Source organism: Alistipes senegalensis JC50, from assembly GCF_025145645.1.
Classification (GTDB): Bacteria; Bacteroidota; Bacteroidia; order Bacteroidales; family Rikenellaceae; genus Alistipes; species Alistipes senegalensis.
Genome location: NZ_CP102252.1, coordinates 3,517,086 through 3,574,756 on the forward strand (window position 1 = coordinate 3,517,086; position 57,671 = coordinate 3,574,756).

Consider the following 57,671-nt stretch of genomic DNA (forward strand, 5'->3'; position numbering starts at 1 on the left):
GCGCCAGCGGCGCCGTCGAGGTGCTCTACGGCAAGGAGCTGAAAGAGCTGGCCGACAAACCCGAGGAGAAGGCGAAGTTCATCGCCGAGAAGGAGCAGGAGTACAACGACAAGTTCTCCAACCCCTACAACGCCGCCCGCTACGGCTATATCGACGACGTGATCGAGCCGCGCAACACGCGCTTCCGCGTGATCCGCGCCTTGCAGTCGCTGGCAACCAAGCGTTTGCAGAACCCGCCCAAGAAACATTCGAACATTCCCCTGTAAAGACCGATAGCTTATGATACTGCAAGCAATGAGTTGGGGATGGTCGGAGATACTCTGGGTGTCGCTGATCGGTTTCAGCTTGGTGGTCGTCATGCTGGTGGCGCTGATCTTCATCATGAAGGCTTTCGGCGCCTGCTTCCGGGTGCGTCCCGCGGCCGGCAGCAAGATCGACGCACAGCCGATGATCAGCCCCGAGGAGGTCGCAGCCATCGCCACGGCGCTCAAAATCTACAAGGGCGCCCTGCACGACCGCGAATCCGAAGTGCTGACCATTCTCAACATCAAGCGGGCCTATTCGCCCTGGAATTCGAAAATTCACGGTTTAACCCAGCTTCCCGACCGGAAATAACCTAAACAAGAAAATGAAAGATTACTCACTGAAAATCAACGGACATAATTACAGCGTTCAGATCGACGACGTGAACGAGGCCTCGACGGTGGCCCATGTCGTGGTGAACGGTGTGGATTACGAAGTCGAGATCGAGGGCGCAAAAGCCTCGACGGTCTCCAAACCCCAGGTCGCACCGGCTCCCAAGTCGGCAAACAGCGCCATGATAACCCCCAGCTCGGCGACTCCCTCGCCGCGCATCGCCGCTGCCGCCCCTTCGTCGGGGTACAGCGTGAAATGCCCCCTGCCGGGCACCGTGCTGAGCGTGAAGGTCGCCGCTGGCGATACGATCGCTGCGGGACAGACGCTCGTCGTGCTCGAAGCCATGAAGATGGAGAACAACATCGACGCGGACCGCGGAGGCGTTGTCAAGCAGGTCCTCGTGCAGCAGGGCGCTACGGTAATGGAAGGCGACGTGTTAATCGTAATCGAGTAGGCGTATGTGGAGTGCATTGACTTCCAGCTCCAATTTCGTGTTGGAGAGTCTGGAAACCTTTGTCGAGTCCACCGGCATCGCCGGCCTCCTGGCCAACATGGGGTGGGGCAGTCTGGTCATGATCTGCGTGGCCTTCTTCCTGCTGTACCTCGCCATCAAGCATAAGTTCGAACCGCTGCTGCTGCTGACCATCGCATTCGGCATGCTGCTGACGAACCTGCCGGGAGCCAACCTCTACCATACCGAACTCTTCGCCGGAGGGCATGTCCACTGGGATATTTTCGTGGCGAACGCCGGACTGCTGGACTACCTCTATCTGGGTGTGAAACTCGGCATCTATCCCTGTCTCATCTTCCTGGGCGTGGGCGCCATGACCGATTTCGGTCCGCTGATCGCCAATCCCAAGAGCTTCCTGCTGGGCGCTGCGGCGCAGATCGGCATCTTCCTCACGTTCATCGGCGCCTATGCGCTGGGCTTCTCGCCCTCGGAGGCCGGTTCGATCGGCATCATCGGCGGCGCGGACGGCCCCACGTCGATCTATCTCACCGCGATCCTCGCGCCCGAACTGTTGGGCCCGATCGCCGTGGCCGCCTACTCCTACATGGCACTCGTGCCGGTGATTCAGCCGCCCATCATGCGCGCGCTGACCACCGAGAAAGAGCGCAAGATCAAGATGCGCCAGCTGCGTCCGGTGTCGAAGACCGAGAAGATCCTCTTCCCGCTGATCATCACCGTCATCATCGCCCTGTTGCTGCCGTCGGCCGCACCGCTGGTGGGCTGTCTGATGCTGGGCAACCTGATGAAGGAGTGCGGCGTGGTGGACCGTCTGTCGAAGACCGTGCAGAACGAGCTGATGAATATCGTCGTGATCTTCCTGGGCCTCACGGTGGGCGCTACGGCCACGGCCGAGGCGTTCCTCAATCCCCGGACGCTCTTCATCCTGCTGCTGGGCGTGATCGCTTTCGGTATGGGTACCGCCGGCGGCGTGCTGCTGGCCAAGCTGATGAACCTCTTCTCGAAGGAGGGGAACAAGATCAACCCGCTGATCGGTTCGGCAGGCGTTTCGGCCGTGCCGATGGCTGCCCGCGTGTCGCAGACCGAGGGTCAGAAGGCCGATCCCTCGAACTTCCTGCTGATGCACGCCATGGGACCCAACGTGGCCGGTGTGGTCGGTTCGGCGGTCGCTGCGGGTATTCTGCTCTCGTTCCTCGGATAACGGAGATCGTTTTTTGTGTAAAAGCCGGATTCGTTTCCGGCTTTTTTTGTTATATTTACGCAAATCATTAATCTCTGTTGCGATGAAACAACTGATTCTGCTGATGGCGGGATTCGCGGCGTTCCACGCAGCTGCCGCCGGGCATTATTCGGCGGCGGCGGCGGATTTCCCGGCCGTCTGTGCGACGGCGGCGGACAGTCTGCCGCCGGTCGATACCCTTGCGAACGAACCCTATCTGCTGGCCGATCCGATGCCCTCGTTCAACGGAAACGGGACGCTCGACTTCTGCCGCTGGGTGCAGGAGCATCTGCGCTATCCCTACGAGGCGGTTGTCTACGGCATCGAAGGGCGTGTGGTGGTGGGTTTCGTCGTCGAGGCGGACGGCAGGGTTTCGAATGCCGAGGTGCTGTCGTCGCCCGATCCGACGCTCTCCGAGGCCGCTCTGAGCGTCGTGCGCCGGTCGCCCCGCTGGGAGCCAGGAAAGTTGAACGGCCAGCCCGTGCGGGTCAGGCTCTCCTTTCCGATTGATTTCAACCTCCAGTTGTCGGGGGTAAAACCTGTTGTCGTTACGATGTTGCCGAAATTTCAGGGCGGCGGACTGATCGACTTCAAGCACTGGGTGCTCCGGAACGTGGAGTTCTCCGACAAGATTTTCTACCGCGGGGACGAAGGATGGGTCGAGGTGTCGTTCTCCGTGAACCGGAAAGGCAAGGTGCGCGAGATCGAGACGACCCGTTTCAGCGATCCGGATTTCGCCTTCCAGATTCAGCGGACGATCGCGTCGTCGCCGCTGTGGACTCCCGCCGACAGCAGCGGCAAGAGGCGTGGCACCGATTTCAAACTGCGTTTCGACCTGTCGTTGCAGCGCGGTCCGAACGGGCTTTATTCCGAGGATATGACGGCCTATACCGACGCCGACAGCCTGCCGCGCTTCTGCGGCGGTTCGCCCGGGATGTTCCGGGAGTGGGTGCGGCGGCAGGTGGACAGTCTGCTGGACCCCGGCGCCACCGTGCCCCGGGTGCGGGTCAACGTGCGCTTCGTTATCGAACCCGACGGCACGATGACCGGTATCCGCGTGAGCGCTCCGAAAGAGCATTCGGGATTCGCCAAACTGGTCCGCATGGCCGTCGATAAAACCCCGCTGTGGACCCCGGCCGTGGCGGGCGGGGAAAAGGTCCGCTTCCGGATTTCGCAGATATTGCTTTTCGGGCAGGAGGAGGAGCTCGGGAAGAATCCCGATTCGCTCGACGTGCTGCCCAAATTCCAGAACGGAGGCTTGCCGGAATTCCGCCGGTGGGTGATGGAGACGGTGAAATTCCCGCGCGAGGCGCTTGAATCGGGCGTCGAAGGGCGCGTGCTGGCTTCGTTCGTCGTCGAGGCCGACGGCTCGGTGGGGTCGGTGCGGATCATCCGCTCGCCCCATCCGGTCCTTTCGCGGGAGGTGGTGCGGGCGCTGGCCGAGTCGCCCCGATGGACCCCCGGCAGCCAGAACGGCGAGCCCGTGCGGGTGAAATATACCGTTCCGGTCGATTTCCGGATTCCGGCGGAGCGGAAAACGGCCTCCGGCCCGGCGCAGGAACGCAATACTACCCGGCGCTGACGGCGCCGACGGTGGCTTGCAAAAGCCGTAACCTCTCTGAAAACGGGACGGTTGCGGCTTTTTTTGCGCCGTTTGCGATTTTGATTTTCATTTGTCTTTGCAGTTCGAAAACTTTTTCGTACCTTTGCGCACCCGCAAAGTGCGGGAAACGGATTACAATAAGTTAAATTAAACGTAAACGAAAGTGGATTCATTAAGCTACAAGACTATCTCGGCCAATGCTTCGACGGTGACCAAAGAGTGGGTCGTCATCGACGCTACGAACGAGGTATTGGGACGTCTTGCATCGCAGGTCGCGAAGATCCTCCGAGGCAAGAACAAGCCCAGCTACACGCCCCACGTCGATTGCGGCGACTACGTCATCGTCATCAACGCGGAGAAGGTGAAGCTCACGGGCAACAAAATGACCGACAAGGTCTACACACGTCACACCGGGTATCCCGGCGGCCAGCGTTTCGCCACCCCCGCCGACTATCTGGCCAAGAAACCGACCTTCCTCATCGAGAAGGCTGTCAAAGGCATGCTGCCCAAGACCCGTCTGGGCGAAAAGCTGCTCACGAACTTGAAGGTGTATGCCGGCGCGGAGCATCCCCATGCCGCACAGAACCCGAAGACCATTAAATTAAACGAGATTAAGTAAGAGTTATGGAAGTTGTAAACACCGTAGGTCGTCGTAAGGCCGCTGTGGCTCGCGTATACGTGAAGCCGGGCAAGGGTCAGATTACAATCAACCGCAAAGCGCTTGAAGTTTACTTCCCGCTCGAAATTCTCCAGTACCAGGTGAAGCAGCCCCTGCTGGCCACCAACACCGTGGAGAATTACGACATCGCCATCAACCTCGATGGCGGCGGCATCACGGGACAGGCTTCGGCAGCTCGTCTGGGCATCGCACGTGCCCTGTGCGAGATCGACGCCGAGATGCGTCCGGTGCTGAAAAAGGCCGGATTCCTCACGCGCGATCCCCGCGAGGTTGAGCGTAAGAAGCCCGGTCAGCCCGGAGCACGCCGCAAGTTCCAGTTCAGCAAGCGTTAATACGCACGACCGGAATTTCGGCAACGCACGGCGACGGTTCTCAAACCACATGGATACTTATTATATATTGGGAATTTTTCATTTTCAATTCTTAATTTTTAATCAGTCTACTATCTGGTTGCTGCGCCGCGGAAAACTCGGGGGACCGGCAAGGCCGCTACCCGCCTGAGTTGATGAAAAGAGAATTAAAATTAAACCAACGAATCGAATTAAAATGTCACGTACAGATTTTAATACATTACTGGAAGCCGGTGCGCACTTTGGTCACCTGAAGCGCAAATGGAACCCCAAAATGGCTCCTTACATCTTCATGGAGAAGAACGGCATCCACATCATCGACCTGCACAAGACCGTGCTGAAGATCGATGAGGCTGCTGCGGCCATCAAGCAGATCGCCAAGAGCGGTCGCCGCGTGCTGTTCGTAGCGACCAAGAAACAAGCCAAGGAAATTGTTGCCGAAAAGGTGGCAGCCGTCGGAATGCCTTACGTCACCGAGCGTTGGGCCGGCGGTATGCTGACAAACTTCCCCACCATACGTAAAGCCGTCAAGAAAATGGCCACCATCGACAAGATGACCACCGACGGCACGTTCGATAATTTCTCCAAGCGCGAGAAACTCCAGATCGCCCGCCAGCGCGCGAAGCTGGAGAAGAACCTCGGTTCGATCGCCGATCTGACGCGTCTTCCGGCTGCCCTGTTCGTCGTTGACGTACAGAAAGAGGCCAACGCCGTGAAGGAGGCCAAACGCCTCAGCATCCCCGTATTTGCAATGGTAGACACTTGTTGTGATCCGACCGACATTGATTACGTTATCCCTGCAAATGACGATGCTACGAAGTCGATCGCCGTGGTTCTCGAAGCCATGTGCGCCGCTATCGCCGAGGGCACCGAGGAGCGCAAACTCGAAAAGGAGAAGGAGGCACAGGAGGCTGAAGCCGAGGGTGCTGCGATCAAGAAGGAGGGCAAGCCCCGCATCAAGAAGGCCGTGAAGGCTTCGGTGGATGCCGAGGAGGCTGCCGTGGCAGAGGTGGTTGCCGCTGTCGAAACTCCGTTCGAGGAGCCCGCTGCCGCTCCCGCCGAGGAGGCTGCCGAAGCTGTTGCTGAGGAAAAGGCAGAATAATTGTATTACGAACCGTAAGAGAAAGGAAAAGATTATGGAAATCAAAGCTGCCGATGTAATGAAGCTCCGCAAGATGACCGGTGCCGGTATGATGGATTGCAAGAAAGCACTCATCGAGGCCGAAGGCGATTTTGCGCGTGCTCAGGACATCATCCGCGAGAAGGGTAAGCTCGTCGTTGCCAAGCGTGCCGACCGCACCGCTACCGAGGGTGTCGTCGTGACGAAGATCGTAGGCCAGAAGGCTTACATCCTCTGCCTGGCGTGCGAAACCGACTTCGTGGCTCAGAATGCCGAATACAGCGCTTCGGCAGAGGCCATGCTGGAGGTCGCCGTGAAGAACGACGTTGCCGACCGCGACGCTCTGCTGGCTACGAAGAACGGCGAAGGCCATACCGTCGAGGAGATGGTGACCGAGAAGTCGGGTCAGACGGGCGAGAAGATCGAGCTGGCATACTACGCCCGCATCGAGGCTCCCTACTGCGCCGCATACGTGCACTTCAACAAGAAACTGGGTACGATCCTGGGCTTCAACAAGGAGATTCCCGCCGAGGTGGCCCACACCGTGACCATGCAGGCTACGGCTATGGCTCCGGTTTCGATCTCCGAGGCCGACTGCCCCGCAGAGGTCGTGGAGCACGAGCGCAAGATCGCCGTGGAATCCATGAAGCAGGACCCCAAGAACGCCAACAAACCCGAGGCCATTCTGGAGAAGATCGCCGAGGGCAAGATGCGCAAGTTCTTCGAGGAGAACACGCTGCTGGCTCAGCCGGTGGTAGGCGAGAAGGAGTCGATCGCCGACTTCATCCGCAAGGCCGACAAGGACGCCACGGTAGTCGCTTACAAGCGTTTCGCTTTGGGCGAGTAGTCCGAACCGATTCATACGAAAACAGACCGGAGCGATCCGGTCTGTTTTTTTGTGTTGTGCGCGGCGGGGCTCCGGTGTTGTTTTTTGGGCCGCTTCCGCGGTTTTTCCGGCCGCCTCTCAGAGTTCCACTTTTTCGATCTTTCCCAGCTTCACGTACCAAAGGTATCCCTCGACTCCTTCGTAGCCCATTTCGCCGAGCAGGCGGAGGTATTCGCGCATCTGGCTGCGATAGCGTCCGGCGTCGCGTTCGCCGAACTTGTAATCGACGGCCACGACTCGCCCGTCGCCGATCATCACGCGGTCGGGACGCCGTGTTGACGAGCTTCCCGGGAGGATGATCTCGCTCTCGTTGCGGACCTGCCGCCATCCGCCGCCGAACCACTCGCGCACCTCGGGGTGTTCCAGCGCCCGGTCGATCATCTGCCGCAGCGTCGCGGCATCGTCGGCCGAAAGCGTGCCGTCGGCCTGCATGCGCCGCACGGCGTCGTGGATCTGTGCTTCGTCGCCGGCCTGCTCGAACGCCTTGTGCATCAAGATGCCGAGGTTGCGGGGCGAGAGCTCGACATCGGCCCCGTCTTCGAAATAGCGCTGCGAGGGGAGCCGCAGCCGCAGGTCGGCGCGCGCCGTAGGGTAGTCTTCGAGGATGATATGCTCCGTTTCCGAACGCTTGGAGCCTCCGGCGACGGGGCCTGCGAACTCTCCGAAAGCGAAGTGTTCGCCCGTCTCGTCGGCCGTATAGCGTCCCTCGGTGTCGCCCAGCAGGGCTTTGTCGCCGTCGATGCGGATGCTTTGCAGCAGCACTCCGCCGACTGTGCGGCCGCCCTTCTGGGGTATGAAGACGTGCAGCGACTCGGCGGCGCGCGTGAGGGCCACGTACAGCAGGTTCACGTTGTCCACATGGGCGTAGACCAGTTCGCGGTAGTACTCCGCCGAGAAGTCCGATTCGGCCATCGCCCGCTTGTAGCGCACCGGGAAACGTCCGATCTCGCCGGCCGCTTCGCCGCGGGCCTCGGCCCAGACGATGTTCTGCACCATGCCGCTCGATTTGGGGTCCAGCGGCCACGAGCAGTAGGGGATCACCACGGCCCGTTTTTCGAGCCCCTTGGCTTTGTGGATGGTGGTGATTTCGACCGTCGTGGCGCTCTCGTCAACCGACAGCGAGCGGTTTTTGCCCGTTTCGTCCCACCAGCGCAGGAACAGCGCGATGTCGGCGATCTTCGTCGCGCAGAAGGCGATGATCTGTTCGTGGATGGCTTGCAGATAGGCCGTCTGGCGGCGGTCGCCTTCGAGGGCGTGCTCCATGACGATCCGTTCGAACGCCTCCTCGGGCGACAGCAGGCGGATCGAACGGAAGAAGTCGCGTTCGCCGTCGGTCAGCGCGCGGTCGAACGCATGGCCGAGGTAGTGGTTGTAGACGGCCCGCGAAAGCGAATCGTCGGGGTTGAGCGCCAGCCGCAGCGCGGCGGCGATGAACGAGCTGACAGGGGCGTTGCCGACGATCAGCGCCTCCTGCGTCATCACGTCGAAGCGGTAGCGCGGATTTTCGTTGCGGCGCTTGAAGTCGAGGAGTTCGGCGGCGACCTTCGCGCCGTCGGTGGCCCCGCGCACGAGGATCATGATGTCGCACGGCCGGAAACCCTTGTCGATCAGCTCGCAGATGCGCTCCACGACGGGCGGCTGTTCGGCGAAGGTTTCGACCGAAACGTAGCCCGGATGCTCGGCTTTGCGGCGGGGCGTCTGCGCGTGTCCTCGGTAGGCGTCGGCCAGCGTGTCGTGCAACGAGGCGGCTTCCGCGGGGTCGATGGCCCCTGCGTCGGCGGCCTTCGAGAGGGTTTCGTTGAGCAGGAGATTGTCCGCCGCGACGATCCGTTCGATGATGCGGTTGTTGAAGTCCACCACCGCGGGCAGACTCCGCCAGTTCTCCTGGAGGTTTTCGACCACGGTGTTGCCGGGTCCCAGGGCCTTTTGGGCTTTCTCGTGGAGGATGCGCCAGTCGCCGCCGCGCCAGCGGTAGATCGACTGCTTGATGTCGCCCACGATCAGCACCGAGGTCTCTGCGGTCTGCGACATGGCGTTCTGCAACAGCGGCAGGAAATTCTCCCACTCCTTGACCGAGGTGTCCTGGAACTCGTCGATCATGAAGCGTTCGAAACGGTTGCCGACCTTCTCGTAGATGAACGGCGCGTCGTTGTGGCCGATGAACTCCGAGAGGACGTATTTGGTCTCCGAGAGGAGCATCATGTTCTGTTCGTCGCACAGCTGCTGCACCCGTTCGTAGAGGTCCGACAGCAGGGCGAAGCTGCGGTAGTTCTCGCGCAGCAGGTCGCAGGTGTTCCAGCTCCGCATGTTGGCGTCGTAGAGATCGCACATTTCCCGGAGCAGGGGTTGCAGTTCGGGGGCGAGCGCCTGTGCGGGCGATCCCTTGGGAGCCCATCCGTCGGTCGAGGCGGCCATTTTGGCCGCCGTGGCGCCGTAGGGTTTCAGTTCGCCCGCGGCGACGGTGAAGAACCAGTTGGCGAAACTGCGGCTCTTGCCCGAGAAGTCGGCGGCCGTGAGCCCGGCTCCGGTGATGAGCCCGACGGCCTGCGCGGCCGCCTCCTGCATCCGTTTCTTGGTCGCTTCGGCATGCGCCGTGGCGCGTGCGACGATCCGCCCCAGCTCCTCGCGCGAGCGCGCCCGGCCCAGCGCGGCCTTGTTCTTCTCCTTGAACAGCTCGCCGCCCAGCGAGAGAATGCCGTCGCGGATGTCCCACTTGCGGCCTTCGTCGATGCGCTCCTGCACGAAATCCGTGAGCCACCGTTGCAGGTCGCGGTCAACGGTGATCTGCTCGATGAGCGTGTCGGCGCTTTTCGACAGCACCGATGCCGTTTCGATCTCGACGTTGTAATTGAGGTCGATGCCCAGCTCCTTGATGAAGGCGCGCAGGATGCGCTGGAAGAAGGTGTCGATCGTGAGCACCGTGAAGCGCGAATAGTCGTGGAGTATCTTCGATCGCACCTCGGCGGCGCGTTTGCGCACCGAACGTTCGTCGAGCGACAGCTCGCGGCAGAGGTTTTCCAGATAGGGGCTCGCGGCTCCGGACGCCAGGGCGTGAATCTCTTTCAGGATGCGCGATTTCATCTCCTCGGTGGCCTTGTTGGTGAAGGTCACGGCGAGGATATGCCGGTAAAGACCGGGCTGGCCGATCACGTCGCGGACGTATTTGTAGGCCAGCTGGTAGGTTTTTCCCGATCCGGCACTCGCATTCAGAATCTTCGCTCTCACTGTCCGAAATTTCGTTTTAACGGGTAAAAATACAAAACAAATCCCGAACTTCGCAATAATTTTGTAATTTAGCGGAGGTAAAACAAGTCTTTGTTATGAAGAAAATGATTCTGACGGCCGTGATGCTGGCCGCCGCCGCACTCTGCCGCGCACAGCAGCCGGCCGAAACCGGGGAACGCCGCGAATGGCTCACTTCGTTTACCTCCGTCGAGGTGTCGGCGCCGCTCGACATCCGCTTCGTCCCGGTGCCCGACACCGAAGCCCCCAAGATCGTCTACGACACCAAAGGTTCCTATACGACCCGTTTCCGCGCCGAGGTGCGGGACAAGGTGCTGCGCATTTCGGAGCGTGCCGACGCGCGCCGTCCCGACCGCACCTCCGTGACTGTCTATTACAACTCGCTGGAACGCATAGCCATTGCCGATGCTGTGGCGACGTTCGACAGCACGCTGGTGGCCACGGTCCTCGACCTGACCGTGGGCGGCATGGCGCAGGTGACGGCCCGGATGGATGTCAAGGACCTTAAAATGGAGCTTTCGGGCAAGAGTTCGGCGACGCTGACGGGCGATGTGCGCTACCTCTCGTTGTTCGTCTCGACCGGCAGGGTCGAAGCCGCGGAGCTGGAGGTGATGTCCGCCGAAGTCAACGTCACCAGTTCGGGCACCGCGTCGCTGTGGGTGACCGACCGTTTCCAGGGCAAGACCTCGACCGGGGGCAAGATCTCCTACAAGGGCGTTCCGCCGGTCGTGCGCAGCGGCTCGAAATTCATGGGCGGCGACATAACACGGGTCGAGTAATTCAAAATTCATAATCTTGACTTTTCTCCACGAAGTCGCCCGGGACCTTTACGAACGCTACGGCGAGGGGTTGTCCGACCGTGCGCTGCTCTTTCCGTCGCGGCGTGCGCGGCTGTTTTTCGTCGATGCCCTGACCGGAATCGCCGGACGGCCCATGTGGCAGCCGCAATGGGTGACCGTCGATGACCTCATGGCCGAAATCTCGGGCTTGCATACGGGCGACCGCGTGCGGCTCATCACCGAACTCTACAAGATCTATTCGGAGTACCACGCCGAGCCGTTCGACAAATTCTACTTTTGGGGCGACATGCTCCTGACGGATTTCGACACCATCGACAAATACCGGATCGACGCCGCGATGCTGTTCCGCAACATCTCGGAGATCAAGGAGATCGAGGCCGACATCTCGTACCTCACTCCCGCGCAGCTGCAAATCCTGCGCTTCTGGTCGTCGCTGGGCGACGAGGCCGACCTTTCGGCCGAGAAACGCAAGTTCCTGGCCATCTGGAAGACGCTGGGACCCGTCTACCGCCGTTTCCGCGAACGCCTTGCCGAACTGGGCATCGCCTACAACGGCATGGTCCAGCGTGCCGCTGCCGACCGCATCCGCGAGGGCGGGTACGCCTTCCCGGAGCCGAGACGGTATGTCGTGGCGGGTTTCAACGCCTTGTCGGAGTGCGAAAAGGTGCTCTTCCGGTTCCTTTCGACCGCTGCCGAGACCGATTTCTATTGGGATTACGACGCTTACTATAAGGACCGCCCCGAGCAGGAGGCCGGAATGTTCGTGCGCGAGAACGTCGTGCAGTTTCCGCCGCGCGGAGGCGTGTCGCACGACAACATGGAGCGGCCCAAGGAGCTGACCGCCGTGGCCGCGGTGTCGAACGCCGTGCAGTGCAAGCACGCTGCCGCGATCCTGCGCGGACTGGCCGCCGCGGGGCCGCTGGACAAGCGTACCGCCGTAGTGCTGACCGACGAGAATCTGCTCCTGCCGCTGCTGTACGCCCTGCCGCCCGAGATCGGGCGAGTCAACGTCACGATGGGTTATCCGCTGCGGTCGAGCCTGGCCTACACCTTTGTCGAGCGCCTCGTGGAGTTGCAGGCCCACCGCCGCACGAAGGGGGCGGGGTGCACCTTCTACCACGCCGACGCCGTGGGCATCCTCGCGCATCCCTACATCGCGGACTGCGATGCCCGCGAAACCCGTGCGATGCAGGACGAGATCGTGCGCGAACGCCGCATCTCGATAGACGCCCGGTGGCTGGGGCGCAACGAACTGCTGAAACTGGTCTTTTCTCCCGCCGCCGAATGGCGCGAACTTTCGGACTGGCTGCTGAGGGTCACGGCCGCCGTGGCCCGGATGCCCTACGAGGGGGACGACGCCCGGCAGCGGGTGGAGTTTCTGGCCGTGATCGCCGAGGAGCTCACCAAACTGCGCAATTCGCTGGATGAATGCGACATAGAACTGACTCCGGAGGTCTATGCGTCGCTCCTGCGCCGCCACCTGCAAACCCTGCGCATTCCCTACGAGGGCGAACCGCTCGAAGGGGTGCAGATTATGGGTATCCTCGAAACCCGCAACCTCGATTTCGATAACGTCATCCTGCTGTCGATGAACGACGACAACTTCCCGGGCAACCACATGGCCCAGGCGTCGTTCGTGCCCTACAACCTGCGTGCAGCCTACGGGCTTCCCACGCCCGAGCACCACGAGGGCGTCTACGCCTACTATTTCTACCGCCTCGTGCAGCGGGCCCGGCGGGTGTGGATGCTCTACTGCTCGCATGCCGACGACAAATCGACGGGCGAGCCCAGCCGCTACATCTACCAGCTGGATTACGAGAGCGGTTTCCCGGTGAAAAAGGTCGAGGTGGGCGTCGATGTCAACCTCGCCGAGACGGCCCCGATCGAGGTGGCGAAGGACGAGGGGGTGATGCGGCGTCTGGAGCGTTTCACCGACCCCGAATCGAAGGCCACGCTCTCGCCGACGGCATTTTTCCGCTATGTGGCGTGTCCTCTGCGGTTCTATTTTCACTCCGTGGCGCGCCTCGAAGCCGACGACGAGATCTCCGAAGAGGTCGATGCCCCGATGTTCGGAACCATCCTCCATGCCGCGGTGCAGAAACTCTACGCCCGAATCGTGGGGGAGCTGCATCCCGGCGATACCCTGCGGACGATGCTCCGCACGGGCGAGGTGGCTGCGGCGGTCGAGGCGGCGATCAACGAGAATTACCTCCGGGACACGGCGGCCACGGCCGGGGATTACACGGGCAACCTCCTGCTGGTGAAAGACATCGTTACGCGCTACCTGCGGGGCGGGGTGATGCCCTACGACGCCGCGCACGACGCCTTCACGGTCACGGGGCTGGAGCAGGAGGTGGCCTACGGATTCGATTTTGAGTCGGCCGGGCGGCCGCTCCGCATGAAATTCGCCGGCATCGCCGACCGTATCGACGTGCTGGAGGACGGAACCCTGCGCGTGGTCGATTACAAGACCGGGGCGCCGCATCTGGAGTTCGCGGGGGTGGAGAGCCTCTTCCGCGGCGAGGGCAAGCAACGGCTTTCGAATATTCTCCAAACGTTGCTTTACGCCATGATGCTCTACCACACGCGCGGGGCCGATGCCGTGCCGGCGCTCTATTACGTGCGGGCGATGAACCGTCCCGACTACCTGCCGACGCTCGACGACCGCGAAACGGGTCTGCGCGGCGCCGGTTACACGCTCTATGCCGAACGTTTCGAGGAGCTCGTGGGCGAGACCCTCGCCGAATTGTACGATCCCACGGTGCCGTTCCGCCAGTGCGAAGATGCCGACACCTGCAAGTTCTGTGATTTCAATATCATCTGTAAGCGATAGGGTATGGAGCTTTTGCGTCGTCACCCGGTTGCTTCCGGGCGGCGGGTCGCCGCGGGCAATCCCTGCCGGATTATTTGGAAATCAGAAGGCGGAGGACTGCGAAAAAGCGTCCGAATTTTTGGAAAATTCGAAAAACGGAGTTATATTTGCCAAGAGAAGTTCTTTACATATTGTTAATTTGACAAGGCATTTGCTTTTTCTTGTACTCGAAACCTGGAAAATTTCAAACACAGAAAAGCCAAAGTCGATGCCCGTGTTGTTTTTCAGCGCGGGCGGATTCTATGGTTTTCTGTGTGGGCTTTCCAGGGCCTCGGGTACGATCACTGAATTCCGTCCGCGTTTTGTTTGCGCGGGCGAATACGGTGGTTTTCTTGGTGGGCTATCCAGGGCCTCGGGTACGATCACGGAATTCCGTCCGCGTTTTGTTTGCAGCGGGGCGAACGCTTTCCGAAAGCTGATTTTTGGCGGAGGCTGCGGGAATAAACCCTATGGTGACAGCGATATATCCGTAAAGGTATTCTCCGGGCTTCCGCCTTTTTTCCCGGTCAGAGTTTCACCACGAAATACGACGCTCGGCTGGCTACACGTTCTGCGCCGAACGTTTCGGGGAGCTCGTGGGCGAGACCCTCGCCGAATTGTACGATCCCACGGTGCCGTTCCGCCAGTGTGAGGATGCCGATACCTGCAAGTTCTGCGATTTCAATCTGATTTGCAAAAGGTAGTTTTTGCGGCCTGCGGCCGCGGGATTTCATGTACTTTTTTCCGCAAAAAGTACCAAAAACTCCCCGACGGATGCCTTCGCCTGCGACGAACCGTCTAACGCTGGCTCCGGGCGACTATTCGCGGGGGCGCACGCGCCCCGTCCCCTCCGCTCGCGCTTTTAGCCGGTCCGTCGCTTAACGGCTCCGGCATCGAGTCGGGATCGGAGTGCCTCTAAGATTTAAGTCTACAATTTCACCGTGAAATACGACGCTCCGCTGCGGCGCGCCGCCTCGATGCCGATCGGCGAATCCTCGAAGATCAGCGTCTCGCGCGGCGTGCAGCCCTCGCGGCGTATGGCCTCCAGAAAGCAGTCCGGGGCGGGCTTCGCGTGTTCCACGTCGGCGCCCGAGAGAATGCCGTCGAGCCCGCCGCCGATGCCCAGATGGGCGATCACGTTGTCGATATTCTCCCGGCTGCCCGTGGAGACGACCCACACGCGGCCGCCGTCGGCGCGGAACTGCCGGCAGAACTCCCACAGCGGGACGTTCAGACGCACGGTGTCGAAAAACGAGGGGTAGAGGGCGATTTTGCGCAGCCGTATCTGCTCGCGTTCGGCAGCGTCGGCGATCCCCAGCCGGGTCAGGAACTCGTCGCACCGCATGCCGAAATAGTGCGCGGCGTACTCCTCTTCGGTGAGCTTGTAGCCGGCTTCGCCCAGGGCCGCGACATAGGCCAGCGTGTTGGCCCGCCGGGTGTCGGCCAGCGTGCCGTCGAAATCGAGCAGAATAAGGCGGATTTCAGAATTTTCCATTTTTCGGTTTACTATTCGGTCGAAGGCGTGTATCCGGCTATGATTGTTCCAAAGGCTCGTTGCCGCCTGAATCCCGGCTCTTAGCCGGGTTAGTCGAAAGACTGCATGCCCGACTGCGCGATGCGCATCAGGCGTTGGTATTCCGAGGGCGAAAGTTCCATGAAGAAGTAGTGGATCGGGTCTACGCGCATGCCGTCGAGCCGCACCTCGTAGTGGAGGTGGGGGGCCAGCGAGAGACCCGTGTCGCCCGACAGGGCGATGATGTCGCCGCGCCGCACGCTCTGGCCCTTGCGGACGTGGATTTTCGAGAGATGGCCGTACGAAGTTTCGTAGCCGTTGCCGTGGTCGATCACCACGGTCTGCCCCTGCGTCGAGTTGCGCAGCGCCACGTCGCGCACCACGCCGTCGGCCGTGGCGAAGACGCGCGACCCTTCGGGAATGGTGTAATCGACGCCCTGATGCGATTGCAGGGTCTTGTAGAAGGGGTGGATGCGCATGCCGTAGGAGGCTGTGAGCAGTGTCAGCTGCTTGTTGATGACCGGCTGGATCGAGGGGATGTTGTTGCATCCGCTGCCCGCCGAGTCGATGAGACCCTGCAATTCGAGGTAGGTGCCGTTGAGTTCGTCCAGCTGCCTCTCCATCGCCGCGACCCCTTCGCGCAGTTCGCGTTTGAGCTGGCGCGTCGAGCGGCCGATGATCTTCTCGTAGGTCGCCGACTGGCGCCGTTCGGACTCCGAATTGAAGTCGTAGGGCTCCGATTCGAAAAGCGTGCGGAAGACGCTGCGGTCGCGGTCGTTGAGATTGCCGAGGACCATTTGCAGCGAATCGTAACGTTGTGCCAATTCGGTGTATTCGCGGCGCAGGCGGTCGGTCGAGTGTTTGAGCCGGTATTCGAACGGCGTGTCGAAGAAGATCGAGAACCCCAGATAGTAGAGCACCGCCATCCCCAGCCACACGAAAGCGTGGACCGTGGCGCGGATGATGCGCTGCTTGCGGCGTTTGCGCCGGCGGAGCTTTTCGAGATCCTTTTTCCCTGCCATCTTACAGCTTTTCGAAATTGGTTTCGCGCATGTTCTCCATGAGTTGTTCGTACTCTTCGGAGGTCATGTTGCGGTTGAAGTAGTTGATCGGATTGACGGGCACGCCCTTGTGGATCACCTCGTAGTGGAGGTGGGGGCCCGAGGAGATGCCCGTGTTGCCCGTCTCGGCGATGATCTGCCCGCGGACGACCCGTTCGCCCGGCTGCACGAGGATCTTGCTCAGGTGCGCATAGCGGGTCTTGTAGCCGAATTCGTGGTTCAGCAGCACCATGTGCCCGTAGCCGCCGTTGCCGCCGGTGGAGGCCGCCTCCACCACGGCGTCGCCCGTGGCGTAGACCGGCGTGCCGCGGTCGCATCCCAGGTCGATGCCCCTGTGGGGGCGGATATACCCCAGCACGGGGTGCATGCGCCGCATGTTGAAGGCGCCGATGTGGTTGTTGTGCAGGGCGCTGCGCTCGATGGGCCAGATGGCCGGAACGGCCGCCGAAAGCTGCTCCTTGTTTTTCGACAGCTGTTGCAGTTCGTCGAACGACACCGATTCGAGATAGATCGTGCGGGCCAGCGCGTCGAGCTGCCGCCACGTCCCGATCATCAGCGGGGTGTATTCGTCCTCGGCCATCGCGGCGTATTTCGAGTCGGGGTAGGGCTGCCACACCCCCGGGATCGAGAGCGTGTCGGTCGAGAAGAGCGACCGGTAGACGTAGTTGTCGCGGTGGCGTATTTCATCGACCCGCTGCTGGGCGCTGCGGATGCGGTCCTGGAGGATGCGGTACTTGATGACCGTTTCGCGGTTGTCGCGCAGGATGCGGTACATCTTGGGCGTGTAGAAGAAATACGAGAAGACGACGTTGGCGATCGAGACGAGGATGAAACCGATCAGAATCTTGCGGATCAGACGGTAGGTGCGCAGCTGGAACGGGGCCGTCATCACATCGCGCGTGAGTGCCTGCGCTTCGTGCGTCAGCTCCCCCGCGCCGGCCCGCAGCGCCCCGGTATCGAATCCGTGTCCTTTTTGCCCCATCGCGGAAAAAACTCTTTAATAAGATGCAAATTTAGTTTAAAATGTGTAATTTTGCAACCCGAATTGAATAACGGAAAAATAGGATAAATCAATATATCATGGAGTCAAATAAAATTCGTCAGGCTTTTCTCGACTTCTTCGAGTCGAAGGGCCACGTTATCGTGCCTTCGGCCCCGATGGTCGTGAAGGGCGACCCGACGCTGATGTTCACCAACGCGGGCATGAACCAGTTCAAGGACATCTTCCTGGGCAACGCTCCCCGCAAATATCCGCGTGCGGCCGATACGCAGAAATGCCTGCGCGTCTCGGGCAAGCACAACGACCTGGAGGAGGTCGGACACGACACCTACCACCATACGATGTTCGAAATGCTGGGCAACTGGTCCTACGGCGACTACTTCAAGAAGGAGGCGATCGAGTGGGCCTGGGAGCTGCTGCACGACGTGTATAAGCTGCCCGCCGAGCGGATGTACGCCACGGTGTTCGAGGGCTCGGAGGAGGACGGCGTGCCGTTCGACCAGGAGGCTTACGACTACTGGAAACAGTTCCTGCCCGAGGACCACATCATCCGCGGCAACAAGCACGACAACTTCTGGGAGATGGGCGAGACGGGTCCCTGCGGCCCCTGCTCGGAGATTCACTTCGACCTGCGCGACGAGGCGGAAATCGCCCTGAAGCCGGGCCGCGAGATGGTCAACATGAGCCATCCGCAGGTGATCGAGATCTGGAACCTCGTCTTCATGCAGTTCAACCGCAAGGCCAACGGTTCGCTGGAGGAGCTTCCGGCGCGCAACGTCGATACGGGCATGGGCTTCGAGCGCCTGTGCATGATCCTGCAAGGCAAGAAGTCGAACTACGACACCGATGTTTTCCAGCCCACGATCGGCCGTATCGCGGCGATGTCGGGCAAGAAATACGGCGAGGACGCCAAGGCCGACGTGGCCATGCGCGTGATCGCCGACCACCTGCGGGCCATCGCCTTTTCGATCGCCGACGGCCAGCTGCCGTCGAACGTCAAGGCGGGTTACGTCATCCGCCGCATCCTGCGCCGCGCCGTGCGTTACGGTTATACCTACCTCGGCTTCACCGAGCCGACGCTCTGCCGCCTGGTTCCCGGACTGGTGGAGCAGATGGGCGGCCAGTTCCCCGAGCTGAAGGCGCAGCAGGGACTTATCGAGAAGGTTATCGAGGAGGAGGAGGCGTCGTTCCTGCGGACGCTGGCCACGGGCATCAACCTGCTGGACGGCGTCGTCGAGCGCACGCGGAAAGAGGGCCGCGAACTGATCTCCGGCAAGGAGGCTTTCGAGCTTTACGATACGTTCGGCTTCCCGATCGACCTCACGGAGCTGATCGCCCGCGAGCAGGGCGTCGGCGTGGACCTCGCGGCTTTCGAGAAGGAGTTGCAGGCCCAGAAAGAGCGTTCGCGCAACGCCGCGGCCGTCGATACCGACGACTGGGTGGAGCTGATCCCCATCAAGGAGAGCGTCTTCACGGGCTATGACACGCTGACCGAGAAGGTCCGCATCGCCCGCTACCGCCGTGTGACCTCGAAAGGCAAGACTTCGTACCAACTGGTCTTCGACCGCACGCCGTTCTACGGCAATTCGGGCGGTCAGATCGGCGACATCGGCTTCATCGAGAGCGCCAACGAGCGCATTGCGGTCGTGGCCACCGAGAAGGAGAACGGACTCATCATCCATATCGTCAGGGAGCTTCCCGAGAACCCTGCGGCCGAATTCACCGCCCGGGTCGATCCCGAGAAACGGCAGGCTGCGGCCAACAACCACACCGCCACGCACCTCATGCACGAGGCGCTGCGCAAGGTGCTCGGCACGCACGTCGAGCAGAAGGGTTCGATGGTGACGCCCGAGATCCTGCGCTTCGACTTCTCGCATTTCCAGAAGGTTACGCCCGAGGAGCTGCGCGAGGTCGAAAGGCTCGTCAACCGCGCCGTCCGCGCCAACCATCCGCTCGTGGAGAACCGCGAGGCGACCAAGGAGGAGGCCGAGAAATGCGGTGCGATGATGCTCTTCGGCGAGAAATACGGCGACAAGGTCCGCATGGTGCGCTTCGGAACGTCGGTCGAGCTGTGCGGCGGTACGCACACCAGCGCGACGGGCAACATCGGCTTCTTCAAGATCCTTTCCGAGAGCGCCATTTCGGCCGGCGTGCGCCGCATCGAGGCCGTCACGGGCGAGCAGGCCGAGAAGATCATCTACGCCGCCGAGGATACGATGCGCAACGTCGCCGAATACCTCAATAACCCGCAGGTCGTGCAGGCCGTGAAGAAGATGCTCGAAAGCAACGAAACGCTGTCGAAGGAGGTCGAGACCATGCGCCGCGAGCAGGTGGCGCAGTGGGCCGACAAGATCATCGCTTCGACGCCCGAGCGCCACGGCATGCAGATTTTCGCCACGCAGATCGACCGCCGTCCCGATTTCGTGAAAGACCTGGCCTACAACCTGCGCCAGCGCTCTCCGAAGCTGGTTTTCGTCGTCGGTTCCGTCTGGGAGGAGAAGCCGACGCTGACGGTGATGCTGGGCGACGAGATCACGGCTCAGGGCGTGAATGCCGGGGCTGTCGTGCGTGAGGCCGCGAAGCTGATGCAGGGCGGCGGCGGCGGCCAGAACTTCTTTGCGACCGCCGGCGGCAAGAACGCCGACGGATTGCAGGCCGCCATCGACAAGGCCGTGGAGCTGATTTGCAATCAACTCAATTGAGAATTAAAAATTAAAAATCGAAGGATATGAGCAACAACAAGGTTCTTTTAATGATCCTCGACGGCTGGGGAAACGGCCGTCACGACAAGGCGGACGTGATTTCGACCGTCCATCCCGAATACATCTCGGCCATGACTGCGAAATACCCCCATGCCGAACTGCGCACCGACGGCGAGAACGTCGGTCTGCCCGACGGACAGATGGGCAATTCGGAGGTCGGACACCTCAATATCGGCGCCGGCCGCGTCGTCTATCAGGACCTCGTGAAGATCAACCGCGCCTGCCGCGACAATTCGATCATGCAGAATCCCGAGGTGAAGGCCGCGTTCGAATACGCCAAAAAGAACGGCGTGAACGTGCATTTCATGGGCCTCGTGTCGGACGGCGGCGTGCACTCGTCGCTGGAGCACCTTTTCAAGCTCTGCGACATCGCCGCCGAGTATAAGATCGAAAATACCTTCGTGCATTGCTTCATGGACGGCCGCGACACCGACCCGCACAGCGGCAAGGGATTCATCGCCGACCTCGAAAAGCATATGGCCGCATCGACGGGCAAGGTGGCGACGGTGATCGGCCGCTACTACGCTATGGACCGCGACAAACGCTGGGAGCGCGTGAAGGTGGCTTACGACGCGCTGGTGAACGGCGTCGGCGAACATGCGTCGGATATGGTCGCTGCCGTGCAGAAATCCTATGACGAGGGCGTGACGGACGAGTTCATCAAGCCCGTCGTGCACGTCGGTGCCAACGGACAGCCCGTCGGCACGATCCGCCCGAACGATCTGGTGATCTTCTTCAACTACCGCAACGACCGCGCCAAGGAGCTGACGATCGTGCTGACGCAGGAGGATATGACCGCCGAGGGAATGCACACCATGCCGCTCTACTACTGCTGCATGACTCCTTACGACGCCAAGTTCACGGGCCTGCACATTCTCTTCGACAAGGAGAACGTGCCCAACACCATCGGTGAGTACGTTTCGGCGCAGGGCCTCAAGCAGTTGCGCATCGCCGAGACCGAGAAATACGCCCACGTGACGTTCTTCCTGAACGGCGGCCGCGAGGATAAGTTCGCGGGCGAGGAGCGTATCCTCGTCGCTTCGCCCAAGGTGGCGACCTACGACCTCCAGCCCGAGATGTCGGCCCCGGAGGTCGCCGACAAGCTGGTTGCGGCGCTGGGCGAAAAGAAATTCGACTTCATCTGCCTGAATTTCGCCAACGGCGACATGGTGGGCCACACGGGCGTCTACGAGGCCATCGAGAAGGCCGTGAAGGCTGTCGATAAGTGCGTTTCCGAGGTCGTCGAGGCGGCCAAGGCCAACGGCTACGAGGTGGTGATGATCGCCGACCACGGCAACGCCGACAACGCCCTGAATCCCGACGGTACGCCCAATACGGCGCACTCGTTGAATCCCGTGCCCATCGTGGTGGTTTCGGACCGCGTGCAGTCGGTTCACGACGGCATTTTGGCCGACGTGGCTCCCACGGTGCTGAAGCTGATGGGGCTCGAACAGCCTGCCGAAATGACGGGCAAACCGCTGGTGGAGATGAAATAACGCATCCCCGGTATGTGAAAAACGGACGCGGCATTGCCGTGTCCGTTTTTGTTTCCGGGAAGGTCGGTTTACGCGGCGCTCAGTTCAGCGGAATCAATACCGTAACGGGGCGGTTGCTGTCTTGCTCCGAAAAAACGGCGGCTCCCGTTTCGATATTCACGAAACATACGATCTGCTTGCCGTCGGAGTTGCGCACGCCTGTCAGCGTCGCTTCTCCCGATGGAATGTTCTCAGATAAAACGCCCAGTTTGCATCCGGCCAAGGCGAGATCGAAATTCACAACACCGTATTCGAGCGTTTCGATATTGAACCATTCAGCCCCTTCGGAAAAAACTCTCCATGCAAGCCCCTTGTAGGTATTCTCTTTCGTGGGGAAAATCACATGATTGCTTTGGTCCCAGTTCAGAGGGGTAATCTGCGATGTCTGTTTATCCACTACGAGGCATTGCCCCAGAAAGTATGAATCGGCGGCTTCATAGACGGGGAGCAGCCATCCTCGCCAGTTTATACTGACTTTCGATACCCAGTCGATATAGCCGGGGTCGCCCAAATTCGTGGAATAATCGGTTCCGCTGCTGATGGATGCGATCGGTGCGGAAAGCGTATTGCTTCCGGCCCATTTCCCGACATGGTAGTCGTGCAGGGAGACGATGTATTCACGTTGCGGAGAGCCTGCGCGTTCTTCCACTTGAACGGCTTTGATTCCGTCGTCCGTTTTGGTCAGGAAAATTTCTCCCTTGTCGAATAGCGGCATCTGTTCGAAACCTCCGTTGGGATAGAGGAATGTATAACTGTTTCCCATTGACGGCACGACGATCGTCCCGTTGTCCAATGGCCATATTTCGTTGCCTTCGATGCCGACGGCATTGGGATTCACCTGTTTTAGCACGAGATCTTCGTTTTGCATTGTGACTGCCAGCAGATCGCGGCCTTCATGGGGCAGTATGTAAAGGTCTCCGTTGTTGCCGAGTGCCGTTACGGGCGGCTCCGGGATTTCGAAATATTTGCCTGCGGATTGCGGAATGTAGAAGATTTTTCCGTCCGAATTCCGCACGAGAATATGGAAGTAGAACGCATCCGGTTCGTAGTAGGGGCGCATGTCGAAATAGTTCCCCTCTGCCGTTTTGAATTCGCATTGCAGCATCAGCGTGTATGCGCCCGACAGAGAAAACAGGTGCCGGGGCATTACCTGAATGTCATTGCGTACTTTCGTAACCGTGCCGTCTTCGGCTTCGACGCAAGAAAGAACGACGGTAGAGATGTTGCCGTTTTCGTCTATCTTGAACAATCCGACTTCCGACTCGTCGGATTGCGCCCGGGAGGGAGTGCCGGTCAGCGAAAGGTACTTCGCATCGTCGAGTTCCAGTTTTTGCATTTTGATGGTTTTGGAGCGGCCGCCCGATCCCTCGTCGCTGTCTCCGCAAGCCGCAGAAAGCATGGCGACGCTGACTAAACCCAAGATAATTTTTTTCATAAGGTTAATTTTGCTCCTATCCGCACCTCGATAGGCGATACCGGAAAACAGAAAGCGTGGTGCTGAAAACTTATTTCAACTGAACAGGTCTTAGGAAACCTCGAAGATAAAATAAGCAACAGTCCCACGCCTATATCCACGGATGGATACGACGTGAAAGATGTCCGCTTATTCTCTCTTCTGTTGAATTTCCTAAGTTCGTTCAGTGAGAATAAACTTACACTTTCCGTGTTTGTCAATATGTCATTGCAAATATAGAAAACATATCCGGAAAATGCAATCGCCATCTTTTTTCGGGACTGTCGCGTCAACAAATTTCGGCAAAAAGTTCATGACGATCAATATTGACCGAAAATTTTGTTCTTTCAATTTGAGGCAATGGCGGCCTGCCGCTTCGCCCCTTCCGGATGGTACGGGCGGGGCGGCGGAGTGCGGGCGAAAAGCCGGATTGTCCGGGCCCGGGTCAGTAGAGTTCGATGAACTCGTAGGAGTTGCCGACGGCGGCGAGGTAGCGCATGAATTCGTCGTGTTCGATCAGCACCGTCGCGCGGTTGTCGTTGGGGTGGAAGGCGTAACGGGGCCAGTCGCGCATCCGGATGTCGAAAAAGACGTGGACGTGGTGCGCCGGGTCGTTGATCAGCCCGAATGCCGACACCGATCCGGGGCACAGCCCCAGCCAGCGTTCCATCCGCTCGGGCGACGCGAACGACAGTTTGCCCTGATGCAGCCGCTGTTCGAGGTCGCGGATCGCCAGCCGCTGTTCGGCGTCGAAGCATACGAGATAGTGGCGGTCGCCCTTGTGGTTGCGGAAAAAGAGGTTCTTGCAGTGTCTGGCTCCGTCGCCGCGGCAGTATTGCAGGGCGATTTCGCAGGTCGGGGCCTCGGGGTGCTCGTACCACTCGTAGCGGATGCCGCGGGCGTCGAGGAAGTCGAACACCCGCCGGCGCCGTTCGTCGGCCGTGAGGGGTTGTGCGTCCATGTCAGCCTATTTTGTAGAACTCTTTGATATTCCGTGCAATGCACTCCACCAGCACTTCGACCGCCTCGACGGGCGACCAGGCGTTGTGGGGCGAAAGCAGCAGCCGGTCCGGCTCCCGGACCGCGAGCAGCGGGTTGCCCGGTTCGAGGGGTTCGTGCGCGAAAACGTCGAGGCCCGCTCCGGCCAGTTTCCCGGCGTCGAGGGCCGCGGCCAGCGCCGCTTCGTCCACGATGCCGCCGCGGGCGACGTTGACGAGGATGGCCGAGGGCTTCATCAGCGACAGTTCCCGGGCGCCGATCAGTCCGCGCGTGCGGTCGGTCAGCGGGGCGTGGATCGACACCACGTCGGAGCGCCGGAGCAGTTCGTCGAGCGGCAGGGCGGGGTAGGGCTCCTCGCGCACGACGCCCGAGGTGGAGGTATAGGCGACCTCGCATCCCAGCGCTTCGGCGGCACGGGCCACGCTGCGGCCGATGTTGCCCAGTCCGACGATGCCCCATTTCGATCCGTGGAGCTGGTGGGTCGTGCGGCCGAAGTGGTATTGCCGGGACGATCCGGCGTAGGCGCTCTTGACGTAACGGTCGTAATAGACCACCTGCCGCAGCAGTCCGATGGCCGCGCCGATGGTGGTTTCCGTCACGGCGTGGGTCGAATATCCCACGGCGTTCCGGACCGCAATGCCCTGTTCGGCCGCCGCGTCGAGGTCGATGTGGTTCATGCCCGTCGCCGCCGCGCAGATCAGCCGCAGGCGGGGCAGCTGCCGCAGGGTTTCGCGGCGGAAAACCACTTTGTTGGTGATCGCCACGTCGGCTTCGCGGCAGCGTTCGACGACCTCTTCGCGGGCCGTCGTCTCGTAGCCCGTGTAGTTGCCCAGCGCACGGATGGACCCGAGGTCGGCGCCTCCGAGGCTGTATTCGTCCAGAAATACGATGTTCGGTTGCATATCCTTTGTTTTTGTAAGTTTTCGTTGGTAGCGCGGACCTGGTTTCCGAATGCGGATTCGGTCCGCTGCCCCTGAAAGAGGGCTTTTAGCCCTCCAGTTCTCCGATTAAATCCCTGACGACAACCGAGGCGCATCCGATGCCGAACAGCGCCGGGATGTAGGAGATGGTTCCGACGTTCGACTTCTTGTTCTGCTCCTCGCAGAGGATCATCGCTCCCTCGCGCATCGGTTCGGGCGAGAAGACGGCCCGGAAGCCCCGGCGGATGCCGATTTTGTGGAGCCGCTTGCGGAGCATGTGGGCCAGCGGGCAGTGGTGGGTTTTCGAAATGTCGGCGATCTCCAGCTTCGTGGGATCGGTCTTGGCCCCGGCGCCCATCGAGCTCACCAGCGGCAGTCCCCGTTCCAATGCGGCGGCGATCAGCGCCAGTTTGGGCGAGAGGGTGTCGATGGCGTCCACCACGTAGTCGTAGCGCGCGGCGTCGAGCAGCGTGTAGGTCTCCTCGTCCTTGATATATTTATTGACCACCGTGAGTGCGATTTCGGGGTTGATGTCGCGCAGGCGTTCGGCCAGCACCTCGGATTTCGGACGGCCGACGGTGGAGTGCAGCGCCACCAGCTGGCGGTTGATGTTCGTCGCGTTCACCGTGTCGGCGTCGGCCACGGTCATGCGTCCCACGCCCGCCCGGGCGATCATCTCCGCGGCGTAGGCCCCCACGCCGCCCAGTCCGACCACGAGCACGTGGGCGTTTTTCAGGAGCGCGAGTTTCTCCGCGCCCAACAGCAATTCGGTTCTTTCCAGCCAGTTATCCATGCCGAGTTTCGAATATTCGTTCGTAATTAGCCAGCGTCGCCCGTTGCAACACCTCCGTCGGAACGCTCCTCGCTTCGGCCGCCCGGGCGTAGATCTCTTCGATCGGCACGGGGCTGTCGTCGGTCTCCAGAAAGAGCTGCGAAAGGGGCGTTTCGCGCAGCGCCGCAAGCGTTTTGGGCGATGCGAAGGCGCGTTCGCCGAACGAGAGGAAATAGCCTTTCGCCAGGGCCTGCCGCGCCTGCTCGGGCGATCCGATGAATCCGTGGAAGATCACGGCCCGGGGTTCGCACGCCGCCAGTTCGCGCATCAGCGGTTCGAAGGCCCTCACGCAGTGGAGCACCACCGGGAGCTCTCGCTCACGGGCCAGCCGCAGCTGGGCGCGCAGTGCCTCGGTCTGCACCTCGCGCGAGGGGCCGTGCACGAAGTCGAGCCCTGTCTCGCCCACGGCCTGCGCGTCGGAGAGCCGCTCGCCGAGCGTTGCAACGAGCTGCATGTCTGCATCCCACGGATGTACGCCCTCCGTGCGGAGTTCGATTCCCGACCCCGTCGGGCGGTGGGTGTGTATGTTGACGTAGGGAAGCATGGCGACGGCAAATTTAGGAATTTAACGGGAGCATTGCCAATTCGGGGCCAATTTTTTAACGTTCCGGCCGTTCCGGAATCTCGCCGGGGTGCTTCCGGGGGATTCCGAAATCATTTCGAAATGCAATCAATCGAAAGTCTGTTGTTTTGGCCCCGAAAGCAGGACCCGTAAATCTTAATATATTTAAGAAATATTGGTTTGCGCATGGGTGTTTTCAGGAAAAAATTTTGTACTTTCGCACGCGATTAATTGTTAGCCCACTAACAACGCTATGCGGAATACTAATTCCAAACTCATAACCATATCAAAATTTTAACCATGTCGAAAATCATTACACTACGCAAGGGTTTAGACATCAATCTGGTGGGCAAACCCCAGGAGTCGCTCGCGGAAGCGCCGCTGGCTTCGGAGTATGCCCTCTCGCCCCTCGATTTCGAGGGCGTGACTCCCAAGCTGCTGGTTAAGGAGGGCGATAAGGTGAAAGCCGGTACGCCGTTGTTCTTCAACAAGGCCAACGAGCGCATCCTCTTCACGTCGCCCGTCAGCGGCACGGTGGCCGCCGTCAACCGCGGTGAGAAGCGCAAGATTCTCAGCGTGACGGTGACCCCCGACGCCACGCAGGAGTACGAGGAGTTCGCAAAGCCCGACTTGAAATCGGCTTCGCGCGAGCAGATCGTCGAACTGCTGCTCCGGTCGGGCCTCTGGCCGATGATCGTGCAGCGGCCCTACGGCATCATCGCCGATCCCAACGACACGCCGAAAGCGGTCTTCGTCTCCGCGTTCGACTCGGCGCCTCTGGCCCCGGACTACAACTACGTCCTGAAAGCCGAGCAGAAGAACCTTCAGACGGGTATCGACGTGATGCGGAAACTCACGGCCGGCAAGGTGCACCTCTCGGTGCGCGCCAAGGCCGAAGGGCAGATGCCGTCGCTCCGAGGTGCCGAGATGCACACCTTCGCCGGCAAGCATCCCGTCGGCAACGTCGGCGTGCAGATCCACCACATCGACCCCGTGAACAAGGGCGAGGTGGTGTGGACGGTCAACGTGCAGGATCTGGCCATCATCGGCCGCCTGTTCAACGAAGGCCGCGTCGATATGACGAAGATCATCGCCGTGACCGGCTCGGAGATCGAGAAGCCGCAGTACGTCCGCATCGTGGGCGGCGCGAAGGTCGATTCCGTGGTCAAGGGCAACGTGAAGCCGCAGAAAGAGGGCGACAGCATCCGTTTCATCTCGGGCAACGTGCTCACGGGCACCAAGACCTCGCCGGACGGATTCATGGGCTTCTATGCCAACCAGCTGACGGCCATCCCCGAGGGCGACAAATACGAACTGCTGGGCTGGGCGATGCCCCGCTTCAAGAAGTTCTCCGTCTCGCGCGCCTATTTCTCGTGGCTCTGCCCGAAAAAGGCTTACGACCTCGACACCAACATGAACGGCGGCGAGCGTCCGTTCGTCGTGACGGGGCTCTACGAGCAGTATCTGCCGATGGACATCTACCCGATGTATCTCCTGAAGGCGTGCCTTGCGGGCGACATCGACAAGATGGAGAATCTCGGCATCTACGAGGTCACGGAGGAGGATTTCGCGCTGTGCGAGTTCGTCGATCCCTCGAAGATCGAGATCCAGCAGATCATCCGCGACGGTATTAACTTAATGATCAGGGAGGCTTAAAGATGGGACTTCGTAAATTCATGGACAATATCAAGCCCACGTTCTCGAAAGGCGGGAAGCTGGGCTTTCTGGAATCGACGTTCGACGCGTTCGAAACGTTCCTCTTCGTACCCAACACCACGACCCGGAAAGGTGCGCACATCCGCGACTGCAACGACATGAAACGCACGATGATCATGGTCGTCGTGGCGCTGATGCCGGCATTCCTCTTCGGTTGCTACAACACGGGCGTTCAGGTCGGGCTGGAAGGCTTCCAGGCTTTCTTCTACGGACTGGTCCGCGTGCTGCCGATGGTCTGCGTTTCGTATATCGTGGGTCTGGGCATCGAGTTCGGGTTCGCGCAGGCGCGCGGCCACGAGGTCAACGAGGGCTTCCTCGTTTCGGGCCTCCTGATCCCGATGATCTTCCCCGTATCGACCCCGCTCTGGATGGTCGGGCTTTCGACGGCTTTCGCCGTGGTCTTCGGCAAGGAGGTCTTCGGCGGTACGGGCATGAACGTCTTCAACCCCGCGCTGCTGGCCCGCGCCTTCGCGTTCTTCGCCTACACCCCTTCGATGTCGGGCGAAACGGTGTGGTATTCCGACTGGACGATGATGGGTGCGCATGTTGACGGCATCACCGGCGCCACGGCCCTCGAACAGCTCGGCACGACCGGCACGATGGCTTTCTCGCCGTTGGACGCCTTCCTGGGATTCATCCCCGGATCGTTCGGCGAGACCTCGACGCTGGCCATCCTCATCGGCGCCGCCATCCTGCTCTTCACGGGCATCGCCTCGTGGCGCACGATGGTTTCGGTGTTCGCCGGCGGACTGGCGATGGGCTATCTGTTCCAGACGCTCGGCGTGACGGAATATCCCGCCTGGTGGCATCTGATCGTCGGCGGCTTCGCCTTCGGCGCGGTCTTCATGGCCACGGACCCCGTGACCTCGTCGCAGACCAATACCGGCAAGTACATCGTGGGTCTGATGACCGGTGCGCTGGCCGTGCTGATCCGCGTGGTCAACCCGGCCTATCCCGAAGGCATGATGCTTTCGATCCTCTTTATGAACGCGCTGGCTCCGCTGGTCGATTACTACGTGGTCGAGGCCAACGTCGCCCGCCGCAAGAAACGTGTCAAACTCGCAAAATAGGGGAGATAAGTTATGGCAACGAAAAAATTCAAATGCAATGTCTGCGGCTACATCCACGAAGGTGACGCCGCGCCCGCTAACTGCCCTGTCTGCGGAGTTCCCGCCTCGGAATTCACCGAACTGAAGCAGGAGAAAAAGGGGCTGTTCAGCGACAAGAACGGCAATGCCTATATTATTATGTACTCGACGGTGATGGTCGTCGTCGTGGCCGTATTGCTGGCCGTGGCCGCCCTCGCCCTCAAACCCCGTCAGGATGCCAACGACCTGAACGAGAAGAAGCAGAACATCCTCGCGTCGCTCTCGGCACTGGACAAGTCCTACGACGAGTATATCGACGCCTACGTCGTGGACAAGGAGGGCAAGCGGATCGAGGGCGAAGAGGTCTTCGCGCTGCTCAACGACCTGCCGGACACTTTCAAGAAGGGCAAGTTCCCGATCTTCGAGGCCAAGGACGGCCGCGTGGTCATTCCCGTGACGGGCATGGGCCTCTGGGGTCCGGTCTGGGGATACGTCGCCCTGGAGAAGGATATGAACACCGTGGCCGGTATCATCATGGCCCACAAGGGCGAGACTCCGGGCCTCGGCGCCGAGATCGCTACGCCGAAATATCAGGCCAATTTCGTCGGCAAGACGATCTTCGAAGGCGACGAGTTCGTCTCGGTGAAGCTCCGCAAGGGCGGCGCCAAGGACCCCGCGCACGAGGTGGACGCCATCTCGGGCGGTACGAAGACCTCCGACGGCGTGACGGCGATGTTTTACAACAGTCTGGAAAACTACCTGCCCCTGTTGGAGGCCAAGCGTGCGGCCGGAGCGGCCCCCGCGGCAGAAGTGTCTAACGAAGAAAATGTAGAAAACAATGAGTAAGATGGAAAAAGAGCCTTTGTTTTCGGCCAAGAACCTCAAATACCTGACGGGTCCGTTCTCGGCGAACAACCCGGTCATCGTGCAGATCCTCGGTATCTGCTCGGCGCTGGCCGTCACCGTGCAGCTCAAACCCGCTATCGTTATGGCGCTCTCCGTGACGGTCGTTACGGGATTCTCGAACCTCGTGATGTCGCTGCTGCGCAACGGCGTTCCCTCGCGCATCCGCATCATCGTCCAGCTCGTCGTCATCGCCGCGCTGGTGATCCTCGTCGATCAGGTGCTCAAAGCATTCGTTTACGAAGTTTCGAAGCAGCTGTCGGTCTACGTCGGACTGATCATCACCAACTGTATCGTCATGGGCCGCGTCGAGGCTTTCGCGCTGGCCAACAAGCCCTGGGCGTCGTTCCTCGACGGTATCGGCAACGGTCTGGGCTACGGTCTGATTCTGGTGATCGTGGCCTTCTTCCGCGAACTGTTCGGCTCGGGCAGCCTGCTGGGCTTCCGCATCATCCCCGAGAGCTGGTACATGGCCGAAGGCGGTTTCTATTCGAACTGCGGACTGATGCTCTTCCCGCCGATGGCGCTGATCATCGTGGGCTGCATCATCTGGGTGCACCGTTCGCGCAACAAGGACTTACAGGAAAAATAGGAGGATAACGTATGGAATCATTGAATATCTTCATCCGGTCGATCTTCATCGACAACATGGTCTTCGCCTTCTTCTTCGGCATGTGCTCCTACATCGCCGTGTCGAAGAGCGTGAAGACGGCCCTCGGGCTCGGCGCCGCTGTTACGTTCGTGATGGTGATGACCGTGCCGCTGAACTACCTTTTGTATGAATACGTGCTCAAAGCCGACGCGCTCGTCGCTGGCGTGGACCTGAGTTTCCTGACCTTCATCGTCTTCATCGCCACCATCGCGGCCTTCGTGCAGCTGGTGGAGATGGCCGTCGAGAAGTTCTCGCCGACGCTTTACAGCCAGCTGGGCATCTTCCTGCCGCTGATCGCCGTGAACTGCGCCATCATGGGCGGCTCGCTCTTCATGCAGCAGAAGGTCGATGCTGCGGAGCTTACGTCGTTGTGGCAGACGATCGTCTACGGACTGGGTTCGGGACTGGGCTGGTGGCTGGCGATCGTGATGATGGCCGCCATCCGCGAGAAGACGACCTATTCGCACATCCCCGCGGCGCTGAAAGGCCCCGGCATCGCCTTCATCATCACCGGCCTGATGGGTATCGGTTTCATGATCTTCTCGGGCATTCAGTTCTAACCGTTAAAAAGAGATTCTGAAAAATGACTACAACGATTTTAATAGCGATCGCAGCCTTTCTGGTGATCACGCTCGTGCTGGTCGCACTGCTTCTCTATGCGAAGGCGAAACTGACCTCCTCGGGCGACGTGACGATCGACATCAACAACGGCGAAAAGGTCATCAAGACCGAGAGCGGCTCGACGCTGCTCGCAACGCTGGCCAACAACAAGGTGTTCCTGCCTTCGGCCTGCGGCGGCGGCGGTTCGTGCGGCATGTGCAAATGCCAGGTGCTCGAAGGCGGCGGCGACATCCTGCCCACCGAGACGGGCTTCATCACGCGCAAGATGGCCAAGGACCACTGGCGTCTGGGCTGTCAGGTGAAGGTGAAGGAGAACCTCAAAATCAAGGTGCCCGAAGCCGTTCTGGGCGTCAAGAAGTGGGAGTGCACGGTGGTCTCGAACCGCAATATCTCGACCTTCCTCAAAGAGTTCGTCGTGAAACTGCCCGAGGGCGAGAACCTCAAATTCCGCAGCGGCGGTTACATCCAGATCGACATCCCGAAGTACGACGCCATCAAATTCTCGGACATGGACGTGGAGGAGAAGTACCGCGCCGACTGGGACAAGTTCAAGATGTGGGACCTCGTCGCTACCAATCCCGAGCCGACGTTCCGCGCCTACTCGATGGCCAACCACCCGGCCGAGGGCAATATCATCATGCTCAACATCCGTATCGCCACGCCGCCGTTCGACAAGGCTACGGGCGGCTTTATGAAGGTCAACCCGGGCATCTGCTCGTCGTATGTCTTCTCGCGCAAGCCGGGTGACAAGATCACGATCTCGGGCCCTTACGGCGAGTTCTTCCTGCCGGACAACCTGCCCGACACCCAGGAGCTGATCTTCATCGGCGGCGGCGCGGGCATGGCCCCGATGCGCAGCCACCTGATGCACCTGTTCAAGACCGAAAAGACCGCCAAACCGGTATCGTTCTGGTACGGCGCGCGTGCCCTGAAGGAGGTTCCCTACCTCGACGAGTTCCATCAGATCGAAAAGGACTTCCCCAACTTCAAGTTCAATCTGGCGCTGGACCGTCCCGATCCCGAGGCGGATGCCGCCGGGGTGGCTTACACGCCGGGCTTCGTGCACAACGTGCTGTATGAAAACTACCTGAAGAACCACCAGGCCCCCGAGGATTGCATCTACCTCATGTGCGGACCCCCGATGATGATCTCTTCGGTGGTGAAGATGCTCGACAACCTCGGTGTGCCGCCTGAGAACATTCTTTACGACAACTTCGGGTCGTAGCAGGAGCCGCGATCCGTCAACGCCGCAGGCGTATGAACGAAGAGGAGGGGAGTTCCGGATTTATTCGGCGGCTTCCCTCCTCTCAGTTTATCCTTCCCGCTTGCATATAAGTCAAATAATTTCGTATTTTTGTAAAAACATTTTCTGAGTGGAGCAGGAGCGGGAAATATTGGATCGGCTGGCGCACGGGGACCGGGAGGCGTTCGATGCGCTCTATCTGCACTATGCTCCGAAAGTCGAGGAGATGGCGTTCTGGATGTTGAAGAGCCGGACGGAGGCGGAGGATGTCATGCAGTCCATCATGCTGAAAGTCTGGGAACGCAAAGAGGAGATCGCACAGATGACCCGTTTTTCCAATTATCTCTTTACGATGACGAAAAACGCCATTTTCGACATTTACAGCCGTTCGCTGGTGCATGAGAAATACGAATCGGCCCAGTTGTCCTCCGTCCGCTATTTCCACGACGATACGCTCGACAGTCAGGTGGAGACGAACGATCTGGCGCTGCTGATCTCCATCGCCGTGGACAAGATGCCCGATCAGCGGCGGCGTATCTTCCGGATGAGCCGTTACGAGGGCCTTTCGAACCGGGAGATCGCCGAACAGCTCCGGATCAGCGTCAAGACCGTGGAAAACCACATGACCGCCGCACTCGGCCAACTGCGGCGCCTGCTCGCCTCGATCACGATCTTTTTCTGAAAATCGTTCTTTGCCGCTGGGGGTTCTCCGGTCTTTCGCCGTTCTATATTATGAACAGCACCCCAAACGATGAAGACCGACAAAATCAACAGACTCGTCCGCGATTTCCTGCACGGCGATATGCCGGAGGAGATCCAGCGCCGTTTCCGGCGGTGGATGACCGCCCCGGCAGACCGTGAAACGAAGGATGCGGCGCTTTTTCAGGCATGGACGGAGTTGCTCGCCCGGCCTGCGGAAAGCGATTACCGCCATAAACTCACTGACATACACCGACGGATCGACCTGCTGGACCGGGCCGGAAAGAGAGGCCGGTTCATATCCCTGCGGCGGTTTGCGGCCGCAGCGGCCCTGCTGGCGCTCGTCGTCTGCGGGGAATACCTGTTCCTGCGTTCGCGGTACGAACGCACCCCTTCGGTGTGCCTGGTCACGGCCCAAGGCAGCAAGGGCGAGTTCACGCTTCCCGACGGGACGCGGGTCTGGCTCAACGGCGACAGCCGCCTGAGCTATCCCGAAACATTCGATGCCGAAGCCCGTCGCGTCTGGCTCGACGGCGAAGCCTTTTTCCAGGTCCGGCACGATGCCTCTCATCCGTTCGTCGTCGATATGGAGGTCATGCAGGTCGAGGTGCTCGGCACGGAGTTCGACGCCCGGCACCGGACCGGAACCCGCTATGCCGAAACGGTCCTTCGGTCGGGCAGCGTCCGTGTCCTGACCCCGGACCGGAAGAGTCCGGTTCTGCTGCGGCCCGACGAACGGGTCTTGTTCGATACGCAGACCGGCCGGATTGCGGTTTCCGAGGTCTCCGCCGGCGATTATTGCAGTTGGACGGCCCGCCGGCTGGTCTTCACCAACAAATCGCTCTCGGCCATCCTGGTCAATTTGGAACGCTGGTACGGCGTGCATTTCCATTCCGAAGGGGATATCGACCTGTCGGCGAAACTCTCTTTCCATATCGAATACGAATCGTTGGAGGAGGCGATGCGCCTGATCTCGCGGATCGCTCCGATACGCTACGACATCCGCGGCGAAACGGTTTTTCTCGCCCCGGAATGATGCAATCCTGAATTCGAACCCTGAAAACCATTTGCCTATGACGATCTGACGACCTTGAAAAAAATTGGGACGGATGTTCCTACCACCCGCCCCACGACTTAAAATTAGACCTTATCGTAGTCATACTACGAATGATGAATCTTAAATCGTTGCAAAATTATGAAATTTTTTGGACAATCCGATGGCAGCGCCCCGTACAAGCGGCGGCTGTCTGTAAAAATCATGTCCTTATTCATTTTTCTGTTTGTGTCCGTCGGGGGCGTTTCCGCCGCCAATCCGCCCGTGACGATCCATCTGAAAAATGTCACTGTCGCCGAACTGCTGCGGCAGATCGAGGCGCAGGGGCAGTACTCCTTTGCGTATAACAACGCCGACATCGACCTGACGCGCGTCGTTTCCGTCGATGCGGAGTCCTGGCCCATCGAACGGATCGTGTTGAAATGTATTCCCGACGTTTTCGTGAACGTCGAGCGGAACAAGGTGATTCTGACGCCGCGCCGCGGTGCGCAAGTTTCCCCCCCCCGCAAAATTTCGGGCAAGGTCGCTGACGCTTCCGGTAATCCCGTCGTCGGGGCCACCGTCCTGCTCAAAGACGGCGAGGCGGTCCGGGGCACCTCCTCCGGGTCGAACGGCGCTTTCGCTTTCGACTCGTTCAGCCTTTCGGACAAGGCCGCGCTCGAAGTGTCGTTCATCGGGTTCGACACCTATAAGGCGGCGGTCGGCGCCCGGACCTTTTTCGACGTGGTCCTGACTTCCGCCCAGCAGAGCATCGACGAAGTGGTGGTGGTCGGTTACGGCGTGCAGAAGAAAGCCAACCTGACCGGAGCCGTCGCCACGGTGTCGCAGAAAGAGCTGAAAGACCGTCCCGTGTCGAACGTGGGGCGCGCCTTGCAGGGCGTGATCCCCAACCTCAATGTGACCCTCTCCTCGGGGCAGCCCGGAGCCGGCGCGTCGTACAACATCCGCGGCACGACCTCGCCCAACGGAGGCAGCCCGCTGATTCTGATCGACGGCGTGGAGACCTATCCCGACCGTATCAATTCGAACGACATCGAGTCGATCACGGTGCTGAAAGACGCCTCCTCGGCCGCGATCTACGGTGCCCGCGGCGCATTCGGCGTCATTCTGATCACGACCAAGAGCGGGCAGTATAACGAAAAGGCCGAGGTGTCGTACAACGGTTATTTCTCCGTGTCCAGCCCTACGACCTCGACCGATTACGAAACCCGCGGCTACTATTCGGCCAAGATCGCCGACTTCTTCATGATGGCGACCCAGAACACGCCCTACACCTCCTACACCGAGGCCGATTACAAGGCGCTCTGGGAGCGGCGCAACGACAAGACCGAAAATCCGGCGCGTCTGTGGGTCGTCACCGATAACCGCAACGGCCGCCAGCAGTATGTCTATCTGGCCAACTTCGACTGGTATAACTATCTCTACGACGACAGCCGCCCGACGTGGGACCACAACATCAACATCAAGGGCGGTTCCAAGTCGCTGTCCTACATGGTCAGCGGACGCTACTACCAGCAGAAGGGCGTCAACCGGCTCGAACCCGACATGTTCAAGTCCTACAATTTCCGTGTGAAATTGCAGGCCGAGATCAAGCCGTGGCTGACCATCGCCAGCAACACCAAATTCTTCCAGTCGAATTACAGGTATTACGGGTACGAGGACGAGTACAACAATTTCCGCAAGCCCACGCTGCATGCGCTGGCGTCGTTCGTGCCGGTGAATCCCGACGGAACGGCCGTGTCGCATACTTCGATGACGCAGTCCTCGACCCACTACGTGATGGACGGCTACAACGCCATGATGCAGAAGGGCAAGAGCTTCGGCAACAAGAAGACCCAGGAGATCACCACGACGTTCGAAGCCACGTTCAAGCTGCACCGGGATTTCAACGTCAAGGCCGATTTCAGCTACACGCAGGGTTATCTGCACAACGACTACCGCAGCGTCAACGTCCAGTATTCGCAGTATCCGGGCGAGGTGATGACCGAACCCGAAGGCAGCTTCCCCAACAAATACAAGGAGGTCGTTTGGGATCAGAACTATTATGTGGCCGATGTTTACGGAACCTACAACCGGACCTTCGCCGAGAAACACAACCTGACGCTGATCGCCGGTTACAACTACGAGGCCAAGTATTACCGCGACCTCACGGCGGCCAACGACGGCCTGCTGTCGGAGGAACTCTCGGACTTCAACCTGGCCAAGGGCACCACCAATTTCACGCTCAACGGCGGCCGCAACGAATACGCCATCATGGGCCTCTTCTACCGGGCGGCCTACGATTACAGGGGCAAGTACCTCTTCGAGGTCAACGGCCGCTACGACGGCACCTCGCGCTTCCCGCGCGGCAAGCGTTACGGCTTCTTCCCCTCGTTCTCTGCGGCCTACCGCATCAGCGAGGAGCCTTTCTTCGAACCGTTGCGCAAGGCGGTGGACAATCTGAAAATCCGTCTTTCCTACGGTTCGCTGGGCAACCAGCAGATCGGCTACTACGATTTCATCCAGACCGTTACGACCAAAGGTTCGATGAGCGACTACTCGTTCGACGGAACGACGCTCGGACAGCATGCCACGGTGAGCGATCCCGTGTCGGGCAACCAGACCTGGGAGAAGGTCGTGTCGAAAAATCTCGGACTCGATCTCAACATGTTCCGCAACCGCCTGTCGCTGACGGCCGATTTCTACATCCGCGATACGAAAGGCATTCTGGGCAAGGGCAAGTCGCTGCCGTCGATCTACGGAGCCGACGAACCGCAGGTCAACTCGAACAACCTCCGCACGAAGGGCTACGAACTGGTGCTCGGCTGGCGCGACTCGTTCGAACTGGCGGGAAGCGCTTTCAGCTACGGCATTACGGGATCGTTCTCGGACTATACGGCCAAGTACACCAAGTGCGACAACCCTTCGGGGCTGATCGGCGATCCCTATGTGGGCAAGAAATACGGCGAGATCTGGGGCTATAAGGTCGATGGGCTGTTCCGCACCGACGAGGAGGCTGCCGAATACGCTTCGAGAATCGACCTTTCGACCGTCGCCGCGGGCTATTATTCGGCGACGGGAGCCTACGGCAAGGGCGTTCGTGCGGGCGACATCAAGTACCTCGACCTGAACGGCGACAACATCGTCAACGGCGGCAAAGGCACGCTGGAAGACCCGGGCGACCGCCGCGTGATCGGCAACTCGTCGCCGCGTTACCAGTACGGGGCGACGCTGAACTTCTCGTGGTACGGATTCGACGTGTCGGTGTTCGTGCAGGGCATCGGCCGGCTGGACTGGTATCCCGGAGCGGACAACCTGCGCTTCTGGGGCCCTTACTGCCGTCCCTACGCGACTTTCATCCCGAAGAATTTCATGAGCCGGGTGTGGAGCGAGGAGAATCCCGACGCTTATTTCCCGCGCGCCCGCGCCTATACGTCGCTCAATTCGACGCAGGGCACGGCCTACTACACCAACGACCGCTACTTGCAGAATCTGGCCTACTGCCGTCTGAAAAACCTCACGATCGGATACACGATTCCCAGACGGCTGACTTCGAAGGTCGGCATCAAGGAGTGCCGCATCTATTTCAGCGGCGAGAACCTCGCCACGTGGTCGGCGCTGGAGAGCGATTTCCTCGATCCCGAGCAGGCGGCCGCCGACTCGGACAAGAAGTCGAACGTCTATCCCTGGTGCAAAACCTACTCCGTGGGTCTGAACTTAACCTTCTAATGCGACTGCCGTTATGAAAAAAATCATTCTTTATATCTTTTCCGGTGTTGCGGCGTGCGGCTTCTGCGGTTGCGAGGATGCGCTCGACCGTTTCCCGAAGGACCGGCTCACTCCCGAGAGCTTCTTCCGCACGGAGGAAGAGTGCCAGCTCTACACCAACGATTTCTATACGATGTTCCCCTCCGCCGGGTCGATCTACGGCGAAACGGCCGACATCATCGCCAAGACCACGCTTACGAGCGAGGTGCTGGGCAACCGCACCGTTCCCGCTACTGCGAGCACCTGGAAGTGGGAGAAACTGCGCGACATCAACTTTTTCCTGCAACACTCCTCCAACTGTCCGGACGAGCGCGTGCGGCTCGAATACGAAGGTCTGGCGCGTTTCTTCCGGGCCTGGTTCTACTTCGAGAAGGTGAAATATTACGGCGACGTGCCCTGGGTGGATCGTCCGATCGACGCTAGCGATCCGCTGCTCTTCGAAAAGGGCCGCGATCCGCGGGAGCTGGTGATGCAGAAGGTGGTCGAGGACCTCGACTTTGCCATCCTGCACCTGCCTGCCGAAAAATCGGTCTACCGCGTGACCCGCTGGACCGCGCTGGCGCTCAAGAGCCGGGCCTGCCTGTTCGAGGGGACTTTCCGCAAGTATCACGGATCGGACGGTTACGAGTCCTATCTTACGGCTTGCGCGACGGCTTCGAAACGCTTCATCGACGAGAGCGGTTACGGGATCTACACGACCGGAAGCACGCCTTACCTGAATCTTTTCTCGTCGCTCAAGGCGCTCGACACGGAAATCGTCCTCGCCCGGGCGTACAACACCTCCATCGGTCTGAAACACGACGTGAACGGTTATCTCACCAGCATCACGATGGGGCGTCCGGGGCTGTTGAAGAACATCGCCGACATGTACCTGATGAAAGACGGCACGCCCTTCACCTCGCAGCCCGGCTGGGAGACGATGCAGCTGCCCGACGAGAGCCGGAACCGCGACGGCCGCTTCGCCCAGACGGTCCGCACGCCCGGTTACAAGCGTGTGGACGACACGGCCGAATCGGCCCCGAACCTCGCTGCGACGATGACCGGCTACCAGCTGGTGAAATACTTGCAGTCGGCCAAGTACGATTCGTACAACGCTTCGACGAACGACCTGCCGCTGTTCCGCGCCGCCGAGGTGCTTCTCAACTATGCCGAGGCGAAAGCCGAGCTGGGAACGCTGACCCAGGCCGACATCGAGCTGTCGATCAATCCGCTGCGCGAGCGGGCCGGGGTCGCGGACCTTTCGCTCGCGGAGGCCAACGCCCATCCCGATCCCTATCTGGCTTCTGCGGAGACGGGCTACGCCAACGTGACGGGCGACAACAAGGGGGTGATCCTCGAAATACGCCGCGAACGCACCGTCGAACTGCTGATGGAGAACCTCCGCTATTGGGACATCATGCGCTGGAAGGAGGGCAAGCGTTTCGAAAAGCCCTTCAAGGGACTCTATTTCCCCGGTACGGGAAGCTACGATCTGAACGGCGACGGCGTGGACGACGTGTGCATCTGGTCGGGGTCGAAGCCCGCGACCTCGGCGGCGACGGTTTACGAACTGAACAAGGAGATTTTTCTCAGCGAGGGCGACCGCGGCAACATCGTCATCCATACCGACTATGTCCGGACCTGGGACGAAGAACGCGACTATCTCTATCCCGTTCCGACCGACGACCGGGTGCTGACGCAGGGCGCTATCACCCAGAATCCCGGCTGGAAAGACGGACTGAATTTCTAAACGGAAACCTAAAAACGAACCACCATGAAAATCACCAGATTCATACTGTCTGCTTTATTCGGCTGCTGCCTGGTCCTCTCCGCAGCGGCGTGCTCCGACCTGTCGGGCGACAACTCCGATTTCGATTTCGGGGACATGACCTCCGACGAGCCCGAAAACCCCTACGACGGGCAGGGCTACGACCGCCTGCCCAATTCGGTCCGGCTGGCGACCTACAACACCCACCGTTGCGAAGGGTGGACCCAGAACGCCGGGACCGACCGGGCGAACTATAACAACACGGCCAAGGTCATCTCGCTGATGGACCCCGACGTGATCGCCTTGCAGGAATTGGACAAGAACACCACGTGGCATCCCACCGACCAGTTGCAGGAACTGGCCGACCGTACCGGAATGCGGCCTTACTACTGCAAGACGATCGATTACCGCGGCGGCGACTACGGTATCGGCATTCTCTGCAAGACGGCGCCCAAGACCACCTATGCCGGCGATCTGCCGGGAACCGAGGCGCGGAAGTTCTTCCTCGCGGAGTTCGACGACTATATCTTCATCGCCACGCACTTCTGCCATAAGGAGGCGGCCAACCGCGAGCGGTCGTTGGAGATCATCGGCGAGTACATAGCTGCCAATTACGCCGCCTATGCCAAACCGATTTATCTGGCGGGCGACCTCAATATGAAAAACATTCCGCTGGCCGCTACCAAGTCGTGGAAGGTTATCAGCACGTCGGCCAACACCTTCGTGAACAGCTCTTCGCCGTCGCGCATCGACTTCGTGCTCGTCTATACGGGCAATTCGCCGTCGTACGAGGTGCTGCGCACGGCCGTGCCCTCGTACGAGGAGATCAATGTGATGAAGGTTTCCGACCACCTTCCCGTACTGGTGGACCTCAAAAAGTAAGCGATTATGGAAAACAGACTTTCAAACAGCTTTTTCCGGACGGCGGCGGCCCTCGCGCTGCTGCTTTCGGCCGGGGCGTGCAAGGACGACGTGGCGCTGCCGATGCAGTCGATCACGCTGAATACCCATGCGATCCTCGCCCCGTCATTCGGCACGACGCTCTCGTTCGAGGTCAGGGCCAACTGCGACTGGCAAATATCCGTCACGGGCGACGACACGTCGTGGGCGCAGCTCTCGCGCTCCGAAGCGACGGGCACGGCGACGGTGGCGGTGACGATCGGTGAAAATGCGACTTCCGCGAGCCGTTCGCTCACGCTGCGCGTCGCGGCCAGGCGCAATGCTGCGGTGGCCGAGGAGCTGAATTTCGTGCAGGCTTCCGCTACGTCCGACGGCTATCTGAGCGTTTCCGACCTGCGGGCGCTGGCCGCCGACGGCGACTACACCGTGACGCAGGAGGTGAAACTCCGCGGCATCGTCGTGTCGAGCGTTCAGGACAACAACTACTTCGATAACTGCCTTGCGCTGCAAAGTGACCTGAAACCCCGCTGCGGCATCACGCTGCGCACTGATGAAACGCTTTACCGCAATCCGGGCGAAGAGTTGGAGATCGACCTGAAAGGCGCCGTGGTGGGCGTGAACGCCGAAACCGGCGTGATGGAGCTGAAGCCCGTTTCGGACGACCGGGTGGTGCGTTCGGAAACCACGCAGGTGACGCCCGCGGCGCTGCCGGTGACCTATGCCCAGTTCGCGTCGGGCGATTACGAGTCGATGTACGTGTCGCTCGACGCACAGGTGGTGGTCAGCGACCTGAACAAGGTGCTGAGCGATAACGTCACCGTCCAGACGGCCGACGACGAGCGTTTCACGCTCTATGCGCGGCAGAACAGCACGTTCGGCATCGACGCCGTGCCGGTCGGCAGCGGCCGGCTGTGCGGCATTGCGGGCGTGTACGACGGGAACAGCGTCGTGATGCCTTGCACGGCGGCGGATTTCGCGGCGATGAATGCGCCCCGCTTCGACGGCGGCATCACGCTTCCCTACGTGTTGTCGGTCATGACCCGCACGGCGGCCAACGGCGACGGCAAGTACATCTATTATTCCGGTTCGAACGGCACGGGGTCGATCGACGGCGTTTCGGCGACGGCGATGGACGGCACGGGCGCCAACATCACGGCCAAGCTGAGCTCCTCGGGCAATAACCTGGGCTTCCGCTACTGGAACGAGAACAGCGGCCACCACAACCTGCCGATGAAGTCGTGGACCGGCGGCAAGGACAAGGACTATGCGCTCTTCACCTTCCCGCTCGACGAGACGATCGACGGTCCGTTCCGCTTCTCGTTCGGTTGGAGCGCCTCGGGAACGGCTCCGGCCAACTGGACGCTTTCCTATTCGAACGACAATGCCGTCTGGTATACGCCGGCTCCGGCCGACGAGCCGCATTTCGTGATTCCGCAGGGCAAGGCGGTCGGCGGCGGCAAGAACTTCTTCTACTGGACGATCGACATCGCACCGCAAATCCCGCTCGAACGCCGCGGAACGCTCTACATCCGGGTGACGCCGTTCAATCAGGTCACGGTGAACGCCGGAACGGTGGCCAACGGCGGCGAAATCCGCCTCCATTCGTGCGCCGTCGTGGAGAAGGTTCCTGCCTTCAGCACCGAAAAACCCGCGGGAGCGGTTTATTTCGAACCGTTCGACAACCTGACGACGGGGCTCGACTACTGCCACGGCGACAAGCTGGCCGCGATGCTCAACTTCTGCGGCAGCGACATTTCGGTGTGGGACGCCGCGGCGAAGAACGGCCTTTCGGGCACGCATGTCCGCCAGCGTCCGGGATATGCCCAGATCGGCTTCGTGGAGACGCAGACCGTCGCTCAGGGTTCCTACACGAACAACGTAGGATCGCTGCTAACGCCCGCTTTCGGGGCTTCGGGAACCCTCACGCTGTCGTTCGACGCTATGGCCTACAAGAACACTTCGGTGCACGCGAACAGCGGTGCGAAGGACCTGAAAGGCGATCTGAAATCGGTGGTCGTCGAGGTGATCGGCGGCGGAACGATCGACGGGGCGTCGAAGAAGGTCGTGAGCGGGCTGTACTATACCAAGTTCAAACGCTTCACGCTGACGATCGACGGTGCGACGGCCTCCACGGCCGTGCGGTTCACGAGCGAACCCGCTTCGGGCGAGTTCTCCCGCTGGTTCATCGACAATATCTGCGTGACGAAATAGAGAACATACGAAACCGGGAGAGAGGGCCGGAGTGTTTTCCGACCTCTCTCTTTTTGAAAACAGACTGATATTTATGATACGGAAAATCATGTTGTCCCTGGCGGCCTGCTGTGCGGCCGCCGGACTCTTCGCCCGGCAGCCCGTCGCCTGGGATGAAGCCTATCGGCGGGCCGATTCCCTGATCGCCCGGCTCAGCCTCGACGAAAAGATCCGTTTTGCGCGCGGCTACTCCTCGTTTTTCTTCTACGGCGTTCCGGAGAAGGGGATTCCCTATCTCTATCTCTCCGATGCCACGCAGGGCGTCCATCTGCGCAACAACCTGCCCGATTCCACGATGGTCCGCCAGCTGGAACGATCGACGGCCTTTCCCTGTCCGATCATGCTCGCCTCGTCGTTCGATCCCGATCTGGCCTTCCGTTATGCGGAGGCCGTGGGGGAGGAGTGCCGTGCGGGCGGTATCGAAGTGCTGCTGGGCCCGGGGCTGAACATCGCCCGCAACTCCCAGTGCGGCCGCAATTTCGAATATTTCGGCGAAGATCCGCTGCTGACTTCCGTCATGGCTGCGGCCTACGTGCGAGGAATGCAGCAGACGGGGACTGCCGCCTGCCTGAAACACTTCATCGGCAACGAAACGGAGTTCTACCGCCGCCGGTCCAATTCATTGATCGGCGAACGGGCGCTGCACGAGATCTATATGCCGCCGTTCCGCGCCGGCATCGAGGCCGGTGCGGCTTACGTGATGACCTCCTATAACCAGCTCGACGGCGAGTGGGCCGGTCAGAACAGCCGCGTCATCGGGGAGCTGCTGCGCGGCGAACTCGGATTCCGGGGGTGCGTGATGAGCGACTGGGGCTCCGTGTACGACACGGAAAAGGTCGTCAGAAGCGGCCAGAATGCGGAGATGCCCGGCCGCCGCGAATTCGCTCGGGAGGTGCGGGAACTGCTTCGCCAGGGGCGCATTTCGGAAAAGGATCTGGAACGGATGATCCGGCCCAACGTCGCCACCGCCGTCGCTTTCGGGCTCTACGACCGGGTGAAATACCGTCCCGACCTGCTCGACCGTTTCCCGGCGCATGCCGAAACGGCCTGCGAAGTCGCGGCGAAAGGTACGGTGCTGTTGCGTAACGACGGGATTTTGCCGTTGGCCGCCGGCCGCCGGATTCTGCTCACCGGGCGCTTTATCCGGGAGATACCCCGCACCGGGGGCAGCACCTCTTCGTCGGCCGAAGTGCTGGGATACGACAATGTTTCGCTTGAGGAGGCCCTTCGGGCGGAATTCGGTGACGCCGTGCAGGTCGTGGAGCGTCCCACGCGGGAGCAGCTCGCGGCAGCGGATGTCGTCCTGCTTTCGGCGGGAACGATCGACGTGGAGTCGTTCGAGCGTCCGTTCGCCCTGCCGAAGGAAGAGGAGGCGTTCATCCGCATGTGCGTCGAAGCGAATCCGAACACGGTCGTGCTGGTCAACTCGGGGTCGGGAATCCGCATGAGCGGCTGGAACGACCGGGCTGCGGCGGTGATTTACGGTTGGTATCCCGGTCAGAACGGCATGACGGCTTTGGCGGGAATACTCTCGGGCCGGATCAATCCTTCGGGGAAACTTCCGATCACCATCGAAAGGGAGTTCGCGGACTCTCCAGCCAAGGGGACGATGCCGGCCGGTGCGGAGTTCTACAACAAGGCGCCGCGGGCCTATAACGAGAAGCTGATCCGGATCTACGACGTTGACTACGCGGAAGGTGTATTGGTGGGGTACCGCTGGTATGAAACCAAGGGGATCGCGCCGCTTTATCCGTTCGGGTTCGGGCTCTCCTATACGACTTTTTCGCTGTCGAAGCCCCGTGTAGCGAAGCGGTTTCCGACGAAGGGTCCGCTGACCGTTCGTGCCGTTCTGACCAACACGGGCTCCCGTGCCGGAGCCGAGGTCGTGCAGCTCTATGTCTCGCAGCGGAATCCCTCGGTCGTGAGGCCGAAGAAGGAATTGAAAGCCTTCCGCCGGGTGGAGCTGGCTCCGGGCAGTAGCGGGGAGATCGAATTCGAGCTCGATCGCAGCGCCCTGGCCTATTGGGACGACCGGATGCACGGCTGGCGCGTCGATCCCGGAGAGTATGTGCTTTCGCTGGGAACTTCATCGGCGGACATTGCGGTGGAGCTGCCCGTGACTGTGGAGTGATCCATTGAAGAACACCCCGCAGGTTCTGAAACCTGCGGGGTGTTCTTCAATATGCGGCGGCCGTTATTCGATGCCTTCGAACAGATAGGGGGCATAGCGGTAGCCTTCCGCTTCGTAGATGCGGACCAGCGCGGGAACCCGTCTTACGAAGTCGTTGTAGTCCTTGCGGTCGCAGGCCCAGCCGATCTCCGAGAGAGCCGCCATGCGCGGCAGTACCATGTGCTGTGCATGTCCGATATCGCCGATGTACTCCGTCCAGAGATTGCATTGCACGCCCATGATCCGCTTCTGGTCGGGCAGCGCGAGCTGGTCGCAGGGTTCGAGGCGGTAGACCTGCCGCACCGGGACGTAGCGGGGATTGCCCAGCGGTTCGTAGCGGTCGGGATCGGACGTTTGGCTGTAATCGAAATAGCAGTGCCATTTGGGGACCATGATGACCGGATTTCCCTGCCGTGCGGCTTTGATGCCCGGTTCCTTGCCGTTCCATGACATGATGATCGCGGTTTTCGAGACGCCGCCCTGGAGTATCTCGTCCCAGCCGATGATCTCGCGGCCGCGGGTGTGCATCCACCGTTCGATCCGGCGGATGAAGTAGCTTTGCAGTTCGTATTCGTCTTTGAGCCCCTCCTCGCGGATGCGCTGCTGGCAGTGCGGACACGCTTTCCAGCGGCTTTTGGGACACTCGTCGCCGCCGATGTGGATCAGTTTCGAGGGAAAGAGGTCGAGCACTTCCGAAAGCACCTCCTCGACGAATTCGAATGTCGTCTCCTTGCCGGCGCAGTAAACGTCGTCGCTGATTCCCCAGTGGGTCCATACGGAGTAGGGACCTCCCGTGCATCCGAGCCACGGATAGGAGGTCAGCGCCGCCAGTCCGTGTCCGGGCATTTCGATCTCGGGAATCACTTCGATATGACGCTCGGCGGCGTAGCGCACGATTTCGCGGATGTCGTCCTGCGTGTAGAAGCCGCCGTAAGGCTTGCCGTCGTACACGCCTTTCCGGTTTTTGTCGTAGCGTCCGACGAGGGTTTCGCTGCGTTTGGAGCCGATCTCCGTCAGCCGGGGATATTTCCGGATCTCGATGCGCCATCCCTGGTCGTCGGTCAGATGCCAGTGGAATTTATTGATCTTGTGCAGGGAGAGGATGTCGATGTAGGTCTTGATGTCCTCCACCGGGAAGAAGTGGCGGCATACGTCGAGCATGGCTCCGCGGTAGGCGAACACGGGTTTGTCGCGGATGATGCAGGCCGGGATCTCTCCGTCGCCGATCAGCTGCTGAAGGCTCCGGAGCCCGTGCAGTACCGCCTGCGGGGTCGATGCCGTGACTGCGACGCCTCTTTTCGTGACTTCCAGCAGATACTCTTCGGTGTCGAATCCGGGAGCCAGCCGCAGCGTTACGGCGTTTTTCGCTGTTCGGGTCGTGACGGCCGGTGCGGTTCCCGTAAGGGTTCCGACGGCGCGGGCGAAAATCTCGGCGGGACCGCGCAGCCGTTCATCCGTCAGGACGACGGGTGTTCGTCCGGTCATGCGGAACGATCCTTTCGATTCGGTGACTGAGGCGGGGCGGGGAACGACCGCGATACGGTCGTTGCAGGAGGCATGGCCCGGCAGAGCCCAGGCCGCGAGGATGAATGCCAGAAAAATGTGTTTCACAGTTGTATTCGGAGTTGCGGGGTTAAAAGCGCCCGTCTGCGACGCCGTGCAGACGGGGCTTTCCGTGTCGTTTATTTGTTGTAGCGAATGCCGATGTAGGAGAATGCGATCTCTCCCGTACCGATGGTTTCCGCATCAAATTCCTCGACTGATCCGGCTTTCTTGTTTGCGGCCGAGAATCGGATGCATATGTCGTTCTTGCCGAGCATTTCGAGCGGCAGGGGAATGTCGATGTATTTGTAGCCGGCGCATTGCCAGAACTGGGTCAGCGACCAGTTCACGATGTCGGGAACCTGGAATTCGGTGATCCGGTTCCAGTCGTCGCGGTTGTTGTCGCCGTGCTCCGACCAATCCACCTTGATGTAGCGGGGGCCTCCGATTGTGCGGTTCTGTATGGCTATCTGCATCGAGAGTACGTCGGTCGTGACGCCTTCGGTCGAGACGTGGAGCAGCCAGGCTTCGCTGCGGTCGGTTTCGGTGTTCCACCATTGGCATTTGTTGGTCCAGGCCGAGAAATCCTCGCTCGACACGTTGCCTTTGCCGTCGGTATTGGTGCCCGCGCTCGTGCACATCTGCACCCCGTTTTCGATGACGCCGTTTCCGTTGACATTGCCGGTATGGGCACCGGCGGTGGGCCCTTCTTTGTCGAGGTTATAGTCGTTGCCGACGGGCCCGAGGTAACTCGGATCGCTTGTCCCCCAGCCGGCGTTGCCCGAAGTCTCGTCGGGATGCGTAAAGGTCAGATAGCCGTTGTCGCCGGTCGTGGGCCGGAAAATCTTGCTTTCAAGTTTTCCGTAACGGTATTCGGTCAGCAGGGCCGAGAAACTGTTCGAGAAATCCTTTTCCAGGGCTATGTCCTCGCGGGTGAGGTGGCGGATCTGGTAGCGTCCGATGTCGCCGGCGCCCTGCTCGCCGTTCCAGACGAAACGGTCATGGGTTTCGTGCACCACGACTCCCGAGATATTTCCCGAACCGTAGGGCAGCATCTGCCCGTCGCGGCGGTATTTGCAGGTGGTGTTGGTCAGCATGTAGAAACTGCTGCCCTTCCTGTCGCGCACCAGCATCGGGTATTTCGTTTCGCGGTTGGCTCCGGTGCTGCGGGCGTAGCCTTCGTTGATCGGGGTCAGACTGCCTTTGCGCACGGGAAGCTCGCAGTCGAGCAGCGTCACCCAGGTGTAGATGTCCTGATCGGTCAGCTCGTCGTAATATTTTTGTTTCTGCGGGATGTCGGAGGCCGATCCCGAGACCGAGGACATGACCATCGCCGAGGTGATGTTTTCGAGGATGTAACGGTCGGGGTCTACCTCCTGCTTTACCGTGGAGCCTTTGAGCAGGATGCGGACCTTGCTGTAACGCTCGAAGATGTTGTCGTCTTCGGTCACGGTCTTTATCATGAAGCCCTGCGATCCGTCGAGGCTCTGGATGTAGGCCGTGCGATAGGTCTCCGTATAGTCGATCGACGTTTGGGTTTTCATCGGGTTCTCGCCGTTGTTGCCGTTGCCGATGTCGCTGATGATGCGACCTTCGATAAAGATGTCGCGGTTCACGACGCCCGGCATGTCGCGCACCTCGCCGAACGAGATTTCGCGGCCGAATTCATTCTTGGCGTTGGCCTGCGTGATGTAGACCGTCGAAGAGGTGGTCCGGTTCCAGCCGTCGCGGTAGCTGAGGGTGATGCGCGCATTGCGCAGCGCTTCGGGATCGGAGTTGGGGTCGGTTTGGAGGATCAGGAATCCGTTGCTGATGTCGAGGTCCCGTATCCAGCCGCCTTCGTCGTCGCTCGTGTAGACGATCTGCTGTTGCAGGTCTTCCAGTTCGAGGTTCGTGGTGAGCTGGGCCGTTGCCTGTCCTCCGTCGCCGAGGACCGTGATGCTCCGGGTCGAGAAGTTCAGTTCCGGGTTGGTGAAGCCCTCCTGTTTGATGTAGACGGTGTCGGCCCGGTCGCGGGTCCAGAGCCGGATGCCTTCCATGCGCGGGAATCCGTCGTTGGTGTCGAAGCGGATGCCGAACTTGTCGTCGCCGGTGAAATGCGTTCCGCGGCCTTCGGTGTCGATTTCGAGCCATCCGTTGTCAGGGTCGATCAGCGCGATGTCGTAGGGTTGGTTGGAGAGCACGGATACGGAACCCGTGCCGCTCTTCCAATCGGTGACGTACTCCTTTTGTACGGGCCCGAATTCGGAGACGCGGGTTTCTTCGCCGTTGTCCTTTTCGCAGGCTGCGAGCATCGCTCCTCCCAGCAGCGGGAGCAGCACTATTCGGTACAGTGATTTTATCTGTTCCATCGTGTTCGGATTTATTTGTTACTCTTTACGGCTATGGTTCCGAAACGCATCGGCGAACGTTTGTTTGCCGGCATGTCGGAGGTTATCGCGCCCGTGTCGCCCTCGGCCACCGTGGCGGTGTTCGAGGCGATGCACTGTGCGGTCCGGGCCTTGATCAGCAGCGTGACCTCCGGCTGGTTGCGCAGGGCGTCCGGCAGGATGAATACGCGGTCGGCATAGCCCGGCGTCGCGCAATAGGTCATAGTCGCCGACCAGAAGACGAACGGACGGGCGCAGAAGCCCGATTCGGGCAGTACGGTGAAGTTCGTGCCGTCGGTCGAATACTCCACCTGCCAGTATACCGGGCCGTGGATGCTCGTGGCTCCTGCGTTGCCCTGCGAGTTGGTGAAGTTGAGCGAGAGTTTCTCTCCTGCGCCTGCGGTCGAGAATTTCAGCGCTACGGCATATCCCGTGTTTTCGTCGAAGTTCCACCAGTAGGTGTTTTCGAATTTCAGGGCGTTCTTGCTGTTCAGTCCGGCGCCCGTCGTGAGTCCGTTGTACTCGTTGTCCAGCGCGTGAGTGGCTGCGGGGTCGGTGCACCAGAGCGAGCCGCTGCCCAGATCCGGGGCGATCGTGCCGTCGGTGTTGGTCTTGACTTCGGCGTCGTTCCAGTTCCACTCCACGAGCGTTTTGCGGTTGGAGGAAGCCTCCGATGCGGCGAGTCCGATCTCCTCCTTTTCGAGCACGCGGACCGAATAGCGGCCGATGTATCCCTCGTTCGTATAGCCGTAGCGGGGTTGCAGGTCGTGGACGATGACGCCGCTCAGCGAGCCTTTGCCTTTGGGCATGCCGCTTCCGTCGCGCCGCCACGGGGTCTTGTTGTTGATCAGCATCGAGATCGTATTGCCGTCCTTGTCGTAGAGCGTGCGGGGTACGCAGCTGGTGTGGTTCGCCGTTCCGAAATAGCCTTCGTTGACGTTCGTGTAGCTGCCGTCGGGCAGAGCGAACTCGACCTCCTTGAGCGAAACGTAGGTATAGACATCCTCGTCGGTAAGCTGGCCGATCGGCTTCTCCTTGCGGACGAGGTCGCTCGCCGTGCCGGGCGTCTGCCCGACGATGTCGGCGGCCGTAAGTCCGCTGAGCGTATAGCGTTCGGGATCGGCCTCCTTGGTGAGGGTCAGGCCGTCGAGAGCGATCTTCACGGTCGAATAGCGTGCCAGCGTGTTGTCCGCCGCCGAGTTGAATTGCAGGCGGTAGCCGTAGCTGCCGTCGAGCATCTGTACGTAAGCCGTCTTGGCGTTTACCGTGTAGTCGGTGGCGTTGGGCGCCGAGTTGGGGGTGGTTTCCACGTTGGCGTTGTCCTTGTCGCTGATCACGATGCCCTCGAAGAAAGCTCCGGGGTCGTTGATCGTCACCTGTCCGCTTTCGCCCTGAATCAGCGTGCGGTAGTCGGCTTCGTAGGTCTGCTCTACGACGAACGGTTCGGCCGGGACGAGATTTCCCAGCGATTCGTCGGGAAGTGAGAAACTGATGGAAGCGCTGCGCGGACCTCCCGAATCGTTCTCCTTCACGTCGAATGACAGCACTTTGTCTTCGAGCGCGATGTTCTCGATCCAGTCGGCCGACGCTCCCTCGTAGCTGGCGGTGCAGACCACGCCGGCGATCAGGCTTCCCAGATTGTGCTTCACCTCGCTCTTGACGGTCGAGGCTTTGCGTGTGGTCTTGACGCGGTCGGGCGAAAAGGTCATATACGCCTTTTCGGTCGATTGCGTGACGGTCAGCGTGACGGTGTGTTTCTTCTCTCTGGCATCGGTGTAGGTCAGCGTGATCGCGGCCTGACGCTTGCGCGGCGAGGTGTTCTCCAATGTGCTGAACGTGACGGCATCGGTGCCGATCTCCAGATTCTCGATCCACTCCTGGTCGGGCTCGGGCGTTTCGTCGTCGTCCTCGTCGGGAATGACCGAATAGGCGATCGAATCCCGGATCTGTCTGTAATTCTCCTTGAGGTTGTTCTCCAGCCCGATGCGGAGGTTCCACGGATTGCTGAACAGCTCGATGCGGCTCTCGTCGAGCGTCAGGACCGGGTCTTTCCCCTCCTGCGTCATGCGGATCGTCTGTTCCCGTCCGCCGCGGGTGAAGATGATCTCCACGGCGCGCAGCACGCCGTAGTTGGCCGAGTATTTGAACAGGACGGGGGTGTTGCCCGAACCGTTCAGGCGGTTGATCGTGGCCCAGTCCACATCTTCCGACAGACGGACCGACCACTCTCCGGTGGAGTAGATCCGTACCTGAGTGGAGCCGGCTTCCGCCGTCAGCGTATATGCGTTGGAGTCCACGTTCAGCGGGAGGTCCATGTCCGAATCCATCTCGCATCCGGTCAGCAGGAGCAGTGCCGTGACGAGGGGCAGGATGTCCGTGCGCCACGTTTTGTTGATGCTGTCTGTAAGGCTGTTTTTCATCGTTGTCGTGTTTTATTCGTTCCGGAAGCTACATGCCGTATTCGTTGTAGGCTTTGTTGTCGAGCGCGCCGCCCGAATAGACGACCTCCTTGTCGGGGATCGGATAGTATTCGTGGCAGGGAAGCATGTTCTCTTTCAGCGTGCTGTAATTGGTGTAGTCGTAGGTCATCTGATACCAGATTCCCCAGCGCACGAGGTCGAACTTGCGCTGGAACTCGCCCAGCAGTTCGCGGCCCCGCTCCTTCTGGATCTCCTCCATCAGCGACTCTATGTTCTTGAAGGTGTAGGGTGCGAGTCCGGCGCGCTCCTTGACCATGTTCAGGTAGCGGATTGACTCGTCGATGTTCTCCTGCTCGGCGTAGCATTCGGACATCATCAGAACGGCGTCGGCGTAGCGGAAGATTTTCTGGTTGTTGAAGTCCGCGGTGTTCTGCATGCCCGGGCACCAGAATTTCGGGCCCAGCCACGGGCGGGTTCCCACGTTGCTGAACGGTTTGCCGTCGTATTCCCAGGCCATGTTCAGCGTCTTGCGTTTATCATTGCCCTTTTTGGTCTGGAGTCCGTCGCAGAAATAGCTGTTGGGACGCATCGAGGTCCAGGTGGTCATTCCCGTACCCATTTCGGGAATCTCCACGCCGTCGTAAATGCCTTTGCCGTTGTGGCTCGGCGTGCAGATGGCTGCCACGTTGGTGGTGACGGCCAGTCCGCCTGCGGTGTAGGTGCGCTGCACCTCGAAGATCGACTCGGGGGTGTTCTTGTTGCGGAACATGATGTCTTCGAGCGGATATTGTTGCAGGTCGCCGTAGATCTTTTCCAGTTCGCCGAGCGCTTCGAGGGCGTCGTCCCAGCGGTGGTTCCATTGCGCGAGCTTGGCGATCATCATCCAGCCCATCGCGGCGCCCATGCGGTTGTCCGCCACCTCCGACGAACGCACCTGGTCCATGAAGGGCACGTAGCGCTTCAATTCGTCGATCAGGTAGTCGCGGGTATCCTTCGCCGGCATGCGGCCCAGGCGGGCGATCTCCATCATCACGCTGTTGTCCGCTACCTCTTTGGTGTAGAAGGGAACGTCGCCGAATACGCAGGTCAGCAGCCAGTAGTAGAACGAGCGGAGCACCATGCCTTCCGCCAGCAGCGGCTGCCTGTCGGCCTCCGACGCCTCCTCGATGTCGCTCAGGGGCGAGCGCTCGATGGCGGCGATGGTCGAATTGCAGTACATCACGCCCTTGTAGCATTGGGTCCATATCTTCGCGCCGTTGAGCGGTTTTGCGGGCGATATGTCGAGCTGGGCGTCCTTGGTTCCCGAGGTGATGTACATCAGGTCGGTGACGCCTTCGGTCATGATCAGGAAGCAGTAGTCGTAGATGCTGTTGATCGGGATGTAGCAGGCGTTCAGTCCCGCCAGACACTGCGCCCGGGTCTTGTAGTAGTCCTTGGGACCTACGAACGACGTGGGGTGTTCGTCCAGGTCGCACGCGCTGAACAGCAGGGCGGCGGTTGCCGTCGCGGCCAGCAGGTATTTTTTCAGGAAACGGTGTGTTCTCATCTTCTTTGACGGTATTAGTATCTGATCTGGAGGCTGAAAATGATGGTCCGGGGCTTGGGATAGGCTCCGATATCGACTCGGCGCAGGGCCGAGTTGGAGCTCGACGTTGAGACATCGGGGTCGAATCCGTTGTACTTTTTCCACAGATAGAGATTCTCGCCGCTGACGCTTATCCGGATGTCTTTCAGCCGGTTTTTAGTCGCCTTGCGCAGATCGAAAGTGTAGCTCGCTGAAATGTTTTTCAGTCGCAGGTACGAGGCGTCGTGCACCATGCGGTCGCTGGGAAGCGCGTCGTAGCTGCCGGCCATCGGGATATTCGAATCCGGGTTGCGCACCGGATGCCAGGCGTTCTGCATGTAGCGGTACTGGTTGGTGTAGGGCGATCCGTTGCCCATCCAGAGCTCCGCGACGTTGTAGATCTTGCCGCCGATCGAGTAGTTGAAATAGACGCCCAGCGTGAAGTTATGGATGTTGAACGTGTTCTGAATGCCGCCGTAGAGGTCCGGGTCGGCCGATCCGAGGTAGACCAGGTCGTCGTTGTTCAGCACGCCGTCGTGGTTGATGTCCTGATACCGGGCGTATCCGGGTTTGAACGTGGTCCCGCTGGCCGAAGCGTAGGCTTTGGTGATCTTGTTGCGCTCCACCTCCGCTTCGTTGTGCCATACGCCGCCGTAGCGGAATCCCCAGAGGGCGTTGAGCGTGTAGCCCTTTCTGTAACCGTACATCATGTAGGTCGTTCCCGACGACGAGGGCGACGAGTAGGCCGTTACGAAATCCTCCGAGGCGATGTCGTCCACCATCTGCTTGTTGCGCGAGAGGGTCAGCGACGTTGACCACTGGAATTTCGGACGGACGACGTTGCGGCTTTCGAACGTAAGTTCCCAGCCTTTGTTGGTGGTGCGTCCGGCGTTGGCGAAATAGTTGGTGTAACCCGTCTGCGAGGCCACCTGCACGGTCAGCAGCAGGTCGCGGGTCTTGATCAGATAGGCGTCGGCCGTCACGTTGAGCCGTCCCCCGAAGAGCGATACGTCGGCGCCGAGCGTGTATTGGTCGGAGGTCTCCCACGTCAGGTCGGGCGATGCGAGGCGCGACGGGTAGACCGCCAGCTGCTGCGTGCCGCCCAGCAGATAGCCGCTCGTCGAGTTGCCCACGGCGGCCAGCGAACGGTAGGCCGAGATGGCGTCGTTTCCGGTGCGTCCGAGGCTGGCGCGCAGGGCCAGTTCGTCGATCCATGCGGCCTTTTGCAGGAACTTTTCGTTGGCTATGTTCCACCGCACGGCCGCCGAGGGGAAGAACCCCCATTTCTTGTTGGCCGCGAAGTTCGAGGCGCCGTCGTAGCGGGCCGTGAACGTGACGTAGTAGCGCTCCTTGTAGTTGTAGTTCAGGCGTCCGAGCACCGACATCTTGGTCCAGTCGTTGTGGTTGGTGCTGATCGAGGTGTTCTGCTTGTCGGGAACGGCGGCCATGTTGTTCCAGGTCAGTTCGTCGAGCGTATAGCCGCGGCCCGTGATGCTCAGGTTGTTGTCGTATTTGACCTGCGCGGTGTAGCCGGCCAGGACATCGAAGTTGTGGCCGCTCCGGGGACGGATTTCGTAGTAGACCGTGTTTTCGTTCAGGAAACTCGTGTCGTCGTATTCGTCGCGCGAAGCGTAGCCGCCTTCGTTCTCCTTCTTGGCGGGCAGGTAGCCCGGTTCGTAGTAACGCCCGTGGCGCTGGTAGGAGTAGTAGGTGAACTGGCTGCGCAGCTTCAGCCCCTCGACGGGCGTGAATTCCACGAATCCGTTGTTGGTGAGCGATATGCGACGTGCGTTCTTGAGGCAGTGGTCGAGCATGATGCGCGGGTTGTTGAATTTCTGGCCCGAGTACCACAGGTCGTTCATGCTCGACGAGGGGTTGAGGAACGGGCTGAGGAAGACGGCCGCATTCCACCAGTTGGTTCCGCCGATCGTGGCCAGGTTCTCGTCCTGGTCGCGGTAGGTGTAGCTCAGATTCAGTCCGGCCTTGAACCATTTGGCGAACTCGTGGTCGATCTTGAAGCGTGCCGAATAGCGTTTCAGCCCGCTGTTGTCGATGATGCCCTGTGTTTCGTTGTAGCCGATCGAGGCGTAGTAGGAGCCCTTTCGGCTGGCTCCCGAAAGGGAGAGGTCGTAGTTCTGATAGAGCGCCGTGCGTGTGATCTCGTCGATCCAGTTCGTGCCCCTGCCTTTGGCTTCGGGATCGGGGTAGGGATATTTCGACATCGGCGAGTCGGGTTCGAGCTTCTCGCCGCTGTCGGCGCCTGCGAAGTGGTAGGCGTAGTCGTTACGGTAGCGGGCGAACTCCGTGGCGTCCATGATGTCGAGCCGGCGCGGGAGCTGCGAGAATCCCAGGTCGGTTTTGAAGGTGATGCTGGGGCGTCCGTCGATGCCGCGGCCCTTCTTGGTCGTGATGACGATGACGCCGTTCGAGCCGCGTGCGCCGTAGATGGCCGTCGATGAAGCGTCTTTGAGCACCGAGATCGACTCGATGTCCGCCGAGTTGATGTCGTTCAGGTCGTGGATGGCGTCGATGATGCCGTCAACGATGATCAGCGGCTCGTTCGATGCCGAGATCGAGCGCGTTCCGCGGATGCGGATCGAGGTCGTGGCTCCGGGTTCTCCGGTCGTGGCCATGATGTCGGCGCCTGCGATACGGCCCTGCAACGCCTGATCGACCGATACCACCGGAACGTCCTTGATGTCGCTCATCTTGACGTTGGCCACCGAGCCTGTCAGGTCGGTCTTCTTCACCGCGCCGTAGCCGATCACGACCACTTCGTCGATGGTCTGCTTGCTTTGTTCGAGTTTCACGTCGATCTTCGTGCGCGAACCGACCTTTTCGGTTTTGGGCTCGTAGCCGATGTACTGGAACGTCAACGAAGCCCCTTCGGGAACCTGGATCGTATATTCGCCTGCGGCGTTGGTACTGGCTCCGATCGTCGTGCCCGTCACCAACACGGTGGCGCCGATCAGCGGTTCGCCGCTCTGGTCCGTAACCTTGCCCGTTACGGTGTGTTTGGTCCCGGCTTTCTGCGCGAGGGCGGGTGTCGCCGTCAGCGCTCCCGAAACCAGCAGGATCAGAATGATGATATATTGTTTCATGCGGATTGTTTGTTTAATGCGACTCCTGTGGTGTCTGTTCCCCGGAGGGATAGTGGCGGAACTCGATCATGACCGGATAGTGATCCGAGTGCATGTCGGTGAACTCGTCGTAGATGATCTCCGAGCAGGTTATTTCGCGCATCACGGCCTGCGAGGCGTAGATGTAGTCGATGCGCCGCCCGTTGCCGTCCGGCCATCCGCCGTAAACCGTGGGTACGGAGCGGAAGAACTGGCTGTGGCGGTCGCGCAGGGCATCGGCGTATCCGCTTCGGAGCACCGTCGAATGGGTTTCGTAATAGGTGTTCGCGGGCATTACGTCGGCATCCTTGGGCGAGTAGGAGTTGAAGTCGCCCGACATCAGCCACAGCGGTTCCGCCGGATAGCGGCGGATGGTGTTGTCGAGTATGCAGTTGATCTCCGTATCGCGGTATGCGTCGCCCGAGCCTGCCGCGCCCTGGCCGTTGGGATAGGTTCCGAACGGATAGAGGTGCAGCACCACGACATTGATGTCCTTGATGCGCAGGTGCAGCGCCCCGTGCCAGAGAGGCACCTCTTCGAGCATGCGGCTGCGCAGCTCGATGGGGTATTTCGAGGTCAGTCCCACCGGGTAGCCCGTCTCCTTGCAGAGTATGGCGTAGGTATGCCCGTAGCGGTTGGCGAGGGCCGTGAGCGACTCCTCGGTGAAGTTGTTGCACTCGCAGAGGGCCATGAAGTCGGGGTCCTTCTCCCTCACCCAGGCTGCGAAGTTGTCGAAATTCTGTTGTTTGTCGAGCTTCATGCCTTCGAGAATATTGTAGCTGATGAACCGCAGGGTTTCGGGTTCTGCGCTCGTTCCGGGGTCGGTCGAGATCTCCTCGTCCGGAACGGCGGGATCGTCCTCGCAGCCCGGCAGCAGGGCGGCGGCAGCCAGCAGCAGACCTCCGAACACCAGCCGGCGCAGGTGGTGTGTCATGTCGTATGTTTTCATATCGTTCGCGGGTTTATTTGTTGTAACGGAGTGCGGCATAGGAGACGGTGAAGGCGTTTGCCACCTGGCCGTTCGCCGCGATGGTTGCGCTGTCGTAGGTCGTCGCGGTACCGATTTTGTCGCTGACGGGGCGCAGGCGTATCCATGCCACGCTCCGGCCCAGTATCTCCGCGGGCACGTTCAGACAGATGCTCTTGTCGCCGGATAGCTGTTCCAACTGCATGTTGCTCCAGTTACCGGCGTCGGGCACCGTGAAATCGCCGAGCCGCTTCCAGGTGTCGCCGTCGGTCGAGTACTCCGCCGTCCAGTAGCGCAGTCCGCCCTGTGCCGAATGGTAACGGCAGGTGAAGGCGAAGGAGCACTGCGACGACTCGATGTTCTGGGTCGAGAATTCGAACAGCAGCGAATATCCCGTTCCGTTCGCC

The 57,671-nt window shown here is 60.3% G+C and carries 42 protein-coding genes (2 of these 42 cut by a window edge); 26 read left to right on the plus strand and 16 right to left on the minus strand.

What is annotated here, in order from left to right:
- The 9 genes from NQ519_RS14065 to tsf all read left to right on the plus strand — a co-directional run.
- A protein-coding gene (locus NQ519_RS14065; RefSeq protein ID WP_019150526.1) for an acyl-CoA carboxylase subunit beta crosses the window boundary here: on the plus strand, window positions 1–266 show its final stretch. The gene continues 1,300 nt to the left of window position 1, outside the view; only the last 266 of its 1,566 coding nucleotides appear in the window; the start codon falls outside the window, past its left edge; the stop codon is at window positions 264–266.
- A gap of 13 nt (window positions 267–279) precedes the next feature.
- On the plus strand, window positions 280–615 hold the full coding sequence (locus tag NQ519_RS14070) for an OadG family protein (RefSeq protein WP_227901087.1): 336 nt from the start codon (window positions 280–282) through the stop codon (window positions 613–615).
- A gap of 13 nt (window positions 616–628) precedes the next feature.
- On the plus strand, window positions 629–1,090 hold the full coding sequence (locus NQ519_RS14075; protein WP_019150524.1) for a biotin/lipoyl-containing protein: 462 nt from the start codon (window positions 629–631) through the stop codon (window positions 1,088–1,090).
- A 4-nt stretch (window positions 1,091–1,094) separates the two neighbouring features.
- Entirely contained in the window at window positions 1,095–2,306 is a 1,212-nt protein-coding gene (locus NQ519_RS14080; RefSeq protein WP_227901086.1) for a sodium ion-translocating decarboxylase subunit beta, read from the plus strand.
- A gap of 82 nt (window positions 2,307–2,388) precedes the next feature.
- Entirely contained in the window at window positions 2,389–3,906 is a 1,518-nt protein-coding gene (locus NQ519_RS14085; protein ID WP_019150522.1) for a TonB family protein, read from the plus strand.
- Between the two features lie 184 nt (window positions 3,907–4,090).
- Window positions 4,091–4,546 (plus strand): 50S ribosomal protein L13, encoded by a 456-nt coding sequence (rplM, locus tag NQ519_RS14090; protein ID WP_019150521.1) that lies wholly within the window; start codon window positions 4,091–4,093, stop codon window positions 4,544–4,546.
- A 5-nt stretch (window positions 4,547–4,551) separates the two neighbouring features.
- Window positions 4,552–4,938: a 30S ribosomal protein S9 gene (rpsI, locus tag NQ519_RS14095; RefSeq protein ID WP_009598525.1), complete on the plus strand. Its 387-nt coding sequence runs from the start codon at window positions 4,552–4,554 to the stop codon at window positions 4,936–4,938.
- 214 nt (window positions 4,939–5,152) lie between these two features.
- Window positions 5,153–6,058, plus strand: coding sequence for a 30S ribosomal protein S2 (rpsB, locus tag NQ519_RS14100; protein WP_026076470.1), 906 nt, complete (start codon window positions 5,153–5,155; stop codon window positions 6,056–6,058).
- A 34-nt stretch (window positions 6,059–6,092) separates the two neighbouring features.
- Window positions 6,093–6,923, plus strand: coding sequence for a translation elongation factor Ts (gene tsf, locus NQ519_RS14105; protein ID WP_019150518.1), 831 nt, complete (start codon window positions 6,093–6,095; stop codon window positions 6,921–6,923).
- Window positions 6,924–7,040: 117 nt separating this feature from the next.
- On the opposite strand, the gene NQ519_RS14110 is transcribed toward tsf, so the two are convergent.
- Window positions 7,041–10,187 carry a UvrD-helicase domain-containing protein gene (locus tag NQ519_RS14110; protein ID WP_019150517.1) on the minus strand — a complete coding sequence of 1,049 codons (3,147 nt, stop codon included), beginning with the start codon at window positions 10,185–10,187 and terminating at the stop codon, window positions 7,041–7,043.
- A 95-nt stretch (window positions 10,188–10,282) separates the two neighbouring features.
- Between NQ519_RS14110 and NQ519_RS14115 the strand changes: the two genes are divergently transcribed.
- Together NQ519_RS14115 and NQ519_RS14120 are read left to right on the plus strand one after the other, a co-directional pair.
- A complete protein-coding gene (locus NQ519_RS14115) occupies window positions 10,283–10,984 on the plus strand; it encodes a GIN domain-containing protein (RefSeq protein WP_019150516.1) in 702 nt (233 codons plus the stop codon).
- A 13-nt stretch (window positions 10,985–10,997) separates the two neighbouring features.
- Entirely contained in the window at window positions 10,998–13,838 is a 2,841-nt protein-coding gene (locus NQ519_RS14120) for a PD-(D/E)XK nuclease family protein (protein WP_026076469.1), read from the plus strand.
- A gap of 946 nt (window positions 13,839–14,784) precedes the next feature.
- On the opposite strand, the gene NQ519_RS14125 is transcribed toward NQ519_RS14120, so the two are convergent.
- The 3 genes from NQ519_RS14125 to NQ519_RS14135 form a co-directional block, all read right to left on the minus strand.
- The gene (locus NQ519_RS14125) at window positions 14,785–15,351 is read right to left on the minus strand and encodes an HAD family hydrolase (RefSeq protein WP_019150513.1); all 567 of its coding nucleotides are present in this window, start codon (window positions 15,349–15,351) and stop codon (window positions 14,785–14,787) included.
- Window positions 15,352–15,440: 89 nt separating this feature from the next.
- Window positions 15,441–16,391 (minus strand): M23 family metallopeptidase, encoded by a 951-nt coding sequence (locus NQ519_RS14130; RefSeq protein ID WP_019150512.1) that lies wholly within the window; start codon window positions 16,389–16,391, stop codon window positions 15,441–15,443.
- 1 nt (window position 16,392) lies between these two features.
- Entirely contained in the window at window positions 16,393–17,412 is a 1,020-nt protein-coding gene (locus tag NQ519_RS14135) for a M23 family metallopeptidase (RefSeq protein WP_019150511.1), read from the minus strand.
- Between the two features lie 98 nt (window positions 17,413–17,510).
- Here NQ519_RS14135 and alaS point away from each other — a divergent pair, with 98 nt between their 5' ends.
- Both alaS and gpmI read left to right on the plus strand, forming a co-directional pair.
- Window positions 17,511–20,132: an alanine--tRNA ligase gene (gene alaS, locus NQ519_RS14140; RefSeq protein WP_019150510.1), complete on the plus strand. Its 2,622-nt coding sequence runs from the start codon at window positions 17,511–17,513 to the stop codon at window positions 20,130–20,132.
- Between the two features lie 26 nt (window positions 20,133–20,158).
- Window positions 20,159–21,688 (plus strand): 2,3-bisphosphoglycerate-independent phosphoglycerate mutase, encoded by a 1,530-nt coding sequence (gpmI, locus tag NQ519_RS14145; protein ID WP_019150509.1) that lies wholly within the window; start codon window positions 20,159–20,161, stop codon window positions 21,686–21,688.
- Between the two features lie 79 nt (window positions 21,689–21,767).
- Here gpmI and NQ519_RS14150 read toward each other — a convergent pair whose 3' ends face one another.
- The 5 genes from NQ519_RS14150 to NQ519_RS14170 all read right to left on the minus strand — a co-directional run bounded on the left by NQ519_RS14150 (window position 21,768) and on the right by NQ519_RS14170 (window position 26,475).
- Window positions 21,768–23,162 carry a hypothetical protein gene (locus NQ519_RS14150; protein ID WP_019150508.1) on the minus strand — a complete coding sequence of 465 codons (1,395 nt, stop codon included), beginning with the start codon at window positions 23,160–23,162 and terminating at the stop codon, window positions 21,768–21,770.
- A gap of 463 nt (window positions 23,163–23,625) precedes the next feature.
- Entirely contained in the window at window positions 23,626–24,141 is a 516-nt protein-coding gene (locus tag NQ519_RS14155) for a prolyl-tRNA synthetase associated domain-containing protein (RefSeq protein WP_019150507.1), read from the minus strand.
- Window position 24,142: 1 nt separating this feature from the next.
- The gene (locus NQ519_RS14160) at window positions 24,143–25,081 is read right to left on the minus strand and encodes an NAD(P)-dependent oxidoreductase (RefSeq protein ID WP_019150506.1); all 939 of its coding nucleotides are present in this window, start codon (window positions 25,079–25,081) and stop codon (window positions 24,143–24,145) included.
- 85 nt (window positions 25,082–25,166) lie between these two features.
- On the minus strand, window positions 25,167–25,892 hold the full coding sequence (locus NQ519_RS14165; protein WP_019150505.1) for a tRNA threonylcarbamoyladenosine dehydratase: 726 nt from the start codon (window positions 25,890–25,892) through the stop codon (window positions 25,167–25,169).
- Window positions 25,885–26,475, minus strand: a complete 591-nt coding sequence (locus NQ519_RS14170; RefSeq protein ID WP_019150504.1) for a TatD family hydrolase — start codon at window positions 26,473–26,475, stop codon at window positions 25,885–25,887. Before NQ519_RS14170 ends, NQ519_RS14165 begins: the two co-directional genes overlap by 8 nt.
- Before the next feature lie 318 nt (window positions 26,476–26,793).
- Between NQ519_RS14170 and NQ519_RS14175 the strand changes: the two genes are divergently transcribed.
- The 13 genes from NQ519_RS14175 (at window position 26,794) to NQ519_RS14235 (ending at window position 45,244) form a co-directional block, all read left to right on the plus strand.
- Window positions 26,794–28,149 carry a Na(+)-translocating NADH-quinone reductase subunit A gene (locus NQ519_RS14175; RefSeq protein WP_019150503.1) on the plus strand — a complete coding sequence of 452 codons (1,356 nt, stop codon included), beginning with the start codon at window positions 26,794–26,796 and terminating at the stop codon, window positions 28,147–28,149.
- Between the two features lie 20 nt (window positions 28,150–28,169).
- Entirely contained in the window at window positions 28,170–29,279 is a 1,110-nt protein-coding gene (gene nqrB / locus NQ519_RS14180) for an NADH:ubiquinone reductase (Na(+)-transporting) subunit B (RefSeq protein ID WP_019150502.1), read from the plus strand.
- Window positions 29,280–29,291: 12 nt separating this feature from the next.
- Window positions 29,292–30,143 (plus strand): NADH:ubiquinone reductase (Na(+)-transporting) subunit C, encoded by an 852-nt coding sequence (gene nqrC, locus NQ519_RS14185; RefSeq protein WP_019150501.1) that lies wholly within the window; start codon window positions 29,292–29,294, stop codon window positions 30,141–30,143.
- Between the two features lies 1 nt (window position 30,144).
- Window positions 30,145–30,792 carry an NADH:ubiquinone reductase (Na(+)-transporting) subunit D gene (locus tag NQ519_RS14190; protein WP_019150500.1) on the plus strand — a complete coding sequence of 216 codons (648 nt, stop codon included), beginning with the start codon at window positions 30,145–30,147 and terminating at the stop codon, window positions 30,790–30,792.
- Between the two features lie 11 nt (window positions 30,793–30,803).
- Window positions 30,804–31,412 carry an NADH:ubiquinone reductase (Na(+)-transporting) subunit E gene (gene nqrE, locus NQ519_RS14195; protein WP_026076468.1) on the plus strand — a complete coding sequence of 203 codons (609 nt, stop codon included), beginning with the start codon at window positions 30,804–30,806 and terminating at the stop codon, window positions 31,410–31,412.
- 23 nt (window positions 31,413–31,435) lie between these two features.
- Window positions 31,436–32,698 carry an NADH:ubiquinone reductase (Na(+)-transporting) subunit F gene (gene nqrF, locus NQ519_RS14200; RefSeq protein ID WP_026076467.1) on the plus strand — a complete coding sequence of 421 codons (1,263 nt, stop codon included), beginning with the start codon at window positions 31,436–31,438 and terminating at the stop codon, window positions 32,696–32,698.
- 148 nt (window positions 32,699–32,846) lie between these two features.
- Entirely contained in the window at window positions 32,847–33,398 is a 552-nt protein-coding gene (locus NQ519_RS14205) for an RNA polymerase sigma-70 factor (protein ID WP_026076466.1), read from the plus strand.
- 69 nt (window positions 33,399–33,467) lie between these two features.
- Complete coding sequence (locus NQ519_RS14210; RefSeq protein ID WP_019150496.1) at window positions 33,468–34,451, plus strand: FecR family protein; 984 nt, start codon at window positions 33,468–33,470, stop codon at window positions 34,449–34,451.
- A gap of 222 nt (window positions 34,452–34,673) precedes the next feature.
- Window positions 34,674–38,177 (plus strand): SusC/RagA family TonB-linked outer membrane protein, encoded by a 3,504-nt coding sequence (locus NQ519_RS14215; protein WP_044118615.1) that lies wholly within the window; start codon window positions 34,674–34,676, stop codon window positions 38,175–38,177.
- Between the two features lie 13 nt (window positions 38,178–38,190).
- Window positions 38,191–39,945, plus strand: a complete 1,755-nt coding sequence (locus NQ519_RS14220) for a RagB/SusD family nutrient uptake outer membrane protein (RefSeq protein WP_019150494.1) — start codon at window positions 38,191–38,193, stop codon at window positions 39,943–39,945.
- A 24-nt stretch (window positions 39,946–39,969) separates the two neighbouring features.
- Window positions 39,970–40,845, plus strand: coding sequence for an endonuclease/exonuclease/phosphatase family protein (locus tag NQ519_RS14225; protein WP_019150493.1), 876 nt, complete (start codon window positions 39,970–39,972; stop codon window positions 40,843–40,845).
- Between the two features lie 6 nt (window positions 40,846–40,851).
- Entirely contained in the window at window positions 40,852–43,074 is a 2,223-nt protein-coding gene (locus tag NQ519_RS14230; RefSeq protein WP_019150492.1) for a DUF5689 domain-containing protein, read from the plus strand.
- 73 nt (window positions 43,075–43,147) lie between these two features.
- On the plus strand, window positions 43,148–45,244 hold the full coding sequence (locus tag NQ519_RS14235) for a beta-glucosidase family protein (protein ID WP_019150491.1): 2,097 nt from the start codon (window positions 43,148–43,150) through the stop codon (window positions 45,242–45,244).
- 63 nt (window positions 45,245–45,307) lie between these two features.
- On the opposite strand, the gene NQ519_RS14240 is transcribed toward NQ519_RS14235, so the two are convergent.
- The 7 genes from NQ519_RS14240 to NQ519_RS14270 form a co-directional block, all read right to left on the minus strand.
- Window positions 45,308–46,894, minus strand: a complete 1,587-nt coding sequence (locus tag NQ519_RS14240; RefSeq protein WP_019150490.1) for a beta-N-acetylhexosaminidase — start codon at window positions 46,892–46,894, stop codon at window positions 45,308–45,310.
- Between the two features lie 71 nt (window positions 46,895–46,965).
- A complete protein-coding gene (locus NQ519_RS14245; protein ID WP_026076464.1) occupies window positions 46,966–49,176 on the minus strand; it encodes a hypothetical protein in 2,211 nt (736 codons plus the stop codon).
- Between the two features lie 11 nt (window positions 49,177–49,187).
- Window positions 49,188–51,614 (minus strand): BACON domain-containing protein, encoded by a 2,427-nt coding sequence (locus tag NQ519_RS14250; RefSeq protein WP_019150488.1) that lies wholly within the window; start codon window positions 51,612–51,614, stop codon window positions 49,188–49,190.
- Between the two features lie 28 nt (window positions 51,615–51,642).
- Window positions 51,643–53,160 (minus strand): RagB/SusD family nutrient uptake outer membrane protein, encoded by a 1,518-nt coding sequence (locus NQ519_RS14255; RefSeq protein WP_019150487.1) that lies wholly within the window; start codon window positions 53,158–53,160, stop codon window positions 51,643–51,645.
- 14 nt (window positions 53,161–53,174) lie between these two features.
- A complete protein-coding gene (locus NQ519_RS14260; protein ID WP_019150486.1) occupies window positions 53,175–56,279 on the minus strand; it encodes a SusC/RagA family TonB-linked outer membrane protein in 3,105 nt (1,034 codons plus the stop codon).
- 13 nt (window positions 56,280–56,292) lie between these two features.
- A complete protein-coding gene (locus NQ519_RS14265) occupies window positions 56,293–57,246 on the minus strand; it encodes an endonuclease/exonuclease/phosphatase family protein (protein WP_019150485.1) in 954 nt (317 codons plus the stop codon).
- 13 nt (window positions 57,247–57,259) lie between these two features.
- Window positions 57,260–57,671: the final stretch of a DUF5689 domain-containing protein gene (locus tag NQ519_RS14270; protein ID WP_227901085.1), read on the minus strand. The gene runs 1,703 nt beyond the window's last position; 412 of the gene's 2,115 nt are visible here — the last part of the coding sequence; its start codon lies beyond the right edge, outside the window; the stop codon is at window positions 57,260–57,262.

Coding starts and splice junctions, on each gene's coding strand:
- NQ519_RS14155 (WP_019150507.1), bottom strand. CDS start 24,141: ATGGACGCACAACCCCTCACGGCCGACGAACGGCGCCGGCGGGTGTTC.
- NQ519_RS14160 (WP_019150506.1), bottom strand. CDS start 25,081: ATGCAACCGAACATCGTATTTCTGGACGAATACAGCCTCGGAGGCGCC.
- NQ519_RS14235 (WP_019150491.1), top strand. CDS start 43,148: ATGATACGGAAAATCATGTTGTCCCTGGCGGCCTGCTGTGCGGCCGCC.
- gpmI (WP_019150509.1), top strand. CDS start 20,159: ATGAGCAACAACAAGGTTCTTTTAATGATCCTCGACGGCTGGGGAAAC.
- tsf (WP_019150518.1), top strand. CDS start 6,093: ATGGAAATCAAAGCTGCCGATGTAATGAAGCTCCGCAAGATGACCGGT.
- NQ519_RS14230 (WP_019150492.1), top strand. CDS start 40,852: ATGGAAAACAGACTTTCAAACAGCTTTTTCCGGACGGCGGCGGCCCTC.
- NQ519_RS14210 (WP_019150496.1), top strand. CDS start 33,468: ATGAAGACCGACAAAATCAACAGACTCGTCCGCGATTTCCTGCACGGC.
- NQ519_RS14170 (WP_019150504.1), bottom strand. CDS start 26,475: ATGCTTCCCTACGTCAACATACACACCCACCGCCCGACGGGGTCGGGA.
- NQ519_RS14175 (WP_019150503.1), top strand. CDS start 26,794: ATGTCGAAAATCATTACACTACGCAAGGGTTTAGACATCAATCTGGTG.
- NQ519_RS14135 (WP_019150511.1), bottom strand. CDS start 17,412: ATGGGGCAAAAAGGACACGGATTCGATACCGGGGCGCTGCGGGCCGGC.
- NQ519_RS14115 (WP_019150516.1), top strand. CDS start 10,283: ATGAAGAAAATGATTCTGACGGCCGTGATGCTGGCCGCCGCCGCACTC.
- NQ519_RS14130 (WP_019150512.1), bottom strand. CDS start 16,391: ATGGCAGGGAAAAAGGATCTCGAAAAGCTCCGCCGGCGCAAACGCCGC.
- NQ519_RS14190 (WP_019150500.1), top strand. CDS start 30,145: ATGGAAAAAGAGCCTTTGTTTTCGGCCAAGAACCTCAAATACCTGACG.
- nqrE (WP_026076468.1), top strand. CDS start 30,804: ATGGAATCATTGAATATCTTCATCCGGTCGATCTTCATCGACAACATG.
- NQ519_RS14250 (WP_019150488.1), bottom strand. CDS start 51,614: ATGAAAAACAGCCTTACAGACAGCATCAACAAAACGTGGCGCACGGAC.
- rpsB (WP_026076470.1), top strand. CDS start 5,153: ATGTCACGTACAGATTTTAATACATTACTGGAAGCCGGTGCGCACTTT.
- NQ519_RS14220 (WP_019150494.1), top strand. CDS start 38,191: ATGAAAAAAATCATTCTTTATATCTTTTCCGGTGTTGCGGCGTGCGGC.
- NQ519_RS14080 (WP_227901086.1), top strand. CDS start 1,095: ATGTGGAGTGCATTGACTTCCAGCTCCAATTTCGTGTTGGAGAGTCTG.
- NQ519_RS14225 (WP_019150493.1), top strand. CDS start 39,970: ATGAAAATCACCAGATTCATACTGTCTGCTTTATTCGGCTGCTGCCTG.
- nqrF (WP_026076467.1), top strand. CDS start 31,436: ATGACTACAACGATTTTAATAGCGATCGCAGCCTTTCTGGTGATCACG.
- alaS (WP_019150510.1), top strand. CDS start 17,511: ATGGAGTCAAATAAAATTCGTCAGGCTTTTCTCGACTTCTTCGAGTCG.
- NQ519_RS14085 (WP_019150522.1), top strand. CDS start 2,389: ATGAAACAACTGATTCTGCTGATGGCGGGATTCGCGGCGTTCCACGCA.
- NQ519_RS14070 (WP_227901087.1), top strand. CDS start 280: ATGATACTGCAAGCAATGAGTTGGGGATGGTCGGAGATACTCTGGGTG.
- nqrC (WP_019150501.1), top strand. CDS start 29,292: ATGGCAACGAAAAAATTCAAATGCAATGTCTGCGGCTACATCCACGAA.
- nqrB (WP_019150502.1), top strand. CDS start 28,170: ATGGACAATATCAAGCCCACGTTCTCGAAAGGCGGGAAGCTGGGCTTT.
- NQ519_RS14150 (WP_019150508.1), bottom strand. CDS start 23,162: ATGAAAAAAATTATCTTGGGTTTAGTCAGCGTCGCCATGCTTTCTGCG.
- rpsI (WP_009598525.1), top strand. CDS start 4,552: ATGGAAGTTGTAAACACCGTAGGTCGTCGTAAGGCCGCTGTGGCTCGC.
- NQ519_RS14165 (WP_019150505.1), bottom strand. CDS start 25,892: ATGGATAACTGGCTGGAAAGAACCGAATTGCTGTTGGGCGCGGAGAAA.
- NQ519_RS14255 (WP_019150487.1), bottom strand. CDS start 53,160: ATGAGAACACACCGTTTCCTGAAAAAATACCTGCTGGCCGCGACGGCA.
- NQ519_RS14125 (WP_019150513.1), bottom strand. CDS start 15,351: ATGGAAAATTCTGAAATCCGCCTTATTCTGCTCGATTTCGACGGCACG.
- NQ519_RS14215 (WP_044118615.1), top strand. CDS start 34,674: ATGTCCTTATTCATTTTTCTGTTTGTGTCCGTCGGGGGCGTTTCCGCC.
- NQ519_RS14245 (WP_026076464.1), bottom strand. CDS start 49,176: ATGGAACAGATAAAATCACTGTACCGAATAGTGCTGCTCCCGCTGCTG.
- NQ519_RS14075 (WP_019150524.1), top strand. CDS start 629: ATGAAAGATTACTCACTGAAAATCAACGGACATAATTACAGCGTTCAG.
- NQ519_RS14260 (WP_019150486.1), bottom strand. CDS start 56,279: ATGAAACAATATATCATCATTCTGATCCTGCTGGTTTCGGGAGCGCTG.
- NQ519_RS14265 (WP_019150485.1), bottom strand. CDS start 57,246: ATGAAAACATACGACATGACACACCACCTGCGCCGGCTGGTGTTCGGA.